Annotated in this window: 54 protein-coding genes, 1 tRNA gene and 1 riboswitch (1 of these 56 running past the window's edge); of the genes, 13 read left to right on the top strand and 42 right to left on the bottom strand. The window is 53.4% G+C overall.

Annotation, left to right across the window (positions count from 1 at the left end):
- Positions 1-837, bottom strand: partial view of a DUF502 domain-containing protein gene (locus TH4_RS12370; protein WP_064781349.1) — the 5' portion only. The gene continues 36 nt to the left of window position 1, outside the view; the window shows 837 of its 873 coding nt (coding positions 1-837); it begins with the start codon at positions 835-837; its stop codon lies beyond the left edge, outside the window.
- 201 nt (positions 838-1,038) lie between these two features.
- On the opposite strand from TH4_RS12370, the gene TH4_RS12365 reads away from it, so the two are divergent.
- Both TH4_RS12365 and TH4_RS12360 read left to right on the top strand, forming a co-directional pair.
- The gene (locus tag TH4_RS12365; RefSeq protein WP_008891020.1) at positions 1,039-1,308 is read left to right on the top strand and encodes a hypothetical protein; all 270 of its coding nucleotides are present in this window, start codon (positions 1,039-1,041) and stop codon (positions 1,306-1,308) included.
- Positions 1,295-1,747: an NUDIX hydrolase gene (locus tag TH4_RS12360; RefSeq protein WP_008891019.1), complete on the top strand. Its 453-nt coding sequence runs from the start codon at positions 1,295-1,297 to the stop codon at positions 1,745-1,747. Before TH4_RS12365 ends, TH4_RS12360 begins: the two co-directional genes overlap by 14 nt.
- A 90-nt stretch (positions 1,748-1,837) precedes the next feature.
- Here TH4_RS12360 and rpoH read toward each other — a convergent pair whose 3' ends face one another.
- On the bottom strand, positions 1,838-2,707 hold the full coding sequence (gene rpoH / locus TH4_RS12355) for an RNA polymerase sigma factor RpoH (RefSeq protein WP_008891018.1): 870 nt from the start codon (positions 2,705-2,707) through the stop codon (positions 1,838-1,840).
- Between the two features lie 581 nt (positions 2,708-3,288).
- Here rpoH and TH4_RS12350 point away from each other — a divergent pair.
- The gene (locus TH4_RS12350; RefSeq protein ID WP_064781348.1) at positions 3,289-3,786 is read left to right on the top strand and encodes a YchJ family protein; all 498 of its coding nucleotides are present in this window, start codon (positions 3,289-3,291) and stop codon (positions 3,784-3,786) included.
- Here TH4_RS12350 and TH4_RS12345 read toward each other — a convergent pair.
- From TH4_RS12345 to TH4_RS12315, 7 genes are all read right to left on the bottom strand, one after another.
- Positions 3,783-4,211 carry an NUDIX hydrolase gene (locus TH4_RS12345; protein ID WP_063089603.1) on the bottom strand — a complete coding sequence of 143 codons (429 nt, stop codon included), beginning with the start codon at positions 4,209-4,211 and terminating at the stop codon, positions 3,783-3,785. The two genes, TH4_RS12350 and TH4_RS12345, sit on opposite strands and share 4 nt — an antisense overlap.
- A 202-nt stretch (positions 4,212-4,413) precedes the next feature.
- A complete protein-coding gene (ssb, locus tag TH4_RS12340; RefSeq protein WP_008891015.1) occupies positions 4,414-4,941 on the bottom strand; it encodes a single-stranded DNA-binding protein in 528 nt (175 codons plus the stop codon).
- 59 nt (positions 4,942-5,000) lie between these two features.
- Positions 5,001-5,474, bottom strand: coding sequence for a GAF domain-containing protein (locus TH4_RS12335; protein WP_008891014.1), 474 nt, complete (start codon positions 5,472-5,474; stop codon positions 5,001-5,003).
- A 144-nt stretch (positions 5,475-5,618) separates the two neighbouring features.
- On the bottom strand, positions 5,619-6,689 hold the full coding sequence (locus TH4_RS12330) for a sn-glycerol-3-phosphate import ATP-binding protein UgpC (protein ID WP_064781347.1): 1,071 nt from the start codon (positions 6,687-6,689) through the stop codon (positions 5,619-5,621).
- Between the two features lie 58 nt (positions 6,690-6,747).
- Entirely contained in the window at positions 6,748-7,602 is an 855-nt protein-coding gene (ugpE, locus tag TH4_RS12325; RefSeq protein ID WP_008891012.1) for a sn-glycerol-3-phosphate ABC transporter permease UgpE, read from the bottom strand.
- Between the two features lie 13 nt (positions 7,603-7,615).
- A complete protein-coding gene (locus TH4_RS12320) occupies positions 7,616-8,494 on the bottom strand; it encodes an ABC transporter permease subunit (protein WP_064781346.1) in 879 nt (292 codons plus the stop codon).
- A gap of 84 nt (positions 8,495-8,578) precedes the next feature.
- Positions 8,579-9,877, bottom strand: a complete 1,299-nt coding sequence (locus TH4_RS12315; RefSeq protein WP_008891010.1) for an extracellular solute-binding protein — start codon at positions 9,875-9,877, stop codon at positions 8,579-8,581.
- A gap of 574 nt (positions 9,878-10,451) precedes the next feature.
- Between TH4_RS12315 and nagA the strand changes: the two genes are divergently transcribed.
- The 3 genes from nagA to uvrA all read left to right on the top strand — a co-directional run bounded on the left by nagA (position 10,452) and on the right by uvrA (position 15,874).
- Positions 10,452-11,600, top strand: a complete 1,149-nt coding sequence (nagA, locus tag TH4_RS12305) for an N-acetylglucosamine-6-phosphate deacetylase (RefSeq protein WP_064781344.1) — start codon at positions 10,452-10,454, stop codon at positions 11,598-11,600.
- Between the two features lie 156 nt (positions 11,601-11,756).
- Positions 11,757-12,836: a class II fructose-bisphosphate aldolase gene (gene fbaA, locus TH4_RS12300; RefSeq protein WP_064781343.1), complete on the top strand. Its 1,080-nt coding sequence runs from the start codon at positions 11,757-11,759 to the stop codon at positions 12,834-12,836.
- A gap of 209 nt (positions 12,837-13,045) precedes the next feature.
- Complete coding sequence (gene uvrA, locus TH4_RS12295) at positions 13,046-15,874, top strand: excinuclease ABC subunit UvrA (RefSeq protein WP_064781342.1); 2,829 nt, start codon at positions 13,046-13,048, stop codon at positions 15,872-15,874.
- Between the two features lie 39 nt (positions 15,875-15,913).
- On the opposite strand, the gene TH4_RS12290 is transcribed toward uvrA, so the two are convergent.
- On the bottom strand, positions 15,914-16,891 hold the full coding sequence (locus TH4_RS12290; protein WP_064781341.1) for a hypothetical protein: 978 nt from the start codon (positions 16,889-16,891) through the stop codon (positions 15,914-15,916).
- A gap of 203 nt (positions 16,892-17,094) precedes the next feature.
- Between TH4_RS12290 and trmFO the strand changes: the two genes are divergently transcribed.
- Positions 17,095-18,441, top strand: a complete 1,347-nt coding sequence (gene trmFO, locus TH4_RS12285) for a methylenetetrahydrofolate--tRNA-(uracil(54)-C(5))-methyltransferase (FADH(2)-oxidizing) TrmFO (protein WP_064781511.1) — start codon at positions 17,095-17,097, stop codon at positions 18,439-18,441.
- A 60-nt stretch (positions 18,442-18,501) separates the two neighbouring features.
- On the opposite strand, the gene TH4_RS12280 is transcribed toward trmFO, so the two are convergent.
- The 3 genes from TH4_RS12280 to TH4_RS12270 form a co-directional block, all read right to left on the bottom strand.
- Positions 18,502-19,083 carry a hypothetical protein gene (locus tag TH4_RS12280; protein ID WP_245227855.1) on the bottom strand — a complete coding sequence of 194 codons (582 nt, stop codon included), beginning with the start codon at positions 19,081-19,083 and terminating at the stop codon, positions 18,502-18,504.
- Positions 19,084-19,229: 146 nt separating this feature from the next.
- Positions 19,230-20,075 carry a phytoene/squalene synthase family protein gene (locus tag TH4_RS12275; protein ID WP_064781340.1) on the bottom strand — a complete coding sequence of 282 codons (846 nt, stop codon included), beginning with the start codon at positions 20,073-20,075 and terminating at the stop codon, positions 19,230-19,232.
- Between the two features lie 5 nt (positions 20,076-20,080).
- Complete coding sequence (locus tag TH4_RS12270) at positions 20,081-21,253, bottom strand: mechanosensitive ion channel family protein (RefSeq protein WP_064781339.1); 1,173 nt, start codon at positions 21,251-21,253, stop codon at positions 20,081-20,083.
- A gap of 108 nt (positions 21,254-21,361) precedes the next feature.
- On the opposite strand from TH4_RS12270, the gene TH4_RS12265 reads away from it, so the two are divergent.
- Positions 21,362-22,711: an NAD(P)-binding protein gene (locus TH4_RS12265; protein WP_064781338.1), complete on the top strand. Its 1,350-nt coding sequence runs from the start codon at positions 21,362-21,364 to the stop codon at positions 22,709-22,711.
- Between the two features lie 3 nt (positions 22,712-22,714).
- On the opposite strand, the gene TH4_RS12260 is transcribed toward TH4_RS12265, so the two are convergent.
- The 5 genes from TH4_RS12260 to yajC form a co-directional block, all read right to left on the bottom strand.
- Complete coding sequence (locus TH4_RS12260) at positions 22,715-23,095, bottom strand: Mth938-like domain-containing protein (RefSeq protein WP_064781337.1); 381 nt, start codon at positions 23,093-23,095, stop codon at positions 22,715-22,717.
- 53 nt (positions 23,096-23,148) lie between these two features.
- Positions 23,149-24,060, bottom strand: a complete 912-nt coding sequence (locus TH4_RS12255) for a DMT family transporter (RefSeq protein ID WP_064781336.1) — start codon at positions 24,058-24,060, stop codon at positions 23,149-23,151.
- Positions 24,061-24,212: 152 nt separating this feature from the next.
- The gene (gene secF, locus TH4_RS12250; RefSeq protein ID WP_064781335.1) at positions 24,213-25,142 is read right to left on the bottom strand and encodes a protein translocase subunit SecF; all 930 of its coding nucleotides are present in this window, start codon (positions 25,140-25,142) and stop codon (positions 24,213-24,215) included.
- Between the two features lie 19 nt (positions 25,143-25,161).
- On the bottom strand, positions 25,162-26,727 hold the full coding sequence (secD, locus tag TH4_RS12245; RefSeq protein WP_064781509.1) for a protein translocase subunit SecD: 1,566 nt from the start codon (positions 26,725-26,727) through the stop codon (positions 25,162-25,164).
- A gap of 142 nt (positions 26,728-26,869) precedes the next feature.
- A complete protein-coding gene (gene yajC, locus TH4_RS12240; RefSeq protein ID WP_008890996.1) occupies positions 26,870-27,247 on the bottom strand; it encodes a preprotein translocase subunit YajC in 378 nt (125 codons plus the stop codon).
- Positions 27,248-27,482: 235 nt separating this feature from the next.
- Between yajC and TH4_RS12235 the strand changes: the two genes are divergently transcribed.
- Positions 27,483-28,346 carry an ATP-binding protein gene (locus TH4_RS12235; protein ID WP_064781334.1) on the top strand — a complete coding sequence of 288 codons (864 nt, stop codon included), beginning with the start codon at positions 27,483-27,485 and terminating at the stop codon, positions 28,344-28,346.
- A gap of 59 nt (positions 28,347-28,405) precedes the next feature.
- Here TH4_RS12235 and TH4_RS12230 read toward each other — a convergent pair whose 3' ends face one another.
- The 14 genes from TH4_RS12230 to argS form a co-directional block, all read right to left on the bottom strand.
- Positions 28,406-29,461, bottom strand: a complete 1,056-nt coding sequence (locus tag TH4_RS12230) for a peptidoglycan DD-metalloendopeptidase family protein (protein ID WP_245227854.1) — start codon at positions 29,459-29,461, stop codon at positions 28,406-28,408.
- Positions 29,462-29,542: 81 nt separating this feature from the next.
- Complete coding sequence (locus TH4_RS12225; RefSeq protein ID WP_008890993.1) at positions 29,543-30,196, bottom strand: protein-L-isoaspartate(D-aspartate) O-methyltransferase; 654 nt, start codon at positions 30,194-30,196, stop codon at positions 29,543-29,545.
- Positions 30,193-30,960 carry a 5'/3'-nucleotidase SurE gene (gene surE / locus TH4_RS12220; protein WP_063089633.1) on the bottom strand — a complete coding sequence of 256 codons (768 nt, stop codon included), beginning with the start codon at positions 30,958-30,960 and terminating at the stop codon, positions 30,193-30,195. Before surE ends, TH4_RS12225 begins: the two co-directional genes overlap by 4 nt.
- Positions 30,961-30,972: 12 nt before the next feature.
- A complete protein-coding gene (gene serS / locus TH4_RS12215) occupies positions 30,973-32,247 on the bottom strand; it encodes a serine--tRNA ligase (protein ID WP_064781333.1) in 1,275 nt (424 codons plus the stop codon).
- Between the two features lie 100 nt (positions 32,248-32,347).
- Positions 32,348-33,343 (bottom strand): twin-arginine translocase subunit TatC, encoded by a 996-nt coding sequence (tatC, locus tag TH4_RS12210; RefSeq protein WP_209272218.1) that lies wholly within the window; start codon positions 33,341-33,343, stop codon positions 32,348-32,350.
- A 2-nt stretch (positions 33,344-33,345) separates the two neighbouring features.
- Positions 33,346-33,744 (bottom strand): Sec-independent protein translocase protein TatB, encoded by a 399-nt coding sequence (gene tatB, locus TH4_RS12205; RefSeq protein ID WP_064781331.1) that lies wholly within the window; start codon positions 33,742-33,744, stop codon positions 33,346-33,348.
- A 35-nt stretch (positions 33,745-33,779) separates the two neighbouring features.
- A complete protein-coding gene (gene tatA, locus TH4_RS12200) occupies positions 33,780-34,016 on the bottom strand; it encodes a twin-arginine translocase TatA/TatE family subunit (protein WP_044829067.1) in 237 nt (78 codons plus the stop codon).
- Positions 34,017-34,190: 174 nt separating this feature from the next.
- Positions 34,191-35,234 carry an ABC transporter ATP-binding protein gene (locus tag TH4_RS12195; protein WP_064781330.1) on the bottom strand — a complete coding sequence of 348 codons (1,044 nt, stop codon included), beginning with the start codon at positions 35,232-35,234 and terminating at the stop codon, positions 34,191-34,193.
- A gap of 105 nt (positions 35,235-35,339) precedes the next feature.
- Positions 35,340-36,176 carry an SMC-Scp complex subunit ScpB gene (gene scpB, locus TH4_RS12190; RefSeq protein WP_064781329.1) on the bottom strand — a complete coding sequence of 279 codons (837 nt, stop codon included), beginning with the start codon at positions 36,174-36,176 and terminating at the stop codon, positions 35,340-35,342.
- An 18-nt stretch (positions 36,177-36,194) separates the two neighbouring features.
- Positions 36,195-37,064, bottom strand: coding sequence for a segregation and condensation protein A (locus TH4_RS12185; RefSeq protein ID WP_064781328.1), 870 nt, complete (start codon positions 37,062-37,064; stop codon positions 36,195-36,197).
- Between the two features lie 33 nt (positions 37,065-37,097).
- The gene (locus TH4_RS12180) at positions 37,098-37,781 is read right to left on the bottom strand and encodes a site-2 protease family protein (protein WP_008890984.1); all 684 of its coding nucleotides are present in this window, start codon (positions 37,779-37,781) and stop codon (positions 37,098-37,100) included.
- Positions 37,778-38,848: a beta-N-acetylhexosaminidase gene (nagZ, locus tag TH4_RS12175; protein ID WP_245227853.1), complete on the bottom strand. Its 1,071-nt coding sequence runs from the start codon at positions 38,846-38,848 to the stop codon at positions 37,778-37,780. Before nagZ ends, TH4_RS12180 begins: the two co-directional genes overlap by 4 nt.
- On the bottom strand, positions 38,835-39,719 hold the full coding sequence (locus TH4_RS12170; protein WP_064781326.1) for an SPOR domain-containing protein: 885 nt from the start codon (positions 39,717-39,719) through the stop codon (positions 38,835-38,837). The genes nagZ and TH4_RS12170 overlap by 14 nt, the downstream gene beginning before the upstream one ends.
- Positions 39,720-39,722: 3 nt before the next feature.
- Positions 39,723-41,474, bottom strand: coding sequence for an arginine--tRNA ligase (gene argS / locus TH4_RS12165; RefSeq protein ID WP_064781325.1), 1,752 nt, complete (start codon positions 41,472-41,474; stop codon positions 39,723-39,725).
- 233 nt (positions 41,475-41,707) lie between these two features.
- On the opposite strand from argS, the gene erpA reads away from it, so the two are divergent.
- Positions 41,708-42,049 (top strand): iron-sulfur cluster insertion protein ErpA, encoded by a 342-nt coding sequence (gene erpA / locus TH4_RS12160; RefSeq protein WP_008890980.1) that lies wholly within the window; start codon positions 41,708-41,710, stop codon positions 42,047-42,049.
- Positions 42,050-42,138: 89 nt separating this feature from the next.
- Positions 42,139-42,918, top strand: coding sequence for an exodeoxyribonuclease III (gene xth, locus TH4_RS12155; RefSeq protein ID WP_064781324.1), 780 nt, complete (start codon positions 42,139-42,141; stop codon positions 42,916-42,918).
- A gap of 83 nt (positions 42,919-43,001) precedes the next feature.
- Here the strand turns inward: xth and ribB are convergent, their stop codons facing one another.
- The 10 genes from ribB to TH4_RS12105 form a co-directional block, all read right to left on the bottom strand.
- On the bottom strand, positions 43,002-43,670 hold the full coding sequence (gene ribB, locus TH4_RS12150; RefSeq protein ID WP_064781323.1) for a 3,4-dihydroxy-2-butanone-4-phosphate synthase: 669 nt from the start codon (positions 43,668-43,670) through the stop codon (positions 43,002-43,004).
- A gap of 132 nt (positions 43,671-43,802) precedes the next feature.
- Positions 43,803-43,953, bottom strand: a riboswitch (FMN riboswitch).
- A gap of 104 nt (positions 43,954-44,057) precedes the next feature.
- Positions 44,058-45,335 (bottom strand): EAL domain-containing protein, encoded by a 1,278-nt coding sequence (locus tag TH4_RS12145; protein WP_064781507.1) that lies wholly within the window; start codon positions 45,333-45,335, stop codon positions 44,058-44,060.
- A 56-nt stretch (positions 45,336-45,391) separates the two neighbouring features.
- Positions 45,392-46,249, bottom strand: a complete 858-nt coding sequence (locus tag TH4_RS12140; RefSeq protein ID WP_064781322.1) for an aminotransferase class IV — start codon at positions 46,247-46,249, stop codon at positions 45,392-45,394.
- Between the two features lie 13 nt (positions 46,250-46,262).
- Positions 46,263-46,850, bottom strand: a complete 588-nt coding sequence (locus TH4_RS12135; protein WP_064781321.1) for an anthranilate synthase component II — start codon at positions 46,848-46,850, stop codon at positions 46,263-46,265.
- Positions 46,847-48,247, bottom strand: a complete 1,401-nt coding sequence (gene pabB, locus TH4_RS12130; RefSeq protein ID WP_064781320.1) for an aminodeoxychorismate synthase component I — start codon at positions 48,245-48,247, stop codon at positions 46,847-46,849. The genes TH4_RS12135 and pabB overlap by 4 nt, the downstream gene beginning before the upstream one ends.
- 208 nt (positions 48,248-48,455) lie before the next feature.
- The gene (locus TH4_RS12125; RefSeq protein WP_064781319.1) at positions 48,456-51,122 is read right to left on the bottom strand and encodes a valine--tRNA ligase; all 2,667 of its coding nucleotides are present in this window, start codon (positions 51,120-51,122) and stop codon (positions 48,456-48,458) included.
- A 90-nt stretch (positions 51,123-51,212) separates the two neighbouring features.
- A complete protein-coding gene (locus TH4_RS12120; protein WP_063089660.1) occupies positions 51,213-51,827 on the bottom strand; it encodes a DUF2497 domain-containing protein in 615 nt (204 codons plus the stop codon).
- Positions 51,828-51,946: 119 nt separating this feature from the next.
- Positions 51,947-53,299, bottom strand: coding sequence for a TolC family outer membrane protein (locus TH4_RS12115; protein WP_064781318.1), 1,353 nt, complete (start codon positions 53,297-53,299; stop codon positions 51,947-51,949).
- 144 nt (positions 53,300-53,443) lie between these two features.
- Positions 53,444-53,764, bottom strand: a complete 321-nt coding sequence (locus TH4_RS12110; protein WP_245227852.1) for a rhodanese-like domain-containing protein — start codon at positions 53,762-53,764, stop codon at positions 53,444-53,446.
- Positions 53,765-53,777: 13 nt separating this feature from the next.
- Complete coding sequence (locus TH4_RS12105) at positions 53,778-54,431, bottom strand: protein-L-isoaspartate O-methyltransferase family protein (protein ID WP_008890969.1); 654 nt, start codon at positions 54,429-54,431, stop codon at positions 53,778-53,780.
- Between the two features lie 517 nt (positions 54,432-54,948).
- Here TH4_RS12105 and TH4_RS12100 point away from each other — a divergent pair.
- Together TH4_RS12100 and TH4_RS12095 are read left to right on the top strand one after the other, a co-directional pair.
- Positions 54,949-57,390: a methyl-accepting chemotaxis protein gene (locus TH4_RS12100; protein ID WP_064781316.1), complete on the top strand. Its 2,442-nt coding sequence runs from the start codon at positions 54,949-54,951 to the stop codon at positions 57,388-57,390.
- A 176-nt stretch (positions 57,391-57,566) separates the two neighbouring features.
- Positions 57,567-57,640 (top strand) — tRNA-Cys (locus TH4_RS12095).
- Positions 57,641-57,671: the final 31 nt, after the last annotated feature.

Here is a 57,671-nt window from a genome sequence, read left to right as displayed (position 1 = left end):
TGGCTCGGACGTTTTGGATGGTTCCATCCGGGCCGGAATGTCTCGCGACACAAGAATCGGAACGTTTTCCTTTTCACGCAACGTATCGACATCCTCGTATGTCTTGGCGGCGACCTGCGGATGATTGCGTTGTTCGGCCGGGCGACGATCCGGCGGGGTTACGATACCGCCTGACATCACCATTTTAATGGCCTCTTCGACCGTCATATCAAGGATGACAACATCCCGGCGCGGAACGAACAGCAAAAAGCCGGATGTCGGGTTTGGCGTGGTCGGCAGGAAGATGTTGATGACCTTGTCTTCGGTCAGGTTTTGCACCTCACCTGTGGTCTCGCCGGTGATAAAGCCAATCGCCCACATGCCGCGGCGCGGATATTCCAGAAGAACCGCCTGCCGAAAGGCATTCGACTGATTGGCCAAAACCGTTTCAAGGATCTGTTTAACGGCACCATAAATGCTGCGTACCGCCGGAATACGGCCAAGAATCCGTTCGTAAAGCTTAATTAATGCCCGACCGGCAAAGTTGGTCGTGAACCAGCCAACAACGGTGATGAAAACGATAATGACCAAAAGGCCAAATCCGGGGATGCCGTATTCCTGATAACCGACGGGAAGATAGGATTCCGGATTGTAATGCGCCGGGATCAGCGGAATGACTTTGCTGTCGACGAATTCAATAAACCACCAGGCAAGCCCGAAGGTAATCGCAAGAGGCGCGCTGACCAGCACACCAGTAAGGAAATAGGCTCTTATCCGGGCAAACATACCTGGGCTTGGGAGGACGTGCTCCGAACCTTTGTTTTCCGGATCATCGTTGTCGTCGCGCTTGGCGTTCATTGAGCACCTGTGCAGAAGAGCCAAATGTCAAAAGCCGAAACTTGAGATTAGTCTTTGGCTTTTGGTCATTGTACGTGAGAATATGGCAAAGCTGGGACTTAAAGCCGGGTTATTCCCGCTTATTAAAGTGATAGCAGTATTCAAGTTTGCGGTGCAACCAACAAACCGTAATTTGCAGATCAGAATTGTTGTGGAGACGTTTTGCAGGTCTGGATTGTTGAATATATTTACGATGATGACGGTTCGGTTGGGATAAAAACGGCCAAGGTTCGTGCTCCTGATTACGATACCGCGCGGCAGTTCGCCATCGGTGACGCGCCATCGAAAGATTTTGTGATGTCACTCCATCCGGAGTCAGAAGAACAGTTTCTTGGAACACCCGGTATTCGTGCCCGAGAAATGACCGGTAAGGTCGTACATGAGGTCCCTGACCCGGACGATGATTTGGAAGAAGACGATGACGATTACTGAACTTGATCAGCGAACCTTTCTGCCGCGTCCTCTTGTCGGTGTTGGTGCCGTTGTCTGGCACAAGGACCATGTTCTTTTGATCCAGCGGGGCAAGGAACCGCATGCCGGCACCTGGAGCCTTCCGGGCGGTGCGCAGGAACTCGGTGAAACGGTGCGCGATGCCGTTTGCCGCGAAGTGCTGGAAGAAACCGGGGTCAAAATCTCAAGCCCGATCCTGGTCGATGCGGTGGACATGATTTCCACCAATGATGACGACAAGGTCGAATATCACTACACGCTGATTGATTTTGTCGCGGTGGCGCTTAATCCCGATATCACGCTTGGCGGTGATGCGGCTGACGCCAAGTGGGTCAGTGTCAAGGACGTGACCAAATACGCACTTTGGAACAAGACCATTGAAGTTATTGCGAAATCACGTGATGTGCTCTCATCCGGGTGACCCACTGACAATCTAAGCAAGACCAACGGAATGAGAAAAAGGCGGCACCCATGAGGATGCCGCCTTTTGATTTTGTCTATTTAAGCTTTGTTACGCTGCTGAATGCTGCGTCAGGACGCTTTCCTGAATTTTCTTGAACGCGCGTGCCTCAAGCTGACGGACGCGCTCACGGCTGACGCCAAAACGTTCACCAAGCTTTTCAAGCGTGATCGGATCATCGCTGAGGAAACGGGCCTTGATGATTTCCTGTTCACGTTCAGGCAATTCGCCAAGTGCGTTTTTCAGCATGCCGTTATGAAGAACACGTTCTTCGGCATCGGCAACCAGTGCTTCCGGGCTCGGTGCGTCAGACGACAGGGTATCGAGATATTCCATCCCCTCGTCTTTCGGCATCGGCGTATTGAGCGAGAAATCGCGCGCCGCAAGACGGCGGTTCATTTCAAGCGCTTCACGACCGGTCACACCAAGTTTTTCAGCAACCTGATCAGCTTCCTCTGGCGAAAGTTCGCCATTGTCATAAATATTAAGCTGACGCTTGGCTTTACGCAGGCTGAAGAACAGTTTCTTCTGCGCTGCCATGGTGCCGAGTTTGACCATCGACCAGCTTTGCAGGATGTATTCAGTCACCGCAGCACGGATCCACCACATCGCATAAGTCGAGAGGCGGAAACCACGTTCCGGATCGAACTTCTGCACGGCGCGCATCAGGCCGGTATTGCCCTCTGCAACGAGGTCTGCCATCGGCAGGCCATAGCCGCGATACCCAAAAGCGATTTTGGCAACAAGACGCAAGTGACTGGTAACAAGTTTGTGGGCGGCCTCGGTGTCATCATGGTCCTGATAACGGTGGGCCAGCATGTATTCTTCGTCCGCCGTAAGCATCGGGAATTTCCAGACTTCACGGAGATAGCCCGAGAAACCCTCTTCCTGGGAAACAGCAGGTAGTTTAATGGCGCTCATTCTATGTCCTCCTGAGAGGTTTACACGTCGGCATCTATTCTTAGTACGGAGTCCGTCAGAAGCTAGATGACGTGCAAACACTATCGGTTGTGAATTAATTCACGTGGACGACCGGATTTTGTCAGAAAAGAAGCGTGGTCCGGTCGTAACTCATTCCAAGGTCACCTATGGAAGAGGACAGTAGACGCAAATAAGAAGTTCATTCATCGTGTCTCATCCTTACTCGAAGCAAATCGACAATTTACATGTCCGCCAATTGGCCGGACGTTGATCCGGCGGTGCCTATGGGCCCCCACCCGCATTTATTAATATATCTAAACCCGACCAAATTCGTCAAGAACTTCTGACCAGTGTTTCAGTTATATTAATCACTCAATATCAGCATCCTAGCAATTATAACCGACAAAAACAGTCGGGTAAGTAAAATGCCGATCCTTCACGCTAGGATCGATATACGGCGAAACAAAGGCAATTTGTGCATGTGTGAAGGTTCAAGGCGAAATTCCGGGGTTTGGCAAAGTGGCGTGCCAGTGGCCCCTGCTGTATGGTGACTTCAAAATACCATTTGACCGGAGTTCATCATGCCAGCCTTGCCAGCAGACACTTTATGCCCCTGTGGCAGCCTGAAAGATTACGGCGTCTGCTGTGGGAAGTATCATTCCGGGATTGCAAGTGCCGAAACGGCCGAAAAATTGATGCGATCACGCTACTCTGCCTTCGCGTTGCGCAATGGGGACTATCTATTATCAACGCTGGCAGAGGAAAATCGTTCCGGCTTTGATGCAGAAAGTATTGCGCAGGACACAACGCGCTGGACTGGATTGGACATCATTGAATGCGTTGCTGGCGGAATTCTTGATCAAACCGGGATTGTTGAATTCGTTGCCCATTTTGACGAGAACGGAAAACCACACCAACTGCACGAGCGATCCAATTTCGAACGTCGTGATGGCAAGTGGTTCTATGTTGACGGGATATTTCCGGGCATGAGCCAAATCAACGCGTCACCTGTCAAAGCCGGTCGAAATGATCCCTGCCCTTGTGGATCGGGCAAAAAATTCAAGAAGTGCTGTGGTTAGCCCACAAATTCCAGTGCCCATTGATGAAATGGCCGGAGTAAGCTTTCATGGGCTTCTTTATATGGCATCCAGACCAATTCGTGATCCTGATCGACCGGCGGACCAAGCTTTTCGGTTAATTCGCACAGGAAAAAGGTAGCACGCTTAAGGCGGTATCGATCCTTGGCCGGGTTATTGACATACTGTGACGCAAAACCGAGCCGCGAGATGATGCGCGCCCGATAACCCGATTCTTCATAAGCCTCACGACAAAGCGCGTCCTGTTCGCTTTCACCGTTTTCAACGCCGCCGCCAAGAAGAACAATACCCTTGGGCGTGCGCGCAACGGCAACGTCGCCGTTTTCGCGTTTGATCACGGCATAGACACAGTCCTGTACGTTATAGCTTTGCCCCACACGCGGGGTTCCAAATATTGGACCGGTCAACAGGTCTTCCTTGTTTCGCGATTGGCCGAGTTTTCGTTCTTAAATCAGATTTTATCGCTTGGTTATAGTCTTGTAGACCAACTTCAGGTGATTTTGTGACAGACGTTTCCGGATGGTTACACAAAGAATCTCACAAAAACAAATCCCCCCAAAACAATCAGCGTTTCGGAGGGATTTTAGATCGATATCATTAAGCGATTGCTTAGAACGGAATCTCGTCATCGAGGTCCGGGGCACCAGCCGGTGCGGATCCGCCACCGGAAGAACCACCATTACCCCAACCAGCGTCAGAACCGCCGCCGTAGCCGCCACCACTATCCTGGCCGCCGCCATAACCACCACCAGAGGATGAACCGCCACCCATGCCGCCGCCTTCGCCGCGGTTATCAAGCATGGTCAGGTTGGAGTTGAAGCCTTCAAGAACAACTTCAGTGGTGTAGTTGTCTTTGCCATCCTGCCCCTGCCATTTGCGGGTGCGGAGCTGGCCTTCGATGTAAAGCTTGCTGCCTTTTTTCACAAAGCGCTCAACGACATCAGCAAGGCCTTCGTTGAAAACAACGATGCGATGCCATTCGGTCCGCTCGCGGCGCTCACCGGACTGACGGTCACGCCACTGTTCGGAGGTTGCGATGCTGAAATTGGCGATCTTTTTGCCAGCCTGGGTAAACCGGATTTCAGGATCGCGGCCAAGGTTCCCGACGAGAATGACTTTATTGACACTGCCAGCCATGGGTTATCTTCCAAAGTTTGTGTTGTCCGCTGTCCCGATTGGTCGGGACTTGTGGGTTATCATTGCGCAAAAATGCGCTGCATTAAAGTTTCAAGTGCAATGCGATCCGTTTCATCGAACGAATTGTGCTCGACACTATCGACGTCAAGCACGGCGATCAACTGTCCATCCGCATTGATCACCGGCACAACGATCTCGGAATTGGTCCGGCTATCGCATGCGATGTGACCAGGAAAAGCATGAACGTCCGCGACCACCTGCGTTTCGCGGGTTGATGCGGCTGCACCACAAACACCGCGACCAAACGGGATACGAAGACAGCCAAGCGTGCCCTGATATGGCCCGACGACAAGTTCGTTTTCCTTTTCCGGATCAACATTATAGAAGCCGGTCCAGAAGTAATAGTCGAACTTTTGCGATAAGACGCACGATACGGTCGCCATCAGGGCGGGAACGTTGGTTTCGCCTTCGGTGATGCTTATCAGCTCTTTTTGCGCTTCTTCGTAAAGCGCCTTTTTCTGGTCGGTCTGCACATCGAACTCCCTTAACTTTCGCGCATAGGAACTACCCCGTTCACCCTGTGCGAGACAAGGGTAAAGTGCCCCAATCCGAAAACAAAAACGCCTCTGACAGTCTGAATTTGTCAGAGGCGTTTGGTGTTAACTGGCCTAGTTTAATCAGATGCGCTGACCGCTTTCGATGTCAAACAGGTGGATTTTCGACGCCGGAACTGAAAGGCTTAATTTCTCGCCTTTTTCGAATGTGTGCGTCCCCTGCAAACGCAACGTGACATTGTCGGCATTGGCCCCGAAATCGAGATAGGCCAGCGTTTCTGCGCCAAGAGACTCCACCATGCGCACACCGGCATTAATCCGCCCTTCCCCGTCTTTGAGAAGTTCCAGATGTTCGGGGCGAATGCCAACCGTTACGTCGCGGCCAGCCTCGACGTCGTGATCAAGATCAAGCATCACGCCGTCCCCCACTGTGACGTGTTTCTTGTCATCAGAGACTTTGCCCTTCAGGAAGTTCATCGCGGGCGAGCCGATGAAACCCGCGACAAACTGGCTGGCCGGCTTTTCGTAGATATCAATCGGGGTTCCGATCTGCTCTGCAACGCCGCCATTCATCACGATCAGACGATCGGCAAGGGTCATGGCTTCGACCTGGTCGTGGGTGACATAGACCGATGTGATGCCAAGACGTTGTTGCAGGTTCTTGATTTCAAGGCGCATATCGACACGCAGTTTGGCATCAAGGTTCGAAAGCGGCTCGTCAAACAGGAAGACTTTGGGTTGGCGGACGATCGCACGGCCCATGGCGACGCGCTGACGCTGACCACCAGATAATTGGCGCGGTTTGCGTTCAAGGTGATCTTCAAGCTGAAGAATGCGGGCGGCTTCGCGAACCTTGGCATCAATTTCCGCCTTGCTGTATCCGCGGTTTTTCAGGCCATAGGCCATGTTGCCGTAGTTGTTCATGTGCGGATAAAGCGCGTAGTTCTGGAACACCATGGCGATATCGCGATCTGCGGGTGCCACCGTGTTGACGACCTTGTCATCAATGATGATTTCGCCATCCGAAATCCCTTCAAGGCCGGCGATCATGCGCAGCAATGTCGATTTGCCACAGCCGGACGGACCGACAAGAACCGTGAACTCGCCATGCTCGATTTTAAGGTCGATGCCGTGAATGGCCTTGAAGCCGTTCGGGTAGGTTTTCTGGGCCTGATTAAGCGTAACAGTTGCCATCTTGGTTATCCTGTATTCGGATCAATTATTTTCAATTCAGAGATCAGGGAAGACCGGGTTATTTTTCCGTCTCAACCAGACCCTTGACGAACATGCGCTGGAAGATGACCACCACCAGTACGGGCGGGACCGATGCCATGATTGTCAGTGCGAATGCCTTGGGGAACTGAGGTATCTGTCCGCCTTCATAAAGCGAGTTGTAGACCTGCTTGATCCCGATCACGATGGTGTAGAGCTGATCATCGGTGGTCATCAGCAGCGGCCAAAGATACTGGTTCCAGCCAACCACAAACATGATGATGAAGATCGCAGCAATCATGGTCACCGACAGGGGAACCAGAATGTCGATGAAGAACCTGATCGGCCCTGCCCCGTCCAGCCTTGCTGCTTCAAGAAGTTCGTCGGGGACCGACCGATAGAACTGCCGGAAGAAGAAGGTTCCCGTGGCAGACGCAATCAGCGGCAGGATCAGACCGGTATATGTGTTGAGCAGCCCAAGGTTCGCCACGACCTCATAGGACGGCACGATACGCACTTCGAGCGGCAACAGAAGTGTCGAGAAAATGATCCAGAACAACGGCACAGCAAGTTTGAAGCGGAAATAGACAATCGCATAGGCCGCCATCATTGAAATGATGACCTTTCCGATCGCAAAGCCAAGGCCAAGCACCATGCTGTTAAACAGCATCTCAAGCGCGGTCACCCTGCCCTTTGTCGCCTCTGCATCAAACAGGATCGCGCCATAGTTGGTGAAGAACTCCCCGCCTGGCAAGAATTGCAGGCCATTCTGGAAGATATACTCGCGAGTGTGGGTTGATGAAGCAAAGGCGATCCAAACCGGAAGGATCATGAAAAGTGAGCCAAGCACCAGAATGGTGTGGTTGGTAAAAATACGCCATTTGGACTGATACATGATGACGTTCCCCTTAATAATGCACTTTGCGTTCGATGAAGCGGAACTGGAACACGGTCAGGACGCTGACCATGATCATCAGCAAGACTGACTGCGCAGCACTGCCGCCCATATCCGCACCAAGGAAGCCATCGACATACACCTTGTAAACAAGGGTCGCGGTCGAACCACCCGGGGCACCTTTGGTCGAAACATCGATAATGCCGAACGTCTCGAAAAAGGCGTAAGTCAGGTTGATCACCAGCAGGAAGAAGGTTGTCGGTGCCAAAAGCGGGAATGTGATGGTCCAGAAGCGACGCTCAGGACTCTTGCAGTCAAGGGTCGCTGCTTCCTGAACCGACTTCGGAATTCCCTGAAGCCCCGAGAGGAAGAAGATGAAGTTCACGCTGACCTGTTTCCAGACCGCAATCAGAATGACGATGAAGGCCGCGTCATTGGCGTTTTCGATGTGGTTGAATTCAAATCCGAAACTGTTGAAGGCCTTGTAGAGGTCCCCCATGAGCGGGTTGAACATCATGATACCAAGAAGTCCCGCCACCGGCGGCGCAATGGCATAGCCCCACATCAGAAGGGTTTTATAGGATTTTGCCCCACGGATTACTTCGTCGGCGCGAACCGCGAGAAACAGTGAAATCGCGATCGAAAGCACGGAGACAAGAACGGAAAATACGACGGTAAAGATGGCAGATCGCGTCCACGAACTGCTTGTCAGCACATCTTCAAAATTGCGGAACCAGACGAACTGCGAAGACATGCCAAAGGCGTCTTCAAGCAGAAACGACTGATACAGCGCCTGGACCGCAGGCCACAGGAAAAATATGGAAATAATCAGAATTTGGGGTGCGATAAACAGGTATGGCACCGCGCTGTGTTCAAATTGTACGCGCTTCATCGGGAACGCAACCTCAGAGCAAAATCAGAAAATGCAAAACAGGGCGGCCAAATCATCGGCCGCCCCGCTTTGGCGAAAAGCAGATTAGTTCGAGTAGGTATCGTTGAAGCGCTTCAGCAGACCGTTTGCTTCTTCTTCGATGGTCGCAAAGGCAGCATCAACGGTTTCTTCGCCGTTCATGATCTTGTCGACTTCACGATAAATCACTTCGCGGATCTGAACATAGAAGCCAAGACGGTAACCCTTGGTCCACTCCCCACCTTCTTCGGAAAGCTGGGTGATGCCGACTTCTGCATCCGGGCTTTCCTTGTAGTAGCCATCTTCTTTGGCCAGCTCATAAGCCGCATTGGTGATCGGTACATAACCGGTTTCTTTGTGCCAGTAGTACTGGGTTTCCGGTTTGGTCAGGAATTTGAAGAATTCGGCAACACCGGCATCCTGTGCGGCATCGTGACCGGAGAATGCGAACAGTGCTGCACCACCGATGAAGGTCGATTTCGGTGCATCACCGGTGCCTTCCCAGTACGGAAGGGTCGATGCGCCAAAGTCAAACTGTGCGGACTTGCGAAGGCCACCAAACGAACCGGAAGAACCGATCCACATTGCGACCTGCTGCTGCACGAACGCATCCTGGTTCGCACCCCATGCGCGGCCATAATAGCCATAGTAACCCGCGTCTTTCCAATCCTTGACGTGCTGCCAGTGATCTTTCAGAGCGTCGTTGTTATAAAGGATTTCGACGTCGGTGCTGTCATAGCCGTTATTGGCGGTTGCCATCTGCAGGTTGTGACGCGACATGAAGTTTTCGAAGAAGATCCACGGGCTGTGCGACTGCGCAAGCGCGGTGTAACCAGCTTCTTTGAGCTTCGGAGCAGCAGCTTCGAATTCCTGCCAGGTTTTGGGAACGTCTACACCGGCTTTGTCCAGCGCTTCTTTGTTATAATACAGAAGCGGGGTCGAGCTGTTGAACGGCATGCCGATCATCTTGCCGTCTGAATCGGCATAGAAGTAACGAACACCCGGGATGTAATCATTGATGTCGAAATTGACGTTGTTTGCTTCAAGCAAATCCTGAACCGGCTTAACAGCGCCTTTGGCGTTGATGATGGTTGCAGCACCTGCGTCGAAGATCTGGATGATGTTCGGCTGGTTTTTCGCGCGGAACGCTGCGATGCCGGCCGTCATGGTGTCTTCGTAGCCGCCCTTGTTGATGGATACGAGTTTGTATTCATCCTGGCTTGCATTGAAGTCTTCGGTGATCTGGTTGACAACGTCGCCAAGTGCGCCGTCCATTGCATGCCACCAGGTGATCTCGGTTGCAGCCTGTGCGGTGTTGCCAATGGCAAACACGGCAGCAGCAGCCATCAGTGTTTTGCGGAACATGGTCAAGTAACTCCCTATTGAAAACTTGGCACGGTACGCCGCCCGTAATTCGGCGACCGGCTAGGCGTTCGTTTTGTTCTTGAGGGCCGTTTTGCTCAAGTGACAGTTTTCGGAAACTTACTTTTGATGTGCGAATGGGCGGCGAAATGACACAAAACTCGCCAATAAATGATCAAGTGAACATCCAATAAGTTCACTATGAAGCTCCTCGCGGGCGCAGTTTTGAAAGGATCAAAGATCCAGTGTTTGCCTAGTGTTTCGGCAATCCGGCAGCAGAAGTGCCGTGAAATGCAGACACGCCGCAGAAGTCAAGTGTTGCAGGCAAGTGAAAGTTTTGCGACCAAACTGTGAAGATCGCCCTGCTGCGTCCATGGTTAACCTTGTTATATGGAATGTTCGTGTTCGAATATTTCGACTATCCTAGAAGATGGTCGGCACAGACGACTTCTTCACAATTGGTCGTTAAGGTCGTTGCCGTCATCAAATCATCCAATTACGATGCCCAAACGTCCACGACCGCAGGGCTGATCCTGCGACTACCGTACTTGGATACGCAGCAACCGGAGACCCAGGCGTGAGTGACTTTGCCATATCAAATGCCCGACTCTTTGACGGAACACGCTTCCTGTGTGGGCATTCCGTTCTGGTCACGGATGGCAAGATCGACGCCATTGTTGCGGATAACGATCTACCTGCTAGTATCAAAACAATAGATGGTAGTGGCCAAACCCTCGCCCCCGGTCTGATTGATGTGCAGGTCAATGGTGGCGGCGGTGTCTTGCTGAATGATGCGCCTGATCTTGAAACCATTAAAACCATGGTCGCTGCGCATCGCCGGTTTGGCACGACATCCATGCTGCCAACCCTGATTACCGATTCTCGTGAAAAGATGGAGGCCGCGATTGCTGCCGTTCAGGACGTACTGGATAACGGCGTTGCTGGTGTCGTGGGCATTCACCTTGAGGGACCGTATCTCAATCTAAAGCGCCGTGGCGTGCATCCAGCGGACCAGATCAGGCCGATGGAGCCTGATGCAATCGAACTCGTCTGCCGGCTTCGCAACGGCTGCACTTTGGTCACACTTGCGCCGGAACTGCTTGATAAAGGTGTCATCGCAAAGCTCGTTGCGCGCGATGTTCGCGTTTGCGCCGGTCATACAGCGGGCACCTACGGCGATATCATGTCGGCAATCGACGAGGGCATGCAGGGCTTCACGCATCTGTTTAATGCCATGAGCCCCCTGACCCATCGGGAGCCGGGTGTCGTCGGTGCAGCCCTTTCTGATGATCGTACGTGGTGTGGCCTGATTGCGGATGGGTTTCACGTCCATCCAGCTGTGATCAAAACCGCCGTACGCGCCAAGGCCGCAGGCAAGATGATGTTGGTCACCGACGCCATGCCAACGGTTGGTGCCGCCGATAAACGGTTCAAGCTGGGCGATGAGGAAATCATTGCAGTTGATGGGCGCTGCGCGCTTGCGGATGGGACGTTGGCGGGTTCGGACCTTGATATGATTTCAGCTGTGCGCAATTGCATGCAAATGGCCGAAATCGGGCTTGATGAAGCGCTTCGCATGGCATCGCTTTATCCAGCGGAGTTCCTGGGACTTGGTCATGTTCTTGGTCGCTTGGCACCGGGCTATCAGGCCGATATGATTTTGTTTGATGATCAGTTCAATGTGACGCGAAGCTGGATCAAGGGCGTGCAAGAGAGTTACGCCTGAGCAAACGCAATATTTTCCGAAAGTCTATGACGGAAAGCCTTGACCTGAGACAGCATTTCGAAGATGCATTGGGCTCTGTAACAGTTTGTATGCAGGGTCTTCAGGTGATTTTGCTGCTGATCTGTTTTTACTCTGACCCCCAGGAGGAGTACCCACATGCCTTCCGTTAAACCCGGTGTTGTTACCGGTGCTGCCTATCGCGAACTCGTTTCTGCCTGCAAGCAGGACGGTTACGCCCTTCCCGCCGTCAATATTACGTCTTCAAGCACGATGAACGCGGCCCTTGAAGCTGCTGCAAATGCCGGTTCTGACATTATCATTCAGCTTTCGAATGGTGGTGCACAGTTCTTTGCCGGCAAGGGCATCAAGGACGCTGCTGCGGCCCGTGTTCTCGGCGCCGTATCTGCTGCGCGTCATGCACAGCTTCTGGCTGAACATTATGGTGTTGCTGTTGTCATGCATACCGACCACGCAAACCGCAAGTTTGTGCCATGGGTCGATGAAATGCTGAAATGGAGCGAAAAGGCCTATGCCGAAACCGGCAAGGCGCTTTACAGCTCGCACATGCTGGATCTGTCCGAAGAATCCGTTGAAGACAACCTTGCAACCTGCGAGACCTTCCTGAAACGGATGTCCGCCATCGAGATGAGCCTTGAGATCGAACTCGGCGTCACCGGTGGTGAAGAAGACGGTATTGGTCATGAGCTTGATACCTCGGTTGAGGAAATCGATCCGCGCCTTTACACCCGCCCGGAAGAAGTCGAAGAAGCTTATCGTCGTCTCTCGCCGCTTGGCCACTTCTCGGTCGCGGCGGCGTTTGGCAACGTGCACGGCGTTTACAAGCCCGGCAACGTCAAGCTTCGTCCGGAGATCCTTCTGGAAAGCCAGAAATACGTGGCTGAGAAGCACGGTCTGGGTGATCGCCCGCTCGACTTCGTGTTCCATGGCGGTTCCGGTTCGGAAAAAGAGAAAATCGAAGAAGCTGTCAGCTATGGCTGCTTCAAGATGAATATCGATACCGATACCCAGTTCGCCTATGCCCGCCCGGTTGGCGAGTATGTCGAAGCCAACGCACGTGCGTTCAAGTATCAGGTCGACCCGGAAACCGATCAGCCTTACAAAAAACAGTATGATCCGCGCGTCTGGATCCGCGAAGCTGAACTGTCGATGGCCGCGCGCCTCGAAGAAGCTTTCAAGGACCTTGGCGCAACCGGTCGTACGGTTACCAAAGGCTAAGCCTGATCAAAAATATGACCGTTCCGGTCACAGGATTTATAAAGCCCGCCGGTCTTGTTCGGCGGGCTTTTTCGTGGCTCTGTCATGCATCGGGTTGTTAATTGCGGATCTCCTGACAAATACTGACAGGAACTGTCAGGGGTGCGCTTGCGTATAGCTTACGGCTCCTCTATACACTTTCCGAACAATTCAGGAACAAAAGGCCCGACATGCTGACGAAAATCTCGGTTCGCGGTGCGAAAGAACACAACCTTCAGAACATTGATGTTGAACTGCCGCGCGATTCCCTTGTGGTGATTACCGGTCTGTCGGGATCAGGCAAAAGTTCTTTGGCCTTTGATACGATCTATGCCGAAGGTCAGCGCCGCTATGTCGAAAGCCTGTCGGCCTATGCCCGCCAGTTCCTTGAACTTATGCAAAAGCCCGATGTCGAATACATCGACGGGCTGTCACCAGCCATTTCCATCGAACAAAAGACGACCTCGAAGAACCCGCGTTCGACCGTCGGCACCGTCACCGAAATTTATGACTATATGCGCCTGTTGTGGGCGCGTGTCGGCATCCCCTATTCGCCTGCCACAGGACTTCCGATTGTCAGTCAGACCGTTTCGCAAATGGTCGACCGCGTGATGGAGATGGAAGAAGGTACGCGTCTTTACCTTCTAGCCCCGATCGTGCGTGGCCGTAAAGGTGAATACAAAAAAGAACTGCGTGAACTTCGCGCGCGCGGCTTCCAGCGTGTCAAGATTGATGGCGAAATGTATGACATCGACGAAGCACCGGAACTCAACAAGAAGCTCAAACACGATATTTCTGTCGTGGTTGACCGCCTGATCGTCAAGGATGGCATTTCAACCCGTCTGGCAGACAGTTTTGAAACCGCGCTTGAACTTACCGACGGCATCGTTTTGACCGAAGATGCCAAAACCGGCGAAACCACGGTGTTTTCGGCAAAGTTCGCCTGCCCGGTTTCCGGCTTTACCATCGAGGAAATCGAACCACGCCTGTTTTCATTCAATAATCCGTTTGGCGCCTGCCCGGCCTGTGATGGTCTTGGCACCCAAATGGAATTCGACCCGATGCTGGTCGTCCCGGATGAAAGCAAGACGCTCGAAAACGGTGCCGTCGCGCCCTGGGCCAGCACAACATCGAAATACTATCTCCAGACCCTGAAATCGGTTGCCAAGCACTTCGACTTCAAAACCAATGTCCCGTGGGAAAAATTGCCCAAGAAAGCACAGGACATCATCCTGCATGGGTCGGGCGAAGAAGAAGTCACGGTGACCTATGATGATGGATCACGTAGCTACAAGGTTTCGCGTCCGTTTGAAGGTGTTATTCCCAACATGGCGCGCCGCTGGCGTGAAACCGACAGTCAGTGGGCCCGTGATGAACTGTCCAAATACCAGATGGTATCGCACTGCCCGACCTGTGCGGGCAAACGCCTGAAACCCGAAGCACTGGCGGTAAAGGTTGATGGCTGTGACATTTCCCAGGTCACGGATCTTTCGATTGCCAAGGCCGCCGATTGGTTCCTGGCACTGGAAGATAAGCTCAACGCAAAAGAAACTGAGATTGCGCGTCGTATCCTTCGCGAAATCAATGATCGTCTGCGGTTCCTGCGCGATGTCGGTTTGGATTACTTATCGATGTCGCGCACATCCGGCACGCTTTCTGGTGGCGAAAGCCAGCGTATCCGGCTGGCGTCCCAGATCGGTTCTGGTTTGACAGGTGTTTTGTATGTGCTTGATGAACCATCCATCGGCCTACATCAGCGCGACAACGACCGCTTGCTTGAAACGCTAAAACGTCTGCGCGACCTTGGCAATACGGTGCTCGTGGTAGAACATGATGAAGACGCCATTCGGGCGGCTGACTATGTTGTGGATATGGGACCGGGTGCCGGTATTCATGGCGGCCGTATCGTTGCCGAAGGTACCCCTGAACAGATCCAGCAAAACCCAGATAGCCTGACGGGTAAATACCTTGTCGGGGTTGAACAGATCGCGGTTCCAAAAGAACGCCGCAAGGGTAATGGCAAAGCGATTACCATCAAGGGGGCAACGGCCAACAACCTGCAGGGCATTGATGTAGATTTCCCATTGGGCAAGTTCATCTGTGTGACCGGGGTTTCGGGCGGCGGCAAATCAAGTCTTGTGATTGAAACGCTGTATAAGGCGCTGGCCAAGCGGATGCATAATGCCCGCCATCACCCCGGCGCACATGACGAGATCACGGGTGTCGAACTGATCGACAAGATCATTGATATTGACCAAAGCCCGATTGGCAGAACGCCGCGTTCCAACCCGGTGACCTATACCGGTGCGTTCACACCCATCCGTGAATGGTTCGCCCAATTGCCAGAGGCAAAAACACGCGGCTACAAGCCCGGTCGTTTTTCATTCAACGTCAAGGGTGGACGCTGCGAAGCATGCCAAGGTGATGGCGTCATCAAAATTGAAATGCACTTCCTGCCCGACGTTTATGTCGAATGTGACCAGTGCAAAGGCCATCGCTATAACCGCGAGACACTGGAAATATCATTTAAAGGCAAGTCGATATCCGACGTACTTGATATGACAGTTGAAGAAGGTGCCGATTTCTTTAAGGCCGTTCCGTCCATCCGCGACAAGATGGAAACCCTTAAACAGGTCGGGCTTTCCTATATCCATCTGGGGCAGCAGGCCACCACCCTGTCGGGTGGCGAAGCCCAACGTGTGAAGCTTGCCAAGGAACTGTCCAAACGTGCAACCGGCCGGACGATCTATATCCTTGATGAGCCGACAACAGGGCTTCATTTCCACGATATCCGCAAACTTCTGGAAGTGCTGCATACGCTTGTCGATCAGGGCAATACGGTTGTGGTGATCGAACATAACCTTGATGTTATCAAGACCGCAGACTGGATCATTGATATCGGCCCCGAGGGCGGTGATGGTGGCGGCCAACTGGTCGGTGCCGGAACACCGGAAGACATCATGTGCAATGAACGCAGTTACACAGGGCGCTACCTGAAACGCCATCTCGGACTGGAATAAGACATAAGGGCAGCATGAAGCTGCCCTTTTCGTTTTGGCTTAACCCGAATTCGTGACCCTGTCTTCAACCCGCTTGACCAGCGCAGTACTTAGCCGTTCGCTAAATCCCGACAGGAAGGCGAAGACAAGCACGATGGAGATCTGCTGACCTGCGGCGGCTGATTGGCTGATTTGGTCGAGATCGTCAATCTTGTGCAGCTCATCAAGGGGGATTGGCAACATCCCGGCCCTAAGCGCTAAAAGGACAATGATCGCAAAGCAGAACCCCATGCACGGCCGGAACAAGAAATTAAAGAACACCGAAGCCGGTTCCATTTCCCCCCACGGCACATCCTTGCCAAGGCGCATCATCATGCTGGTCAGGGCACCGATGGCACCGAAACTGCCGACCACGAACAACAGGTCGTAGCTGAAACCAAACAATTTGCCGTTGCCGGTGCTGATAAGGTTGTCGACCTGCACAAAAAACAGGACCGCAAAGACAAGGACAATTGGCGAAAGTGCCAAGGCAAGGGCAGCGATACGCAGGCTTTTGTTAAAGGCCACTTCGACCGGATTTTCCGTTGGCAACTTGGGCCGATCAAGCTGTTCGTGTTTGAGATCGTTTAGATATCCCTGCACGAAACCGTCTCGGCCCTGGTTCAATGCCAGAAGCATGATGATGGCATCTGATTGCTTTCTATCCTGTGCTGCCTTGGTATCGGCATCATCATCTTCGCGCCACCAACGCAGGAAAGAGCGGATCACCATCGAGGATCGCCATCCCTGACGGGTGGCAACCACATATTCAATCATGCCTTCGATATCTGCGGGACCAAACGCGCCCTCGCCCGCGCCGCCGAATGGAAATCCAAGACGTCTTTCCTTCTGGTCGCTTTGTGCGTCACCATCGCTACTCTCAGGCTCCTTGGTGCCTTCGACAAATTCTGCATCCATGACGTGCCGCCGACGCGGCACAAGGCCGATCACCGGACAATGGGTAGGTTCGTAGCCATAGGGATGATGCGGGTAGCTCATGGAATGCCATCTTCACGTTATCGGGACAGAACGGCTCTGTCCTGTAAGACGGTTGGGATGTGGTGGTGTGAAAATTTCGGTTATGCAGGACAATGTGAACAGGTTTGCTCTGCCTGCTGCGCAATTGACTTGAAATCTGCCCCCATGCACCGCTATGTGTGTGCCACGTTATCAAAACCCACTCTGGCAAGGAGTTCGCACACGTGAATACGGTCAAGCCTGTTCATATTATTGGCGCCGGTCTGGCAGGCAGCGAAGCCGCCTGGCAATTGGCAGAAGCCGGTGTGCCCGTCATCCTGCATGAAATGCGCCCGACGCGCCCGACCGATGCACACCATACCGACAAATGTGCTGAGCTGGTCTGTTCGAATTCATTCCGGTCCGATGACAAGGAATACAATGCTGTCGGCCTGATCCATGATGAAATGCGCCGTGCCGGTTCGATCATCATGCGGTGCGCTGATCAGCACAAGGTACCCGCCGGTGGCGCACTGGCCGTTGACCGCGAAGGTTTTTCCGAGGCCGTCACAAACGCGCTTGAAAATCATCCTTTGATCACGATGGAGCGCGGCGAAATTGATGGTCTGCCGCCAGAAGAATGGGAACATACCATCATTGCGACCGGCCCGCTGACATCCGGTGCACTTGCCGACGCCATTCGCAAGGCAACCGGCGAGGAAAGCCTTGCCTTCTTTGATGCGATCGCACCGATTGTCTATAAGGACAGTATTGATTTCGACAAGGCATGGTTCCAGTCGCGTTACGACAAGGGCGATGGCAAGGATTACATCAACTGCCCGATGTATGAAGAGGAGTATAACCGCTTCATTGATGCCCTGATCGAAGGCGAAAAAACCGAATTCAAGGACTGGGAAAAAGACACCCCCTATTTCGATGGATGCCTTCCGATCGAGGTCATGGCCGAACGTGGGCGCGAAACGCTGCGTCACGGCCCGATGAAACCGGTTGGCCTGACCAACCCGCATAATCCGAAAGAAAAGCCGCGCGCAATCGTTCAGCTGCGTCAGGACAATGCGCTTGGCACGCTTTACAATATGGTCGGCTTCCAGACCAAACTGAAATACGGCGCGCAGGTTGAAGTCTTCCGCACCATTCCGGGGCTCGAAAATGCCGAATTCGCACGTCTTGGCGGCATTCACCGCAACACCTTCCTGAACTCGCCACGACTTTTGGATGGGAATCTGCGCCTTAAATCACGTCCTGATCTGCGTTTTGCCGGTCAGATTACAGGCTGTGAAGGATATGTTGAAAGTGCAGCCGTCGGTTTGATGGTTGGGCGGTTTACCGCAGCCGAAAAAGCCGGGAAAACCATCCCGACCCCGCCGCTTGCAACCGCCATGGGGGCCCTATTGAACCACATCACCGGCGGTGCCGATGAAAGCACCTTCCAGCCGATGAATGTGAATTTCGGTCTGTTCCCGGATCTTGATCTCAAGAAACGGGTCAAGGGCCGTGACCGCAAAAAGCTTTATAGCGATCGTGCCATTCCGCTGTTTGATGAGTGGCTCAGCACCGTGAACGCAGCCTGAAAAATCAAAAGCCGCATCGAAAGTGATGCGGCTTTTTTCTTTGACCTGACAGGCGCGCGATCAATAGCGATCAGGTTGGCGCGTCAGCTTGCCCGTAACATCGCGAATTTGTTCCCCGTCGCGGAACCGGCGAAAGATCAGATCAAGATTGCCGTCATCGTCGAGCGTGCGCTTGTAGACCTGCATTTCATACCCGCCTTCATCATTGATATAAAGCGCGTGAATGGTCAGGGTCTTGTCCACAATCCGTGCCCAGAAAAATGGTTCGCCTTTGAGCGGGTCATTGGGAATACGTTTCCCGAACAGCCCCGAACGCATGGCGCTGCCATAGATGTCAGCACGCTCAGTTGCGTAAAACTCGACATCCAGTGAGACGGTTTTTTCACGTCCGTCTGGCTTGTGGATGACCGTTGACCAATCGACGATAAAGCCGCGTTCGGTCTCCTTGATGACCACATCAAGATCACGGGCTTGCAGCTCGTTCTCGGCATGTTCGATGGTCGTGCCGTGATAGGAACCCACGAACGGCTCAATGCTTGCGGCACGGGCCTGTGAAACAGTCATGACAGACAGGCACAGCAGCCCGACAAACATCAGGCCGCTAAACCACCGTTTCCGGGTCTTTTTTATCAAATGTGCCATCTTGGTCCTCATGTCGGGCATGCCCGCATCTTGCGCCAGATATCAAAGGGTTACCAACGCTACCACGTACAGTTCAGTGCTGTCCTGACCTTTGTTCTCACTCTAAGAGATATTTATACAATGGTCATGTGACAAGCGATATCGGATCAATATCTCTTGAGCATCCCGTTAAGGGTCAACCGCAGACTGGCCGGTCGCGCCAAACCGAATTCTGCGGAAAACGGATCATATCCGGCCTTGGCAAGCTTGCGGAGGTACCCGTCGGCTAGAACAACCGGCAATGCCGCGGCGTGGGCCTGTTTTGGCAAGGCGCTGCGATGTTTGCGGGCCTCGGCAATGCGGGCACGCGCCAATTCGGCCAGTTCGCGAATGAACTCGCGGATTTCCTGCTTTTTGCGGAACTCGAAAACGTCGCCTTGCGCGACTTCGTGATGTTCCATCCGATCCTTGGGCAGATAAAGGCGTTTTGATCGGCCATGGAACACGATGGCGCGCATGATGCCGACCAGGCCATACGCATTGCCGGCAAGCCGTGCGGCATGGTCTGCATCATCACCACCTGCCCCAAGCAGCCTTGACGCCAGAACACTGATCTGTCCGGACGTTTGATCAATATAGCGATCAAGTTCCTGCTGGGTGACAGGTTGGCGGTCTTCAAGATCAAACTCGCGCGCGGCAACAATCGCCTCAAGGTCGGCAACCGCAAGATGCCCGTCGTTGATCAGATCAGCCAGTGGCTCGACAACTTCGTGTTTGCGCACCTGCCCCTCGCCCAATTCGGTCAGGGTGTCACGCCACCATTGCAAGCGGATATGGCCCAGCATGACTTCACTGACCATCTCGCGCGTTTTGGAAACTTCCTGATTAAAGGCGTACAGGGTGAACAGCGATTCACGTTTTTCCGGTGCCGCAAACAGCGTACACAGGAAACGGTCCCGGTCATGGCGCCTGACATAGTCGGCACAGTGGGAAAGCTTTGGCGTATCGGGCATTTATCCTATCCGATCTTACGTTCTGAACGTTGATCGTCTTTTGGGCTGTTGATGATTTCCGGCATGCTTTCGACATATAGCGATTGCGACGGGAATGCGAAAGCAGCGTCCTCTTCCTCGACAATACGTTTGAAAGCAATGATATGACGATTGCGAATATCGCGCCACGTCACCCAGTCAGTGGTTTTGGTGAAGTAATAAAGATCAATATTGATCGAACTGGCACCAAAGTCGGACAAATGTACCATTTGGGCGACATCGGTCTGTGCAACGTCTTCATCGTTTTTCAGAAAATCGCGCAGCTTGTCGACAATGGCTTCCATTTGTTTGGCGGTCGTTCGGTATTCCAGACCAATCACCATCTTGATCCGACGATGGGTCATGCGCGACCAGTTGATCACAGGCGAATCAACGATCTGGGCATTTGGCATTGTGACCAATGCCTTGGCAAAGGTACGTACCTTGGTCGCCCGCAGGCCCACAACCTCAACCGTTCCTTCGAAGTGCGGTGTTTCGATCCAGTCGCCGCGCTTATACAGGTTGTCGGCGAAAATCGTCAGGCCGCCAAAGATATTGGCCACGGAATCCTTTGCCGCCAACGCAACCGCCATCCCGGCAAGACCAAGACCACCCAGGAACGCTGAAACATCAATACCCCAGTTTTCCAGAATGATAACGCCGCCAATAACGACGATCAGGGTCTTTACCCCGCGAATGAAGAACTGCCGCAGATCATCGCCAAGCCCGGCACCAAACCGGCCGACCAGCCGATTTAACGATACCCCCAACGGCTCGACGGCCCGAAACAGCGCCCAAAAGACACAGAAACCGGCGGCGACTGAAATAGCCTCAACAGCAAAGGCATCAATTTCTTCGGGGAGTGTCAGCACCTCGGTTGCAAAATAAACGCCAAGCAGCATGAACAAAGCCTGCAAAGGCAAGGCAAAGGCATCAAGCACATTACCCATCATGCTTTCTGAGCGCTGCTGTGCAATCCGACGCAAGATAGCAAGCGCACCACGCACCAGAACCCGCTTGAAGATAAAGAAAACAAGCAGCACCAAGGCAGCACCGACAAGCCTTCCGATCTCCCCGCCGCCAAGCATATCGACCCACGAATTCATGTGGCCGATCACCTCTTCGTTCAGGTTGTCCAGTTCGGTGGTGATTTCATACATGGCTTGTAAGCTGTTCTGATGTTAAGGTTATTATGACTTCTGACTTGGTACGACTATGTAGCACATCGTTCTCTGGCCTCTGTATAACAACTAAATTGGCTCAGGCATATGGCATCATTTGCGTCCGGAAGCTTACACATTATCGGCGGCGGTCTGGCCGGTTCGGCACTTGCCACCTGCATGGCCGAGGACGGCTTTGATGTGACGCTGTATGACGAAGCCGAGCCATTTGAAAGCCGCTGGACGCGGGGCATGCACACTGCACCTGAAAGCCACAAAACAGCAGAGCCAGAGATATTTTATGATCCGTCGGGGCTTGTTGCCGATTTCTTTGCGGGCTACCCGGAAATCCCCGCGAAACTGATCAGACCGGCCCATTGTGTGATGGGATTGAAACGCGGGCGTCGCAAACCCGCTATTGTGTCGCTTGATCAGGGTATATCGCGGGCACTGATTTCCCGGCGGATAAGCATTGCGGCACGTGCCTATACCGCATTGACACTTTGGCAGCAACGATCTGCCAGTGAAGAAAACCGGCTCGACAGCGCGTTCTCATCAGGTGCATTTGACTCTGACGACAAAGCCCATCAGCCCGGCACCTATCATCGTGATGCGCTTACTGTTCTGGCTGAAGTTCTGTTTTCCATGCCTGCCCACCGATGTTCAAAGTCCCTGTTGGCAAGGGTTCTGGTGCCAAGGTTGCGCGGGATTCTGGCGCGCCATCATGAACCGGTGTTTGCGGCAATTGATCCGATTATCCTTAACGATATTGCCCTGCCTGCCCTGCGTGAACGGTTCCTTGCTGCGGGCGGGACAATCAAAAGTCGAACGAAACTTGGCGATATTGACAGTACCTCGGACTACGCGACCGATTTGCTGTTCGAAGATGACAGTCAGATTGTCCTTAACCCTGATGATGCCGTGGTTCTGGCCCTGCACCCCAAACCATTATGCGATGCGGTGCCCGATATCGGGATATCTCCCGCACCTGCGCATCGGCGCTGCATGACGTTTGAAATGCGCAAACCATTTGCGGAACCACAAGCCCTGTTGGTCAGTGATGATATCGTGCGTGCGATCTACTGCAATCGTCGTCATCTTCAGGTAAGCCTGAACAGCAGCTTGCAGCTGCAAGATACCCAGAACGCCGATCAATTTGCACAGCTTGTCTGGCAACGTTGTGTTTGGCTCTGCGACCAGTACCTTAATCTTGATTTACAGACGCGATCGGACAATGCGGACAATGCACTGCATCCCAACCACTTGTTCATCAACGCCGAAGCTCCGTTTCCTGAAATGACGCCGGGAATGGCTGCCAGCCGACAGCAACTGCGAGCACCATGGAAAAACGTATTTCTGTGTGGGGATGTCTTCCCGATTGATCAGGCCCCGGGACCGGCGGCACTTTTTTCAAGCGTGCTTGATATCCGCCATGAACTTCAAAAGTTCTTTGCTTAATCGTCAGACAGCAATCATCGCCGCGGCGACGCGACGTGCCTCGGATACCAGCACATTGTAGGTCCGGCAAGCGGCACCGGTATCCATTGGCTCGATGACAATACCGTGCGGTTTAAGCGCCTGGCGCCACTCGAGCGGGACAGGTGTAAGACGTGTCCCCATGCCAAGCAACAGGATCTCGATTTCGTCGGCCCTTTCGATCACCCGGGAAAAAGAGTCCGGCGTGATGTCGTCCTTTGTCGTAACGCTCCATGAATAGACGGCTTCAGGAAACAGCAGGATCGATCCCGTAACCGTTTCTTCGCCAAATCGAAAAATGCCGTCGCCATAGCTGGTGACCATTTTACTGCCTTCGGCGACCAAGGTACTTACTTCAAGAGACATGCTGGCCCCATTTGCGGTTGTTCGATTAATCTGAATTGGACTTAGTCTGGATTTCACGGAGTGTCGAGGTGCTCTTCGGTAATTTTTCTGCGCCAAAGAATGAACAATCCGGACAAAACGACGATACCGCAACCGATCATCATCAGCATGTCCGGTTCTTCGCCAAACAGGATCATGCCCAATGCAATACCAAACAACAAGCGGGTGTACCTAAATGGCGTAACTGCGGAAACATCGCCACTGCGCATCGCTTTCATTAAGGTGGCGTAGGCAAACGCCCCCATCAGGATTGCGCCAACGAAATACAAAACGCTTTGCGTGTTCATCCACGTGAACGCTTTTCCATCCCACAATGAAAACACGATACCAGCCAGGATAATGGCCACAAAGCCGTAGAACCCCAGGATGGACGTACTTAGTGATACCGGCGCGGCACGGCTGGCAAGATCACGTCCGGCAAAGCCAATCGTGCCAATCACGGCAAGCAGGGATAACGCAGAAAAGCTGTCAGCAGTCGGACGCAAAATAATCAAAACGCCAATCAATCCGACGATGATTGCCGTCCATCTTCTCCAGCCCACCTTTTCGCCAAACAGGACGGCGGCTCCAAGAACAACAATAATCGGCGTTGCCTGAAGAATTGCGGTCGTCGATGAAAGCGGGGTCAGAGCCAATGCGAGGACATAAAACAACCGGCCAATAACTTCAAAAACGATCCGTATGCCCATCGCACGCGACAGCACATCAGGATTAAGCAAGGGCTGTTTGTTGATCCTCGCGACAACTGCAAACAGGATCGCCCCACCGACACCAAATACAATCAGGACCTGACCGACAGCATGGGATTCTGAGACAGCCTTAACAAACGCATCCTCAAAGGAAAACGCCACCATCGCAGCCATCATCCAGATGCTGCCGATCAGATTTGCGCGATGTTCGGGAGTCGATGCGATATGGGGTTTCATCGGTTGCAGCCAGTTTTTAATGGACTTTTTATCGGCTATCTACGGACGGAAACGAAAGACCGCAAACGATCAAATCCCGCAAAGAAATGGCCGGGTCTGTTTTCTCACAAACCCGGCCATAGTGTAAATGTCTATAAATCCAACCCGGTGGATCAGGCGCCAGCTTCCTGACCTTCTTCTGCCTCGGGAATTTTACGTTTGAGGCGCAGGACAATCAGCAACGGCGACGCGACACAGATCGAGGAATAGGTCCCGATCACGATGCCAAAGATCAAAGCCATGGTGAAACCACGGATTGCTTCGCCGCCAAACACGAACAAGGCAATGAGTGCCAGCAACGTCGTAAACGACGTCATAGTCGTGCGTGAAAGCGTCGAGTTGATCGACAGGTCCAGCAAATCCGGGATTTCCATCTTGCGGAACTTGCGCAGATATTCGCGGATACGGTCAAACACAACAACCGTATCGTTGATCGAATAACCGGCCACCGTCAGAACCGCTGCCAAGGTCGCCAGATCGAACTGAACTCCGGTAATCACAAAGAAACCGATGGTGATCAAGACGTCATGCAGCAAGGCTACAACCGACGCGACAGCGAACTGCCATTCGAACCGAACCCAGATATAGACCATGATCAGGAACAACGAGATCACGACGGAATAGAACCCGGCTTCCTTAAGCTCGCCACCGACTTTCGGACCGACAAGTTCGCTTCGGCGAATGGTGACGTCATCGCCAAGTGCGTTGGTGACAGCCGCAAGGGCCGCCATCTGGGCTTCTTCATCACCATCCTGGCGCTGCAACTGGATCAGGACATCATCCGGCTCGCCGAATTCCTGAATCGAAACATCGCCAAGGCCGAGGCTGCCAAGATTGTCACGCAGTGCATTGATATCGGCCGGGCCGTTGGTCTTGATTTCGACCAGAATGCCGCCCCGGAAATCGATCCCGAAGTTAAGGCCCTTGGTGAAGAACATACCGACCGAGGCCAGCACCATCAGCAAAGACGCGATATAGAATATCTTCCGGAATTTAAGGAACGGGATATTCACGTCATCCGGGATAAGATGTAAAGGTTTCATATCTTCCCTGTTCCCTTCCTTAAATGACCAACTCGGTCGGACGGCTGCGTTTTACCCATGCTGCAATCAGCAGTCGGGTCAGCCAGATCGCCGAGAACATTGAGGTTATAATGCCGATGGCCAGTGTCACGGCAAAGCCCTTGATCGGACCAGACCCGAAGCTAAACAGCACAAGGGCTGCTATCAGCGTCGTGATGTTGGCATCAAGAATGGTCGACATGGCGCTACGATAACCGGCATCAATCGCATTGATGATTGTACGGCCGTTGCGGCGTTCCTCGCGGATACGTTCAAAAATCAGCACGTTGGCATCAACCGCCATACCGACAGTCAGAACGATACCCGCAATCCCAGGCAGGGTCAGGGTCGCCTGAAGAACCGACATCACCGCCAGAACAAGGATCAGGTTCATCATAAGCGCGATGTCGGCGTAGACACCAAACCGGCCATAGCTGATCACCATGAAGGCAATGACAAACACCAGACCAAGCACGGCAGCAAATTCGCCGGCCTCGACCGAATCCTGACCAAGGCCCGGACCGACCGAGCGTTCTTCAAGGATCTGCATCGGTGCAGGCAATGCACCAGCACGAAGAAGCAGGGAAAGGTCGTTGGCTTCCTGAACGCTGAACTGGCCGGTAATGATACCATTACCGCCAAGGATCGGTTCGTTGATACGTGGTGCGGAAATCACTTCACCATCAAGAACGATGGCAAGACCGCGACCGGCATTTTTGCTGGTGATATCGCCAAATCGCGCACCGCCTGCCGCATCAAAGCGGAAGGAAACAACCGGGCGACCGTCACTGAAGGTCGGCTGAGAGTCGACAAGGTTGTCACCTGAGACAACGATACGACGATCAATCAGATATTCACGGATACCATCGCCTTCATCTGCTGAGGGCAGGATCATGGTTCCCGGCGGAAGGCCGGTTGCACGTGCATCGGCGGCCGTTTTTTCGTTATTCACAAGATGGAAGTTCATCTTTGCCGTACGGCCCAGGATGTCCCGCAGGCGCGACGGATCATCAAGACCTGGCACCTGAACAACGATGCGGTTTTCGCCCTGGCGCTGGATGGATGGCTCGGTGGTGCCCAGTTCGTCAACACGACGACGGACAACTTCCAGCGACTGTGCAATTGCACGGTCAATCAGTTCGCGATAAGCGACTTCGTTATAGGTCACAACGATGTTGTTCCCCTCGCCGCTCAGTTCGGTATTCGGTTCCGCGGTGCGCGCGATTTCACGCGCTTTTTCAACGTCATCGGCCCGCAGAATGGTAATCTCGGCACCGTTGGCCGTGGCTTCACGCGGACGGTTACGGATTTGTTCCTGACGCAGTTCAGTGCGGATCGCATCGGCAAGCGCGTCATAACGTTCGCGCAGGACGCTGTCGGTGTCGACTTCAAGCAGCATGTGCGAGCCGCCACGAAGATCGAGGCCGAGATTGATCTGCTTGCCCGGCAGGTAACTGGACTCAGTCGCCAGAGTGCCCGACGGCAAGAAGTTTGGCGCAGCGTAGATTACGCCCAAAGCACACACCAGAAGGACCAGTGCTGCTTTCCATTTGGTAAAATAAAGCATGTGTTTGTGACCGGATCTGTCAGGGTCAACCTTGGTCTGGTTCCAAGGTTCTTGGAACAACGGGTATTTGGTACCGCTTCAGGCCACCGGCAAAATGCAAGAAGGCGGAGCCAACTGCCCCGCCTCACTTGATACGAAGAGATTAGTCTTTCTTGGTCTCTTCTGCTTTTTCTTCTTTTTCGTCTTTGGCATCGCCTTTGGCCGGTTCGGTTTTTGAAAGAACCGTTGAAACCATGCCACGTGCGACTTTGACTTTCACACCTTCCGCGATCTCGACCGACAGTTCATCGTCGCCAACAACCTTGGCAACGGTACCAATCAGGCCACCGGCGGTGACGATCTTGTCGCCACGACGGATCGCCTCAAGCATTGCCTTATGTTCTTTCTGCTTTTTCTGCTGAGGACGAATAAGCAGGAAATAGAAAACAACAAAAATCAGGATCAGCGGCGCAAACTGCATCAGTGCACCAGCACCATCTGCACCACCAGCGGCCTGAGCGTAAGCCGTCGAAATAAACATTAGGAACTCCTAATTCCTCAGAACAAAAAATATCAACTGCCGGAATATAACGGGGTGTTACGCCAAAGCAAGGGAGAACCGGTTTCAAAGCGGTAAAATCGGTACTTGTGTGCTTTTGTTCACCTTGTGTTGCACGAAGGCCCTTAGAACAAACACTTCCATTGGCATCCTAATGTGCTAGCTTTCCGGCCAACAAAAAACGTCACCGGAAAAAAGAAACACCCAAGAGGCCCCGATGAGTAGCGATTTCGATAAACTTTTGCCCACACTCGAACGAATTGCCACAGCACTTGAACGCATGGCACCTCCTGCGCGCGCCAAAAATGATCTCAGCGCTGCCGATGCCTTTGTCTGGCAGGCACGAACAAGCTACTTGCAACCGGTTCGGAACGTGAACCGGGTCGATATCGGGCTTCTTCAGGGTATCGGGCAGCAAAAGGAAATCCTGTATAACAACACCAAGCGCTTTGCCGATGGCCTGCCGGCTAACAACGCATTGCTTTGGGGTGCGCGTGGAACCGGTAAAAGCTCCATCGTCAAGGCGATGCATGCCAAGATCAATGCCGAAAGCCCAGCATCGCTGGCACTGGTCGAAATTCATCGTGAAGATATTCCGACCCTGCCCAACCTTTTGCACATCCTGCAAGAAGGCGGTCGCCGCACGATTTTGTTCTGCGATGACCTGTCATTTGACATGCATGATGAAAGCTACAAGTCACTGAAGGCGGTCCTTGATGGCGGTATTGAAGGCCGTCCAAAGAATGTGATCTTCTATGCAACGTCAAACCGCCGCCACCTGATGGCGCGTGACATGATTGAAAATGAACGCTCCACGGCGATCAACCCGTCCGAGGCGGTTGAGGAAAAGGTCTCCCTATCGGACAGGTTCGGTCTTTGGCTTGGCTTCCACAATATCTCGCAAGACGTCTATTTCGAGATTATCGAAGGCTATGCTAAGGAATTCGGGATCGATATCCCGACCGAAGAGCTGCATGCACGTGCCAAGGAATGGACCGTTACACGCGGCAGCCGTTCGGGCCGTGTTGCCTGGCAGTTTATTCAGGAAGTCGCTGGCGAACTTGGCAAATCGATCGATTAGCCAACACTGAAACAGCGCAAGAACGGAAAACACCCGTGCCAATTGTCCGGGTGTTTTTGTTAGCGCGACACCATCACGCTTGGCAGGAACTTGATCGGGTCGGATGATTTGCGACCCTGGCGGACTTCGAAGTGAAGCTGCGGGAAGGTCACGGCCCCAGTCGTGCCAACCGTCGAGATCTTTTGACCACGCGTCACAACATCACCACGGGCGACCAGCGGGCTTTCGGTGTGTGCATAGGCAGTAACAAAATTATCGGCATGCTTGATCAGGATCAGGTTGCCGAAACCGCGCAACTCGTTGCCGACATAGGTCACAACACCGTTGTCGGCGGCAAGTATGGGCGTACCGCGATTGGCCTGAATGTTGATACCGTCATTAAACAGCCCACCGGTCCCAGCACCATATTTCAGAACAACCTTGCCCTGAACCGGCCAGATGAACCCTTTACGTGCAGATGGATCTGCCAAGGTGACATTCTGACGCACAGAGCTGCCCTGCCCGGCAATCGGTGTCGATTTGCTGTCCGTCTGCCAGCTGCGGGCGGAGGCCATCTGACGTTCGGCAGCGGCGGCATAGTCCTGTGGCTTCAGTCCGGGTGTCGGAATGCTTCCGCCATTGCGTGGTGAAACGCGTGCGACCGTCGCCGTAGGCCGCGCAGTCTGTATTGGTGCGCTGGTAGATTTCGCCGGAACACTTACCACCTGACGCTTGCCGCCAATCGTGACGGTCTTGGTCGGCGTGCTCGATCTGGACGCAACCGCTGTGTCTGGTGGCAGGCTGTCGTAATTGGGTGTCCACGGCGGCAGGACAAGGCGCTGCCCCGGGTAGATCACATACGGTTCGCGAAGGTCATTGCGGCGGGTGAACTGCATAAAGTCCATGTGATAGCGCACGGCAAGCTGCGAAACTGTGTCGCCCGGCTCGACCGTGATGACCCGTTCCCCGTTCTTGAGCTTTGGCATGCTATAGGGGCTGTCGCTCGCCCCATCGCCATAAACCACCGGCACCGGCACGGAATTGAGCAAACAGCCGCCAAGCGCCGCACTTGCTGCACAGACAAGCAACAGGCGTTTTCCGTGATAAACAGCGCTTTTGACACAATTTTCCATCATGTTTCTGATTGTCTCCGACTAGCGGTTAACAATCAGTAAGCATCAAGGCGCTCAGGATGGATTTAAATGGCCTGACAGGTGTCAGAATTCCTCGGTGCCCGGAAGCATGGGAACGAACCGGACTGGCATCAGTTCGGTAACATCGACACCACTGGGCGTACGCAAGACACGCAACAAAAGCTGTGTGTGGGATACTTCCCCCACCGGCACGACCATGATGCCACCAACTGCAAGCTGATCGACAAGCACCGGCGGAACGTCTTGTGCCGCAGCCGTGACAATAATGCGATCAAACGGTGCCTGTGCTTTCCACCCAAGTCCGCCATCGGCATGCAATGTCGAAATGGTGTGCAGGCCCAATTCGCGAAACTTGTCCTCGGCCTCGCGCAGGAGCGGTTTGTGACGCTCAAGGGTATAAACCCGCCGGGCGAGCTTGGCCAGAATCGCTGCCTGATAACCAGAACCGGTGCCGACTTCCAGCACCTTCATGCGATCATTAAGCTCAAGCGCCTGTGTCATCAGGGCCACGATATAGGGCTGTGAAATCGTTTGGCCCTTGCTGATGGGCAATGCGACGTTTTCCCAAGCCCTGCTGACGAAAGGATCGGCGACAAAAATCTCACGCGGGATGTCGGCCAGTGCAGACAACACGGCTTCATCGTGAATGCCATCATCACGAAGGATCTGCAACAGGTTGGCTATGGCGGTTTCGCGCGTAATCACCGGCTCGTTCACGGAAAGGCCTTCGTCAGTTTTTCAAACGTATCGTAGTGGGTAAAATCAAGGCTGATCGGGGTGACAGAAACATTGCCCTGCTCGATCACGCGCAGATCAGACTTTTTGTCTTCAGGCAGTTCAGACTGAATAGCCCCGATCCAGTAATAGGGCTCACCGCGCGGATCAAGGCGTTCGGCGATGTGATCACCGATCTTGCGCTGCCCTTGCCTCGAGATCTTTATCTCAGCACCGCCATTGGCTTCGTGATCCGGGAAATTGACATTGATCAGAACGCCTTTGGGCCAAGTTGTCGTGACCAAAGTTGCCAGAACATCCTTGAGGTATTTCTCGGCAATCGTCCAGTCAATCATGTCACCAGAGAAATACTGTGAAAACGCGACCGCAGGCACATTAAGCAATGTTGCCTCCATGGCGGCGGCAACCGTCCCTGAATAGGTCACGTCTTCGCCAAGGTTTCCACCCCGGTTGATCCCCGAAAGCACGATATCTGGCGGGTTGTCGCGCATAACCTGCTGCAAGCCAAGCAGAATGCAATCGGTTGGCGTACCGTCCACAGCGAAGTGCCGTTCATCGCGTTTATGAATACGCAATGGACGGCGCAGGGTCAGGGAATGCCCCGCCCCGCTTTGTTCCATCGACGGTGCAATCACCCACACATCATCGGAAAACTCGCGTGCGAGCTGTTCCAATATCTTGATCCCGGGCGCGTCAATGCCATCATCATTACTGATCAGGATGCGCGCTTTGGTGAGATCCATCATGTCAGTATCGTCCTAGCCCGCCGAGATTACCTCTAACCCGCCCATATAGGGTTTGAGCGCATCAGGAACACGGATCGAGCCATCCGCCTGCTGATAGTTTTCCATAACGGCAATCAGGCAACGACCAACGGCAAGGCCAGACCCGTTCAGGGTGTGAACAAACTGGGTCTTTTTGTCACCGGCAGCACGATAACGTGCATTCATGCGACGCGCCTGGAAATCGCGTGTGTTTGAGCAAGACGAGATTTCGCGGTACTTGCCCTGTCCCGGCAACCAGACTTCTATGTCATAGGTTTTTGCCGCCGAGAACCCAATGTCACCGGTGCAAAGAATAACCGTGCGATACGGCAGACCAAGACGTTCAAGGACTGTTTCGGCACAGCGCGTCTTGCGGGTCAGTTCCTCGTCAGATTTCTCTGCTTCGACCACCGAAACCATTTCCACCTTGGAAAACTGGTGCTGGCGGATCATGCCGCGCGTATCACGCCCTGCCGAACCGGCTTCGGAGCGGAAGCACTGGGTCAGTGCTGTATAGCGCAGCGGCAGTTTTGCCTGATCGATAATGTCACCGGCAACCTGATTGGTCAGGGTTACTTCTGACGTCGGGATCAACCAGTAATCATTGGTGGTTTTAAACGAATCCTCGGCGAATTTCGGCAACTGGCCGGTACCAAACATGGCATCATCGCGGACCAGCATCGGCGTGATGGTTTCCTGGTAACCATGTTCGCCTGTGTGCAGATCCAGCATGAACTGTGCAAGCGCACGTTCAAGCTTGGCCAGACCGCCACGCAGAATGACGAACCGCGAACCAGACAGTTTGGCTGCGGTTTCGAAATCCATCATGCCAAGTTTCTCACCGATCTCGAAATGTTCGAGCGGCTGGAAATCAAACTCACCCGGCGTGCCCCAACGATTGACTTCGACATTGTCGTTTTCGTCTTCGCCAACCGGGACTTCGGGATCAAGAATGTTCGGGAAAGACGACAGCAAAAGATCAAGCTGGTCGTTCAGGGATGCCTGACCGTCTTCGGCTTCCTTGATCTTGTCCTTGAGCGTGCCCATTTCGGCCATCAGGTCGTCGGCATTCTCGCCATTCTTGCGCAATTTGCCGATTTCACCTGAGATCGTCTTGCGGCGGGCCAGCATTTCCTGATGTTCAGTCATCAGTTTGCGGCGTTCAACGTCGATATCGATCAGACGCTTTGCGGTAACGTCCTGTTTGCGCGCAGTCATTGCTGCGTCAAAAGCCTCGGGATTGTCCCGAATCCATTTAATGTCGTGCATCGAAGAGCACCCTGTCAGTCTATCTGTTTGTGGCTTTATACGATGGGGTGGACACAAGGTCCACCCCGTCAAATCGGACGGTTTAGGCGGGGGATTTCAATCAACGGGCGTTGTTGAAATCATCCTCGCCGTCATCATTGTTCGACGGTCCGGACAGCTTGGGCGCATCCCCCTCGTCATCAGAGGATCGGGTCAAGGAAGTCTGACCGTCATCATAGGATGCAGCCGCCTCACCTTGTGCGTCGACACCGTCTTGCGCCGTTGCGACTGCGGTTCCGGCCTCTGCCTCTCCGTCATCATCATCTGAGTCCGTCTCGTCATCCTCATCCGCGTCATCGTCCGCGGCGGCTTTCGCACGCTTGCGCTCGGAAATGCGCGCCATGATGATCGAGATTTCATAAAGAATGATAATCGGAATGCCCAACCCGATCTGAGAAATCAGATCCGGCGGGGTCAGAACGGCGGCAAACCCAAATGCAATGACGATTGCGTATTTCCGGCGACGTGCGAGGCCATCCGCGGTGACGATGCCGGCACGCGCCATCAACGTCAGCAGCACCGGCAGCTGGAAGCAAAGCCCGAACGCAAAGATCAGCTTCATGACCAGCGACAGGTATTCACCCACCTTGGCTTCAAGCTGGATCGCAAGGTTTGACCCGCCACCCGCCTGTTCGAAACTGAGGAAGAACTTCCAGGCCAGCGGCATGATCAGGTAATAGACCAGCGCACCGCCCATCAGGAACAGGATCGGGGTCGCAAAGATGAACGGCATGAATGCCGAACGTTCGTTCTTATAAAGACCCGGCGCGACAAACGCCCAAAACTGTCCGAGGAATACTGGTGCAGAGACAAAACAGGCCGCAAAGAACGAAACCTTGACGTAAGTGAAGAACACTTCGGTCAAGGCTGTATAAATCATGCGCCTGTCAGGCCCCATGATTTCTGCAAGCGGCTGGACGAGGAAACCGTAGATATCCTCGACGAAGTAATAGCAGACACCAAAGGTAATAAACAAAGCAAGAACCGCCCAAGTCAGGCGGTTTCTCAGCTCGATCAGATGCTCCATGATCGGCATCTGTTTGTCATGCGATTGCATGTTCACGCCTGGCTCTCCGGCTGATCTTTTTTCTTGCTGTCATCTGCGGGCGTACCCGTTGTCGTTGCCGATTTTGCAGCAGGAGTTTCAGCCTTTTCGGCCGGTTTCTCTGCTTTCGGCTTGGACTCGGTCTTTTTGCCGTCGCTTTTGGGACTTGAGATTTTGTTTTCCAGAAAATCGGTCGGATTGCTATGCGAACTGTTGACCTGCTTGCGCAGATCATCAAGTTCCGCTTCACGGATGATGTCATCAATTCCGCTCTGGAATTCACGCGCCATACCGCGCACTTTTTTCCAGTAGCCCGCCAATTTGTACAGCAGATGCGGTAACTCTTTGGGGCCGACGACAAACAGTGCGACGACGGCCACAAGAGCCATTTCGGTCCAGCCGATATCAAACATATGACACGCCTATCTGAAGGAAATCCGACAGACGATCAGGATTTCACAGAATCCTTTTCATTGTCCTTGCTCTCGGATGAAACCGAAGCAGAGGTCGTGTTTTCGATGGTCTTGGCCGAAGCGCCTGCATCTTCTTCTTTTTCGTTGATGCCCGCTTTGAAGCTCTTGATACCTTTGCCCATGTCACCCATCACTTTCGGAAGCTTGCCTGCGCCGAAGATGATCAGGACAATCGCAAGAATCAGAACGATTTGCCAAACGCCAATACCCATAACTTAAATCTCCAAAGATCCATTCTGCCTGCCGGCGACTTGCCCGGATAATGGCAGAAAGCCCCCCACTGTGCAATGCGACGGTTGGTTAATAACCATGCAGTGCAAAATACCTGTTTAATGTGCGCCTTTCTGTCTGTTGAACCAGGCCAAAACCCGGTCCGCGACGACGCATCAGGTCATAGGAAACACGAAGGCCATGTCGGGATCAAGCGTAATAGCGACAGATGGCTGATTAATCGGTGAAAAGCGTCTTGGGACACGCGCGTGAATGTGGGCACCGGCCTCAAGTGTCAGGTGAACCAGATTGACTTCCCCAAGGACACGCACCGCGTCGACATGCGCCAGAACGTCATGTCCGTTCAGTGCTTCGCCAATATGTAGCCCTTCTGGCCTGATCAGGACTTCCACTTCAGTGCCGTTTTCGATGCTTTGGCTATCGACATCACCAAACGGTGTTGCAACCTTGCCATCCACAACTGTCCCCGAGAAACGGTTTACCTCACCAAAGAATGAGGCAACGAAACGGTTTTCTGGCCGGAAATACAGTGTTTCCGGCGATCCGTCCTGCATGATCTGCCCTTCATTCATGATGATGATCCGGTCGGCCATATACATGGCTTCCTGCGGATCGTGGGTGACCATCACAGTGGCGATCCCGGCATCCTTCAGAACGTGCAAGGTGGTATCGCGCAAATCCGCACGCCGCGCGACATCAAGGCCGGAAAAAGGTTCATCAAGCAGCATGATCCGCGGCTTCGGCGCAAGAGCACGCGCCAAGGCAATACGCTGCTGCTGACCCCCAGAAAGTTCGTGCGGATATGCATTTAGATATTCGGACATGCCGACCTGTTCGAGTGCCGCCTTGATTGCACTCATGCGGTCCGCTTCGCTGAAATGACGCAGGCCAAAGCCGATGTTCTTCGCCACATTCAAATGCGGAAACAGCGCATAATCCTGAAAGACCATGCCGACACCGCGCTTTTCCGGCTCTACATAGCCACCCGGCTGGGCGACGATCTGATCATCGACGGAAATCTCACCAACCTGAAGCTTTTCAAGGCCTGCCGCCAGGCGAAGTGCTGTGGTCTTGCCACAGCCCGACGGGCCAAGCAGACACACCAACTCGCCGGGGGCGACATCAAAGCTGATATCGCGCAAAACGCGGTTCTCGCCGAAAAGGTGAGAAACATGCGACATCTTCAGGCCGTCGGTCATCGAAAACTCTTCTTACAACAGGGATCTGGCACCCGCAGGTGCAAATGATTTGCGAAATCTTTCGTGGAACTTAAGGTCAGCGCCCGTGTGATGCAAGAAGATGGATCAATTGGTTTCAGGATCGTGATCGGTCATTGGGGCGTCTTCATCGTCCTCGAAGTCCTCAGCGTCGCTTTCGCTTGCCCTGCCCGGCAGCTTTTCATCATCGTCATACAGGTTCGGATTGTCTGAATAGATGGTTTCATCCAGATCGTCGAGATTGCGGGTCGTCAGGGCCTCTTCGACGACAGAATCGGTGACCTCACCATCATCGATCAGATCCGGCAACGCCTCATCATCCGAACTTGCACCATAACGGCCCATACCCGGTCGACTATCAAGCAGCCCTGCAGCTTTCAGATCCGCCAACCCCGGCAGATCATCGCGGCTTTCAAGCCCAAAGTGATCAAGGAAGTTATCTGTTGTTGCCCAGAGAACCGGGCGACCCGGCACCCGTTTGCGCCCACGCGGACGGATCCATTTGGATTCAAGCAGGATATCAAGTGTCCCCTTCGATAGCGCAACACCACGAATTTCCTCAATCTCGGATCTTGTGACCGGCTCGTGATAGGCAATGATGGCAAGGGTTTCCAATGTCGCACGCGTCAGTTTCTTGGCCTTTTCGACCTCGATATGAAGGTCCCCGGCCAGGTCCATGGCGGTACGAAATGCCCACTTGTCTCCAATCTGTTTAAGGTTCACACCACGCGGCTCATAAGTCTCGGCAAGCGCGTGCATGATGGTGCTGACATCAGTGCCCTCGGGCAAGCGTGCAGCGATCACCCGTTCACTGACCGGTTCGGCAGAGGCAAACAAAACGGCCTCAACAATGCGAATATGTTGAAAGTCAATGTCCGGACCGGATTCGACGCCTTCGATTTCAAGCTGCGTTTCTTCGCTCATTGAGTGCCCCTGCCCAACTTATTTCTTAAACGTGTCTGCGTCGTAGTCATAATTGCGCGGTAGATCCCCTTCCCGCACAGTCTGCGGTGATCGCAGCAGAATCGGCCCAAAGGTCTCTTCTTGTAAGATTTCCAATTCACCATCGCGGCACATTTCAAGACTGGCAACAAAGTGTGCCGCCAATGCGGAGCGCGCCTTAAGCGGCGTTCCAAGTCCGCGCGGCATGAATTCAAGCAGCCTTGTCCATGTCGGCACCACGCGGCGGCCAAACAAATCGCGCAATCGTTGGATGGCATCATCCATGGCGTAAAGATCAAATGCCTCGATCTCAAGCGTTTTGCTTTCCGATGTCAGCATGATCCGCGCATAAGCCTTCAGCAGGTCATAAAGCGATGCATCATAGACAGACGCCGTTGTAACCCGGACTTCCTCAGGATCGCCGCGACCAAAGAAATCACGTCCCAAGTTGGGGCGTTCCAGAAGTTTCTCACCGGCCGCTTTCATCGCCTCAAGGCGCTTCAGCTGGAAGGCAAGAAGTTCTGCCATTTCCTCGGCACTGAGTTCTTCCTCGTCACTTTCCTGTTTTGGAAGCAGCAGGCGTGATTTCAGGTAGGCAAGCCAGGCTGCCATCACCAGATAATCCGCCGCCAGTTCAAGACGCAAACCCTGTGCGGTATTGATGAATTCAAGGTATTGTTCGGCAAGATCGAGAATGGAAATCTTGATGATATCGACCTTTTGGTCGCGTGCCAGTTCAAGCAATACATCAAGCGGCCCCTCGAACCCGTCCAGATCAAGAATCAGGCGTTCTGCAAGGCTCGGTTCTTCATCGACCGGCTTCTTGTCAAACACATCATCTGGAATTTCGAATTCGAACTGGTCTGCCATCTATCCCCGACTATCCCCCGCGTCTGTCGGCGTTCAGGCAAAGATATCTGCCAGAAGCCTGACCAGTGCATTGGCCGGTTCAAGCACCAACCACTGGAACACCGGCAGGTCTATACCAAGTTGCGTCGTGACATAGGGCAACAGAAAGACCAATCCGATCAATATGATCATGCCGGTTTTTTCCATACGCGCCAAGACCCGTGCAATCGGCATCGGTGAAATTGCGGTCAGAACCCGGCCACCGTCAAGTGGCGGGATCGGCAACATGTTAAACACCGCCAGAATGCAATTCAGCCAAAGTGACTGATTAAGCATGGTCGCAAGCCAGTCATTTACCGCTGGCGAGAAGCTTGGCAGCCACACCAGAAGCAGGATTGACACAATGGCGAGTGCCACGTTGGTCGCCGGACCTGCAATCGCAACGCCGATGACGCCCAAGCGCTGCGGATGCAGGCGGTGAAACGCCACGGGCACCGGCTTGGCATAGCCAAACAGGAACGGTGCGGCTGTTATCAAAAGCAAACCCGGGATAAGGATGGTGCCAACCGGATCAATATGGCGGATCGGGTTCAGGCTTAGCCGCCCCATGCGTTGTGCCGTGTCATCACCAAACAGCTTGGCAGCAAAACCGTGTGCTGCCTCGTGCAACGTCACGGCCAGCAAAACCGGAATGATCCAGGTTGTCGCCGAAACGATCAGGTCAATGGTGTCATTCACTTCTGATCATCTCCTGCGGACCAAACCGGTGCCAGAAGATCGGCAAGCCGGGCCTGCCAATCAGTAATCTGGGTGCTGCTTGGCGCGTCGTGTTTGAACGTGGCTATTTGATTGGTAAAGCTCTGTGCACGCTTCAAGGACGTACCGGTCAAAAGCGGTGCCATTGACACCACTTCTTCCATCTCGGTGCGTTTGCCATTGCAATGAAGCGCAATATCACACCCGGCACGCAGACATTCATGCGTCCGACTGGCAATGGAGCCACCGAGCGCCTCCATGGACAGATCATCACTGATCAGCAGGTTATCAAAGCCGATCTCGCCACGAATAATGTCCTGAATAACAGTCGAGGAAACTGTGCCGGGCCGTTGATCATCAATGGCGGTAAACAGCAGGTGGGCCGACATTGCCGCCAGCACGTCCTTCATGTGCGCAAAGGGCGCAAAATCAAACTCAGACAGCGTCTCATGCGATACGGTGACAATCGGCAGGTCCTTGTGACTGTCTACCGTCGCGCGGCCATGTCCCGGAATATGTTTGATGATCGGTGCAATGCCACCATCCAGAAGGCCTGCGGCCACGGCACTGGCCAGCGTAACAACCTTGCCGACCTCTGCCCCGTATGACCGGTCACCGATCACGTCACTCATACCCGGCAGACGAAGATCAAGAACAGGTGCGCAGGTTGTATTAAACCCGGCTTCACGCAGGTCCATCGCCATCAGCCGCGCACTGGTATAGGCCGCCTCGCGTGCATCATCGGCATTGCGATCAAACAGATCACCAAACGCGCCGGCGGGTGCAATCTTGCGCCAATGAGGCGGTTTTAACCGCATGACGCGGCCGCCTTCCTGATCGACCAGAATCGGCACATTGGAGTTGCCGACGGTTCCACGCAGTGCGTTGGTCAGGGCACGGACCTGATCACGATTTTCGATGTTGCGCGCAAACAGGATAAACCCGAACGGATCGGCTTCACGCAAGAAGCCCTTTTCCCAATTGCTGAGTTCCGTTCCCGAAACACCAAGAATGCAGGCACGTGGCTTTTTGACTTCAAGGCCGGACAATGAGGCACCCCACATTGCGTTCTTTCAAATCCGCACAAAGCTTTTCGGCAGCCCCGGCATCACCAAGTGGGCCTGCCTGCAACCGATAGAAGACACCTTTGCCTTCGATCTCAATACGTTGCACAAACATCTCAAGATTGCCAAGCAAGTCTTTGTTTTTCGAAGACAACCGTTTCCATTCTGCTGCTGCGCCGCTTTCTTCGCGGACCGAAGCCAGCTGCACACGGAACGCGCCCGATGCAGGCGTCGCGGCCGTTGTTTGCGGTGCCGGGGCCGGTTCTGCTGATGCTGGCTGCTTGGCCGGGGCTTCAGTCGTCCGGTTTTCAGCGGCGGCAACTGCCTTCTCCGCGTCCGTCAACTCGGGGGCTGTAATTTCTGGTGCTTTAACAGCAGGCTCTGCATTGCCGTCAGCTTCGGTCGCTTGCGGTGCATCCGCTGTTTCGGTTGCGCCCGCTTCTGCCGGTGCCTCAGCCGTTGTATTTGGCTGGGTTGTCTTGGGCGTTGCGGAGACTTCCGGTGCACGCGGCATGTCTGGAAGTTCCTGCAACACGACATTTGCATCGGGATCAACGTCACTTAGCTGGTCGTAGACTGTCGTCTCACGGTGGGGAACTTCCATTCCCCCCGGATCTTCCGGGCGAATTTTGATCGGTGATGGATCAGGAAGCAGGATCGGCAAATTGCCGTCGTCCTGAATGGGTTGGCCCTGATTATAAAACCAGTAACCTGCCCCGCCCAACGCGCCACCAACCACGACAACGCCAAGAAACACGGTAGCCAGCCCTTTGATCATGCTCTTGCTGGCGGGCTTTTCTGATCCGTAGTGATCTGCGCGCTCTGCATGAAGGTCGGCACCGTGTTCTTCGCTCATCACTTACATCTCCTCGACAGGCTTAACGCCCACAACCTCAAGACCGGAAGCAATGACCGTGGCAACGGCACGGATCATCGCAAGACGTGCCAGAGTCGCAGGCAAATCATCGGCAATGATGAAACGCAGCGCGGTGTTGTCACGTCCCTTGTTCCACAATGCATGGAATTCTGCGGCAATTTCTGTCAGGAAAAAGGCAATGCGATGCGGTTCATGGGCAACGGCCGCCTGTTCGATAATCCGCGGCCATTCGGCCATGCGGCGCACCAGAAGCTTCTCATCTTCCGAACTCAGCAATGACAGGTCCGCGGTCGCCAGCGTCTTCTCCGACAGATCCTGGCCCGGGAAGGCTTCGGCCGCCTGACGGAAGACCGAATTCACACGTGCATGTGCGTACTGAACATACCAAACAGGGTTATCTTTGGACTGCTCGGTCACTTTGGCAAAATCAAACTCTAGCGCTGCGTCATTTTTACGAGTCAGCATGATGAAACGCACGACATCCTTGCCGACGCGCTCAACGACGTCACGCAGGGTCACAAAGGTCCCGGCACGTTTCGACATTTTAACCGGTTCGCCATTGTCAAACAGGCTGACCAGCTGGCAAAGCTTGACATCAAGGTCGCCCTCGCCGTGTGTGATCGCCTTGGTGGCGGCCTTCATGCGCTTGACATAGCCTCCATGGTCGGCGCCAAAGATGTCGATCATCAGGTTAAAGCCGCGTTCGTACTTATCAAAGTGATAGGCAATGTCGGACGCAAAATAGGTCCAGCTACCATCCGACTTCTTCAAAGGCCGATCGACATCATCGCCAAATTCTGTTGCACGGAACAAGGTTTGCGGGCGCGGTTCCCAGTCATCCGGCTTCTTGCCTTTTGGCGGTTCCAGAACGCCGACATAGATATCGCCTTTTTTCTCAAGATGCTCAAAGGCCGACTGGACCTTGCCCGCCTTCACCAAGCCGTCTTCGGATGTGAAAACATCATGGGAAACACCAAGAAGACGAAGGTCTTCCTTGATCAGGGCCATCATCTCGACAATGGCGAAAGCACGAAACTCTTCAAGCCATTCATCTTCCGGGGCATTCTGCCACTTGTCACCGTCGCGTTCCGCCAGCTTTTTGCCCGGCGCGACAAGATAATCACCCGGATACAGGCCTTGTGGGATTTTGCTGATCTCTTCGCCAAGAGCTTCGCGATAGCGCAAATGAAGCGACCGTGCAAGGACATCCACCTGCGCACCGGCATCATTGGTGTAATATTCCTTGGTAACGGCGTAGCCCGCCTTTGCAAGCAAGTTGGCAAGCACGTCACCAACAACTGCACCACGGCAATGGCCGACATGCATCGGGCCGGTCGGGTTTGCCGAAACATATTCGACGTTGATCTTTTCGCCTTTACCAAGGTCGCTATTGCCATAGGCAGTGCCGACTTCAAGGATCTGGCTGATCTGTGAAAGCCAGAACCGCTCGGCCATCCGCAGATTGATGAAACCCGGACCAGCAATTTCGACTTCTTCGATGTGATCAAGGCCACGCAGTTTTTCAGCGAGCTTTTCCGCCAGATCACGTGGCTTCATGCCAGCAGCCTTTGAAAGCAACATCGCCGCATTTGTTGCGGCATCCCCATGAGACGCATCGCGCGGCGGCTCCACCGTGACACGTGAAGTGTCGGTTCCCGCAGGGAGAACACCGTCTTTTTCAAGGGCGAGAATCTGGTTCTCGATGTCGCTTTTCAACAGGCTGAAAACATTCATGACTTGGAACTTTGTAATTTCTGGTTCTGACCGGACCGGCCAATTGACTGGCGCCTGTTTTGAGCCATTTCACCTCAAAACGCAAGTCACCCGTATTTAGAGACATTACAGGTTTTGACATTTCAGCCATGCGCGCTAAATACTGACTCAAATACTGCGTTCGGATCATGCTATGATGTGATCAAGGATCGCAAACACACCTGCCCCGGCAGGACAAGACCAAGGAGTGTTGAATGACCGATTCTTCTCGGCAAGTTCAAATGACTGAAAGTGCTGCAAAACGCATTCAGGAACTGATTGCCAGCGAAGGTGCTGCGAACACCATGCTGCGTTTGCAGGTGTCTGGCGGCGGTTGCAGTGGGTTCCAGTATGAGTTCTCGCTTGATTCAGACACCACTGACGAAGATCGTATCTTCGAAAACCACGGCGCGAAAATGGTGATCGACGAAGTATCGCTGGATCTTCTAGGCGGTGCAGAGATTGATTTCGTGCGTGAGCTGGTTGGCTCGGCCTTTCGTGTAAACAATCCGAATGCCACCTCTTCATGCGGCTGCGGATCAAGTTTCTCGATTTGATCCGGATCGACAAACCGATTTATAAAACGGGGTTCGTTATTGGCGAACCCCGTTTTGTTTGACCAAACACCCAAAAAACCGAGGCCCGAATGAAAATCGCCACCTGGAATGTCAACTCGATCAAGGCTCGCCTGCCAAACATTCTTGACTGGCTGCAGGACGCGAAACCCGATGTGGTCCTGTTACAGGAAACCAAGACGGTTGATGATGCGTTTCCGGCGATGGAGATCGAGGACCTTGGCTACAACATCGCCATTCACGGTCAGAAGACCTACAACGGCGTTGCGATCCTTTCCAAATTCCCGCTCGAAGATGTCGAACGCGGCCTGCCCGGCAATGATGATGACGAACAAGCCCGCTATATCGAGGCAACCATCGGATCCAATCGGCCGGTCCGGGTTGCATCGATCTATGTTCCAATGGGAACAGCCGTTGGTGACGAGAAATTTGATTACAAACTGAATTTCCTGGATCGCCTGATCACCCGGTTTGAGAAAATTCGTGCCAGTGGTGACGCCGCTGTCATGGGCGGCGACTACAACATCGCGCCCGACGACATGGACGTTTATGACCCTGTGAAACTGCGCGAAACGGTGCTTTGCACAACGGTTGAACGCAAACGTCTGCGCACCATGATGAATATGGGCTTTACCGACGCATTCCGGACCTTCAACCCGAAAGGTCATCAATATAGCTGGTGGGACTATCGCGCCGGTGCCTGGAACAAGGATAACGGTCTTCGTATTGACCACCTCCTTCTGACCCCGGCGGCGGCAGACCGACTGAGCGCATCGGACATTGACCGGGAGCCACGCGGCAAGGAAAAGGCATCTGATCACACACCGGTCTGGTGCATGATTGACGACTGATCGCGTTCGATCACCAAAACAGCAAAAGGGCCGCACCTATCAGGATGCGGCCCTTTTCTTTTATCAATGGCAACAGATTGGCTTTATTCAGCCGCCTGCTTCATCGCCATGCGATACGCGACGATATCCTCGATGCTGATCACGACCATATGGTGGGTCTTGGCATATTCGATCAGTTCCGGCAGCCGCGCCATGGTGCCATCCGGATTGGTGACTTCACACAGCACCCCAGCCGGTTGGAACCCTGCCAGGCGCATCAGATCAACCGTACCTTCGGTATGGCCGCGACGTTCCAGAACACCGCCCGGGCGCGCACGCAGCGGGAAGACATGCCCCGGACGCGCCAGATCACTCGGTTTGGCATCATCGGCGATGGCGGTTTTTACCGTGGTGACGCGATCTGCGGCCGATACACCGGTTGTGACACCAACTTTGGCTTCGATGGTAACGGTGAACCCCGTTCCCATGCTGGATGTGTTGTCAGCAACCATGGGGGGCAGATCAAGTTCCGTTGCCTTCTCGTCGGTCAGGCACAGGCAGACGATGCCGCTGCAATCGCGGATCAACATCGCCATTTGTTCATTGGTCAGATTTTCTGCTGAAAAGATCAGATCGCCTTCATTTTCGCGATCTTCATCGTCAACAACCAGAACGCCTTTTCCCTGGCGCAGATCATCAAGCGCACGTTCCATGCGCGCATGCGGATCGCCAAAGATCGACATATCGGATTGTTTTTCAATACTCTGATTCATAACCGTCCTCTACGGATGGGGCTTACGAACCAGGGCAACAAAGAAAGGCCCGCTTTGCGACAAATGTCACAATGCGGTCGCAGGCAGACGGCATACCAGTCACGCTAAGGCGTTCCTGTCACGACCGTCACGCTTTATCCTCTCCCATCCGGACTGTTACCGTCGGCTCCGGAATCTCACCGGATCTGCTGACCCCAAAAGTCTTGCGACCTATGGGCGCTCGCGGGCTTACCAAAACTGGTTTACCGCCGGTCGGGATTTTCACCCTGCCCTGAGAATAAGCGCCGTGTTTCAACGACAAAAGTTGACCATAATTGATCAACACGCGCACTTTATGAAAGCGCGCCGGTGTTGTCAAACGCCATAAAACCCTTAAAACCTTGTGGTTTAAATGTCCGAAAGCAGTTTGCCTGCACGGAAATGGAAATCGCATCCGTTGTTGCGGGCTTCGCGCGGCGCCCATTGGCAAACAGCACATTTTTTGTCCGATGATCTGCTTTTGGATTTGCATTCCCGATGAAGATAGCCGCCAAGCATCGCGTCGATATAGCTGCCTTCAAAGACATTCACCCCTAAACTGCGGCCCATGCGAAGCGCCGTTCGGCTGTCACACCGTGTAAGGATCAGGCTGCGGTCGGCAAACAAAACAGCAAACTCCCTGAGTCTTTCGGCGACTTCCGCGCGACGCGATCCGACAATGTTCTGATCCCATATGACCTTGATGAAATCGACATTCATCTTACGCGGCGAAAGAAATTCGAGTGCTGGCAACGTGATACGGTCCAGACCAACCTGTATCCCCAAGGAATGCAGGAATTCGCAAGCGTCTTCAAATTCCCACCAGTTTGCGATCGCGTTCTCCATGGAAAACTCGATGGCCATGTTTTCGATCAGTTTACCGTCATGTTCGGCGATGAAATCGGTAAACTTGTCGCTGTGAACCGTCTGGATTTGCATGTTCAAATGCAGTCGGTCTGGCAAAATGGACGGTGCCAGTGCTGCCGTAACATCCATGACTTTTTCATCGAGAACACGCGACAGAATCTCAATCTCGCCCGGCCCTTCCAAAAGGAAACTGGCAAGATGGTTTTGGCGCAGGTAATCAAGCGAACAATATATCTCGTGGCCTAACACCTCGCGTCGGGTGTCATCAAAACAGACGATGGCCTGGCGTCGGCAAGAGTCAAAGACAGCCTCTGTGGTGATCGCGCCACGCAGCATATCAGCCATATCAAACCGCACGGAAACGTCACTGCTTGGTCTTTCTGCAAGTGTGATGCCGAGTAAATCTGCCAACTTCTCCTGATCTTTGGGCCATTCAAAGCGGTTCCAGAGATTGGTTGGAATATGGCCAAGGCCCTGACGGTTCAGGACATCGGTCAGAATTTCTCGGATATGCTCGACAAAGGTGTTGTCGTCGTTGGTCCACGATCCAGCATGCACAAAAGCCACCATGCCGTTTTCCAGGCGATGGACCTTGGTGTTCTCGGGGAGATTGTGGAAAGCATCCCGGGTAATGGCCTGATAGTCATCGGTGCCAAGACGCAAGTCGGCCGGAATATTCAGGATTCCAAACGAAATCGCTTTGCCTTTGGCCGCGTTTTTACGGAGGCTCTCGACAAAGCGATTGATCGTGACAGGTGGTTTGGTGGTGTGCGCGTTCATATGCATTCCAGTTTGAATTGCAGCTGAACATACGTCACTAAAGTGGTGAATTCAACCTAAATTACTATACCATCGCATAGTTCCGCCTCCACCCTTAGGGCAAGGTCGGTAAAGAAGGTTTTCGCCGGCACACCGACAACATAGCCATCAATTCGGTCAACAACACGCAATCCCTGCAGTGCATTGGCGGTAAACACGGCATCGAACTCTTTGAGCTCTTCTGGTGCCTTCGGCTCGAAACTCACCTCAATCTCGGATTCTTCGGCAACTTGCAGAACGTAATCGCGGGCAAGCCCGCAAAGGATGCCGGTATCCTCATGCGGCGTCCAAAGGGTTTCCCCGATGATCCCGAACAGATTGGCAACCGTCGTTTCTGCCACATGGCCGTCAGCCGACAGAATAAGCGCGTCTTGTGCACCGTATTTCTGTACTTCCTGTTTGGCCGCGATGTTGTCCATATAATTGGTACTTTTGATGCTGCCCGCGACCGAATGCGGGTTTCGGCGCACTTTCTGCGACGTCGCCAGGGTAAGTCCGATATTCGGGTCAAGCGGATCAAAGGGCTCCGCGGTAATCAGGATGGTCGGATCCGGCGACCCCGGTGGCAGCAATCCACGTTCGCCCGGGCCGCGTGACACGGTCATACGGACAACCGCATCCTTGCGGTGAATTTGCTCAAACAGCTTGGCAACGATTTCTGCGACTTCTTCTGTCTCGGGCAACAGGTCAAGCGGGAACTCGATCAGCTCGGCATGATGGTCAAGCCGTCCCATATGGGCTTCCAGCCAGGCAATTTTGCCTTCGTGCGCACGCATGGTTTCAAAGAAACCATCGCCCAGCAGGAAGCCACGATCCGTTACCGGAATGGAGGCTTCATCAAGATCACGAAAACTGCCATTCATCCAAACCTGCATAGCCTGGTCCCTTTTAATCGTTATCGGCTCCCTGCCCGGAAGCACGTTTCAGAAAATTCGCCAACAGCGCGTGGCCCTGTTCCGTAAGCACGGCCTCGGGATGGAACTGAACACCGTAAATCGGCAAGGTCGCATGGGCAAATGCCATGACTTCTCCGTCGGGGCCTGTTGCTGTCTCGATCAAAGTGCCATCATTTGGCAAATCAACGATTAACGAGTGATATCGCGTGACGTGCAAAGGATTGTTTAATCCGGCAAACAAATCGTCTCCGCTATGCCGGATCGATGATGTCATCCCGTGAACCGGCCGTTTCGCGCGCTTGACCGTTCCACCGAATGCCTGGGCGATAGACTGATGCCCTAGGCAAACGCCAAGCATCGGAAACTCGGCTTTTAGCGCGTTGATCAGGTCCAGACTGTTTCCCGCCTCATCCGGTCCGCAGGGGCCTGGCGAAAATACAATCGCCAACGGATTTAGGGCACGCACACCCGCAACCGTGATCTCATCGTTTCGCAAAACCGTGACCGCATGTCCGAGTTCCTCAAGATAGCGGGCAAGATTGAAAACGAACGAATCATAATTATCAATCAGCAGGATCATAGCAGATCCCCGGCGCTTATTCCGAACAACTCAAACATCTTGGCGGCTTTAACAAGCGTTTCCTCGTATTCCGCCGCCGGGTCGCTGTCAGCAACGATCCCGCCGCCAACATTGAAGGCCATCTTGCCGCCATTTACGCTAAGCGTTCTGATGGCAATGTTTGTGTCCATCGCACCATCAAATCCGATATAGCCAATGGCACCGCAATAGGCACCGCGCGTTGTTTTCTCGAGCTCGGTGATAATCTCCATCGCACGGATCTTCGGCGCACCAGTGATCGACCCACCGGGGAAACATGCGCGCAATGCATCAACAGCGGCTTTGTCTTCCCTCAGTTCGCCTGTCACGGTGGACACCAGATGATGCACATTGGCATAGCTTTCCAACGCGCAGATCACTGGTGTTTTCACACTGTGAGGATTACTCACTTTTGAAAGGTCATTGCGCAAAAGATCAACGATCATAACGTTTTCCGCGCGATCCTTTGGCGACAACATTAATTCCTGTGCCAGTTCGGCATCGCTTAGCGGTGTCTCGCCGCGCGGTCTGGTGCCCTTGATCGGCTTGGTTTCGATCTGGCGGTTTCTGACCCTGAGAAACCGTTCTGGCGAATTTGATAGCACCGCCACATCCCCGAAATTCAGGAATGCGCCGAAGGGGGCGGAACTGATGTCACGCAAACGACGATAAAGGTCGAACCGCTTTGGGATGGCATCGCTTGCGTATTCTGCGCGGAAGCTTTGTGACAGGTTGGCCTGAAAGATGTCACCGGCAAAGATGTAATCAATTACCCGCTGCACGGCGGCCTCGTAGCTGGCGCGATCAAAGTTTGACTGCCAGTTCGAAACGCTTGGTACATGTGGCACAGCGGGCGTATCGATCAGCGGCCGCGCAAGTCTTAGATACTTGCGGATCAAGGCCATACGATCATTTGCGCGCTGATCGCGCTTTGGACCTTCGGTCTCTGGAATGCCGGTGGAAATAAGCCACATCCGCCGGTCAATCTGATCAAACGCGATCACCAGATCATAAATCCCGACGGCCATGTCGGGCATTGAAAGCCAGTCGTCCGGTGCTGTGGGCAACAACTCTGTCTGATGCGCCAACTCATAGCCAAAATAGCCAACCGCACCGCCTTGAAACGGCGGCAGGTCTGACTTCGCTTCGATCTGATAGCGCGCCAACAGATCGCCTAGGACGTCAAACGGGTTTCCCGGAATTTCAAAGCCATCCAGCACCGCCTGCCCGTTCTTCGCCGTCAATTTATGCAGCGGCGACACGACAATGTAGGAGAACCGGTCACGGTCACCTGAATCCAAAAAATGGCTATCGGCAAATGGCGCAAACGCGCCATAGGCATCAACGGGCTCGATATAGGGGCATTCTTCAATCAGCATTGGGCCGGCGCATTCTTATCGACTGGACGCGACGAAAATCGTCATTCCATGGGGGTTCTTGTCGCTCACAGGAACGGGCGACGCCAATCTAAGCGATTCTGCATGATCCGGTGAAGATTTTTGCGACATTACGACAGTTCAATTGAACCCAGAACAAAAAAAGGCCAACCAAAGATGGCTGACCTTTCTCGCAGATTGCTCCGCAACCCTACATCGCTGCAATACGCGCGAAAGCTTCGTTGAGCTTGGCAAGGGTATCACGCGCTTCTTCAAGCTTGGCTTTTTCGGCCGTGACGATGTGCTCAGGTGCGCGGCTGACGAACTTCTCGTTGGAAAGCTTGCCTTCCTGGGCCTTGATGTATTTCGTCTTGTCCTGAATTTCCTTTTCAAGACGTGCTTTTTCAGCCGCAACATCAATGAAATCGGCAACCGAAACAAAGACAGTCACACCATCAACCACAGTCTGGATCGCACCTTTGGCAATCGCCTCGACGTCGCCCTGCCCCTTAAAGGCAACATCGGCAACGCGCGCTAGGCGCTTGACCTGTGCTTCCTGTGCCGTGACTGCCGCTTTCATCGCCTCGGTTGCATCAACCAGATAGATCGGAACTTCGGCAGCCGGCGGCACATTCATTTCAGAACGGACACCACGGATGTCCCCGATCAGGCGGATGGCCAGATCGACCTCGGCTTCGGCTTCACGGTCAATCAGCGCGTCGTCAAACTGCGGATACCCTTCGGCGATCAGCATTTTTACACGACTATCGGCGGTCTTTTCCCAAAGTTCTTCGGTGATGAACGGCATGACCGGATGCAAGATCAAAAGGATCTGATCAAGAACCCACGCGGTAACCGCGCGAATTTCCGCCTTGGCTTCTTCGTCATTGCCCATCAGAACCGGTTTCGCCAGTTCCAGATACCAGTCACAGAACGAACCCCAAACAAACTGATAGGCGCTGCTGGCAGCATCGTTGAACCGATAGGTCTCAATACCAGTCCCAACGGCCTTGGCCGCTTCAACCGTTTTGCCAACGATCCAGCGACCAAGGGTCGATTTCACGTTCGCCGGATCAAAGCCATCAACCGGCTTGCATTCATTCATTTCGGCAAAGCGTGCGGCATTCCAAAGCTTGGTCGCGAAGTTGCGATAGCCCTCAACACGGGACGCGGCAAGCTTGATGTCGCGCCCCTGGGCGGCCAATGCTGTCAGGGTAAAGCGCAGCGCATCACAGCCATATTCATCAATGATCTCAAGCGGATCGATGACGTTGCCCTTCGATTTGGACATCTTCTGGCCGTGCTCATCACGCACCAGAGCATGAATATACACGTCACGGAACGGGACTTTGCCCTCCATGAAATACATGCTCATCATGATCATCCGGGCAACCCAGAAGAAGATGATGTCAAACCCGGTGACCAGAACATCGCCCGGATAGTATTTGGCAAGTTCCGGGGTCTTTTCCGGCCAGCCCAGCGTCGAATACGGCCACAGACCGGATGAGAACCAGGTATCAAGAACGTCGGTTTCCTGGGTGAGTTCGACATCCTTGCCATAATGGGCCTTTGCGGCTGCCATGGCTTCTTCTTCGGTTTCTTCAACAAAGAATTCCCCATCGGGGCCAAACCATGCCGGAATACGATGCCCCCACCAAAGCTGACGGGAAATACACCATGGCTGGATGTTGCGCATCCATTCGAAATAGGTATTTTCCCAGTTCTTCGGCACAAAGCGAATGCGGCCATCTTCAACCGCCTCGGTGGCCGGTTTGGCAAGAACCTCGGCATTTACAAACCACTGATCGGTCAGATAAGGCTCGATCACGACGTTCGAACGGTCGCCGTATGGAACCATGTGAACGGTATCCTCGATCTTTTCAAGCAGACCGAGCTCATCCATCTTTGCGACGATCAGTTTGCGGGCTTCAAAGCGATCAAGGCCACGGTATTCCTCGGGCGCTTCATCATTGATGCGCGCATAATCATCAAGGATGTTGATCTTTTCGAGACCGGCACGTTTGCCGACCTCAAAGTCATTGAAGTCATGCGCTGGTGTGATCTTAACAGCACCCGACCCTTTTTCCGGATCGGCATATTCGTCCGCGACGATCTTGATGCGGCGTCCAACAATCGGAAGAATGCAGTATTTACCGATCAGTTCCTGATAGCGTTCGTCGTCCGGATGGACGGCAACGCCGGTATCGCCCAGCATCGTCTCCGGACGGGTGGTGGCAACGGTGATGAACTCGCCGTCACGGCCTTCGATCGGATATTTGAAGTGCCAGTAATGGCCTTTGACTTCTTTCTGAACGACTTCAAGGTCGGAAATCGCAGTCAGAAGCTTCGGATCCCAGTTGACCAGACGCTTGTCGCGGTAAATCAGGCCATCCTTGTGCAGTTTGACAAACACCTTGCGGACAGCAGCCGACAGGCCATCATCCATGGTAAAGCGTTCACGCGGCCAATCGGGCGACGCGCCCAGACGGCGCAGCTGATTGGTGATAGTCCCGCCGGATTTTTCTTTCCACTCCCAGACCTTCTCGACGAACTTTTCACGGCCAAGGTCATGGCGCGTGACATTCTGCTCACCAAGCTGGCGTTCAACGACCATTTGGGTGGCGATGCCGGCATGGTCGGTACCCGGTTGCCAAAGGGTATCCTTGCCCTTCATCCGGTTATAGCGGACCAGGATATCCTGAAGCGTGAACGTCAGTGCATGCCCCATGTGGAGGCTACCGGTCACGTTGGGCGGCGGCATCATGATGACATAGGGATCGGCACTGGATGCCGGATCAGCGGCAAATGCCCCTGCTTTTTCCCATTTATCGTAAAGTCTGCCTTCAACATCGGCCGGGTTGTAGGTCTTCTCCAACATGGTCTTTTGATCCGCTGCGGGTTTAATTGTTTATCCAAAGAAAAAGCGGCGCACCGTTGGCGCGCCGCTCGAATGTCAAAATCGGCTCGCCTACAGGTCTTCGGCGCGGTTCACAATCCGCTCGATTTCCTTTTTCACAAGGCGTTCGATCATATAGGGAAGGTTTTCGTCAAGCCATTCCTTAAGCAACGGACGCAACATATCGCGCACCAGATCCTCAAGGGTTGCGTGACCTGCATTAATGCCAAGGGCAACTGCGCGTTTCTTTGCAACAGCTTGCGCCAGTTCCGAGATGGTTCCGGTGGCCGTCGATTCCGTCAAATTCGAAATCAGCGGTTCGTCATCTTCATCATCGTAAAGTGCTGGCATTGCCGGTTCGGGCTCTGGTTCCGGTTCCGGCTCGTCGAATTCTTCTTCCAGAGGTGTTTCATCGAAATCGAGCATATCGTCGAGTTCGAGTTCTTCCTCTTCTTCCGGCTCGTCGAGCTCCAGTTCCTCGGGTTCTTCCTCGAACTCAAGTTCCTCAGGCTCTTCGTCAAGCACAAGTTCGTCTATTTCTTCTTCGGGCTCGGGTTCTGGTTCCGGCTCGGGCTCAGGTTCTGGCTCCGGTTCCGGCGTCGGTTCGGGTTCAGGAGCAGCTTCCTGTTTTTCTTCATCCCCCTCATCGGCAAGAATCTTGCGGATGGACTGGAGGATATCCTCCATGGAAGGTTCTTGTTGCCCGTCACTCATAATTAAACTTCCGCACTAGTGTCATTTAACCAGACCGATCCGACCCAAGTTCGAAGGCAGGATGTCGCCACCCTGCCCCGACCATCAACCAATCAATCCGTTCCCCACCACTGGTCCTTGACCTTGTTATAGTTGGACTCAGTGTCATAAATTTCGACCGGCAGACCAAGGACCTGCGCGTTAAGCGCCCCCATGGCAGCCTTAACCTGAAACTCGGCAACCGCAGCGTCACGGCGCGATCCCACAAGATCCACGCGTGCCTGCAACAGTTCCTGTTCCTGATCAAGAACATCAAGAACGGTACGCGAACCAACCGATGCTTCACGCTGAACGCCATCAAGGGCGACTTCAGCTGATGATACCTGTGCCTGCTGCGATTCGATGCTTGCACGTGCAGTGACAAGCGTCTCCCAGGCACTGGTTGCGTTTTCGATTACTGAACGGCGCGCTTCATCAATCTGGATCCGGGCCTGACCGGCGGTCTGCTTTGCCGAACGCACGTTCGAGAAAACAGCACCCTGCTGGTACAGCGGTATCGAGACTGACGCGATAATGTCCGCCGTATCAGACGTGAAATCATCGTTTGACGCTTCATGCTGGCGCTCAACACCGGCAGCAAGGCTTACTTCCGGATAAAGCGAACCTTCGCTCAGACGGATGTCGGACTGAGCAGCTTCTTCGCTGTAAATTGCCTGCAAGACATCAGGGTGCTGACCCTGTGCAATTGTCAGAACATCAGAAATGCTTGTCGGAAGTCCCGACAGCGCATTGGGAATTTCAAGATCGCTTGGCGGATTCCCGACAAGCCGCTCGTATTGCGCCCGGGTATTGGCCAAGGCACCCTGGGCCGAGATCAAATTGGCCTTTGCACCTGCAAGGCGCGCTTCGGCTTGTGACACGTCCGTACGGGTCACCTCGCCAACATCAAAACGATCACGGGTCGCTTCAAGCTGACGCTCCAGAACACGAACGTTGTTCTGATTAAGCTCAACAACCGCAGTATCACGCAGAACGTTGAAATACGCCGTCGCCACCTGAAGCATGACATCCTGCTCGGTCGAGCGCAGCGACGCGCGGGCAGCCTTGATGCGGGCCTCTGCACGTTCAGTTTCTGCCGTGGTACGGCCGCCACGATAAAGCGGCTGCGTAACGTTCAGCCCAACCGTATAGGGCGTCAGATTGTTATCTGTTTTCGTACCGTTGGTTTCTGTTTCGGTATCACGAACGCCTGCGCTACCAGAAAGGCTTACACTCGGCCGCCAGTTTGACAATGCCGAGGAAATTTCTTCATCGGTCGAACGAAGTGCCGCACGACCGGCTTCGAGTGTCGGGTTGCTCTGGTACGCCTTGATAAGTGCGTCTTCCAGGCTTTCTGCAGAAGCGCCGCTGGCAACAATGCCGCCGGTCGCCAGAATACTGCAGGTCAGCAAGAACCGTTTGATCATTTATCTACCCTTGTAAAATCCTACACCAAGTCCCGACCCCGGCGCAGTTTCACGTATGGTAACGACGGAAGGAAAATTTTCCAAGAAAAGAGGCATTTGCATCAAAAAAAAGTAATTTGCCCCGTTTCTCCGTCATTGCCGTTTTCAATCGTAGCGGCTCATATCGCGCTCAACTTCAAGCGCCCATGCATCTATACCGCCGCGAACATTAAAAAGCTCTTTAAATCCATGATCCTCAAGCAACAGGCCCGCATGGCGACTGCGAACGCCATGATGACAAATGATCGCCAAAGGCATATCAGGCTCCAATTCATCCAACCTTCCCGATAGTTGGGAAAGAGGAATATGGAGCGCCTGATCTATCGCGCAGATTTCAAGTTCCCAATCTTCGCGGACATCAAGCAAGGCAATCGGTGCATTCGCATCAAGCCGTGACGCAAGTTCAGCACAACTGATGTCGAGCACCGTCAAACCTCAATCAGAATACAAAGCTTTCTGCCGGCTCAAACCCCGGAAGATACGGAATGTTGGCATCAAACAGATCGCGATGCCCGATGACACCGTTTTCGCGCTCGTAAAGGCGTGCAACGCCTACCTTGCCCGGTTCACGCACCACGGCGAGTAAACGACCACCTTCGGAAACCTGTTCAAGGATACCCGCCGGAACTTCTGCAACAGCACCATCGAAGACGATGACGTTGTAGGGAGCCTGTTTGGCATACCCTGATGCCAGATCACCTTCGACAACAATGACATTGTCGTAGTTGAGCTTCTGGAAGGTCGCCTCGGCTGCGGCAGCCATATCCTTGTCGCTTTCGACAGATACCACGGTTTCTGCCACGCGCGAGATCAGCGCGCTGGAATAGCCGTACCCGGCACCAATCACCAGGGCAACATCCGTTTCAGCAATCTCGGCATTTTGCATAAGGCGCGCAATCACCATCGGCTCCATGGCAAAACGCCCGGCGCCCACGGCGATATCCTCATCGATATAGGCAACGCCGCGCTTGCCTTCTGGCAGGAACAGTTCGCGCGGAACCCCTTCCATCGCTGCAATGACCAGCGGATCGGTAACCTTGTTGGTCCGAACCTGATTTTCCACCATGTTATGGCGCGCGATTTGGTAATCCATGATTATCTGACCTGAAAATTCTCGCGAGAAACAGACCACAGTCCTCTTGTTGTCCCCAAAGACGGCTGCGGCAATTGCCCTGTTTATAGTCAGCACATAAGCAACTGACAACATCGGATCAATGTGTGGCTTCGATTTTAACACATTGAGGGCACTAAAAGATTGACCGAACGACGCGGCATCTACCACGCAGATGTTACGATTTGGAAGTCAAATGATCATGTAAAATTGATGCTACGATCAAGAAAACGAACTGAACCCGCCTCCGTTTTCAGTCTGATTGCGCCGGACATCCTTGATTATTTGAAGGACTGAAACATTCAACCAAAATTATTTGCAGCCCTATCTCTTGAAATGCTGATCGGCCGTCGAAACATAGTTCAAAGAACGTTTTATGTGTCTGCGATGCAAGCATAATCCAGGCACAAAACAGCCAAACCGAGAAAGACGGCCAATGCAATTCTCAATTGTGCTGCACCACGTCATAAGCCGGAATTTGGTATTGTAGGGGAATAACATGCGTGACAATGGGCCGGTAACAAATCGCGAAGTGCTGATGGGGGATGGTGACATTCTCGTATCTGGAACCGATACAGGCGGGAAGCTCAAGTTTGCCAATCAGTCCTTTATCGATATCAGCGGATTTACAGAAGAACAGCTGATTGGTTCACCTCATAACGTTGTACGTCATCCCGATATGCCCAAAGATGCCTTTGCTAATCTTTGGGAAACCATCAAGGCCGGCCTGCCCTGGCAAGGTCTTGTGAAAAACCGGGCGAAGAATGGTGATCATTACTGGGTTCGCGCCAATGTTACACCAACGATCGAAGACGGAAACATCACCGGTTACATCTCAATTCGTACAAAGCCGAGTGAACAGGAAAAAAAGAACGCGGAAAGAATCTATGCCGATTTACGGACGGGCCAAGCCAAAAATGTCAGTCTCGAATACGGTGAAATCGTCGACACCAGTGCCAAGTCCAAATTAAAGAACTTCTGTGCAAGTATTAGAGGCAGCCTAAGCCTTGCCTTCGGTGCGTTGCTTGCAATTGTTCTGATTTTGGTTGGTGATGCAATTTATACAGAATATCAGACCGAAAAACGACTTGAGGATATTTACAACAACCGTGTGCAATCGTTGAATTTAATCAAACAGATCTCCGACGATTATGCGGTCTTCGTTGTTGATGCCTCACACAAAGTACGCAACGGCAACTTCACTTGGCAAGAAGGTATCGACAGCATTGACGTGGCGGAAAATCGGATCAAAGAAAACCTGGATAGCTATCTGAGCCGCAAGATTGATCCGGCCGAAGCCCAGATCGTTGATACGATTAGAAGTATGATCCCAGCCGCTGATGAGGTGATCAAGCGATTACGTCAGGCTTTTCAAAACGAAGACACTGCCGCGCTTGATAACATTGTCAAAGACGAGCTCTATCAAACCATTGACCCGTTGACTGAACAAATCGGAAATCTGTCTGTTTCGCAGAACGATATTGTGCGCAAAACGGTCGAAGAAGCACAGAGCAGCTTCTACACAGCCATTATCATCCAAGCTGCGCTAGTTATAATGGCATTGCTTCTGATTGTTTTCTTTAATTTCTGGCTGCTTAGAAAATTCCAACGCCCGCTCAGGGAGATGGAAGACCATTTCGATGCCATCGCACGAAATGACTCCGGTTATCTTATTCCGATGCCATCTGTTCCCGACTTCAATGGGTTGATACGGCAGTTGCGCGCTTTGCACGCGAAGCTGGCCTATGCAAAGCTTGAACGTGAAGAAAATGAAGCGAAAGCCAATTCACAGCGTGTCGGCGCCTTGCGCGGCCTGGCCGAGACCGTTGAAAAAGAACTTCAAAATATCGTAGAGGCCATCATTGACCAGACAAAGCGATTGAGTTCGTCTGCTGGTGATATGGCTGGGTCTTCGGAACGCGTTTCAGAAAACTCTGAAAGCGTCGCAGCCGCCGCACATGAGGCATTGGCAAACGCAGAGACAGTGTCAGGTGCATCCGAAGAGCTGGCAGCATCCATCCGCGAAATCACCCGCCAGATTGAAGAAGCCACAACCCTTACCGCAGAGGCCAATACGGCCGGGGAGAGTGCGGAAAAGACTGTCACCTCACTTAAAGACAGCGTTGATCGTATTGGCGAGGTTGCCGAACTGATTGGTGATATCGCTGCTCAGACTAACCTCCTCGCGCTTAATGCCACTATCGAGGCTGCGCGCGCTGGTGATGCAGGCAAAGGTTTTGCTGTGGTTGCGCAGGAAGTCAAAAACCTTGCCAATCAGACCGCCAAGTCGACCGAGGAAATCACCCGGCAGCTTGGTGAAATTCAAAATGTGACTGGATCTGTGGTTTCCACCGTTCAGCAGATGACATCAAGCATCCGTCGCGTCGACGAGGTTGCCTCCAATGTCGCCGTGAGTGTTCGACAGCAGGATGAAGCAACACAAGAAATCGCAAGAAACGTCGTTCAGACAGCAGAGGCATCAAATGAGGTGACCGAAAAAATCGGCCATGTCGCGTCAGAGGCGCAAGACAATCTCAACCGAGCCGCCGCCATGAACAAAATTGCCGACGAAGTCGATATAAGTATTGCTGAACTCCGCAACAGCTTGGTTCGAATCGTTCGAACAGCAACCCCGGAAGTAAACCGTCGTAAGGATCCCCGGTACGAAGCTCAACTCGCCGTCACAGTGAAGATTAACGGGAAATCGATCCGCGGCCAGACCATCGACATTTCGGCAGGTGGCGTGAGGGTATCCCTTGCTGAGCCTGTGAAGAAAGGTGAGAAAGGCGAGATCACCATCGAGGGTCCGAACACCACTATTCCGTTTGAGGTTGAAAACAGTCTCGATACCATTGCAAACCTCGATTTCGCACCGAGTAAGATCCGCGAGGAACGATTGAAACCGTGGCTTGAAAACCGCTTTGGCAAAGCCAAAGGTTAGCCCTGAGACCAACTGTGGGATGACATTCCCATAAGCTTTTACGACCACCCGGGACGTTTTCCCGGGTGGTTTGTTCTTTTTCGTAGCACTAATCCCCGAGCCTTCAGAAAAATGTAAAATTGGGTGCTTGACGGGGTGCGTTTGTTGAGGCTATACACCGCTCCAGCCAACGCGAAGGCGCGATGGCGGAGTGGTTACGCAGAGGACTGCAAATCCTTGCACGCCGGTTCGATTCCGGCTCGCGCCTCCACTGATCCGGCATAGCTCAGTTGGTAGAGCAA

Source organism: Thalassospira tepidiphila MCCC 1A03514, from assembly GCF_001662875.1.
Lineage (GTDB): Bacteria > Pseudomonadota > Alphaproteobacteria > Rhodospirillales > Thalassospiraceae > Thalassospira > Thalassospira tepidiphila.
The sequence above is the reverse complement of the archived record's forward strand: the minus strand, read 5'-3'. Positions and strand labels throughout refer to the sequence as shown.

Excerpts from the sequence above, each read along its gene's own strand:
- TH4_RS12360 (WP_008891019.1), top strand. The coding sequence starts at position 1,295 with ATGACGATTACTGAACTTGATCAGCGAACCTTTCTGCCGCGTCCTCTT.
- rpoH (WP_008891018.1), bottom strand. The coding sequence starts at position 2,707 with ATGAGCGCCATTAAACTACCTGCTGTTTCCCAGGAAGAGGGTTTCTCG.
- TH4_RS12350 (WP_064781348.1), top strand. The coding sequence starts at position 3,289 with ATGCCAGCCTTGCCAGCAGACACTTTATGCCCCTGTGGCAGCCTGAAA.
- ssb (WP_008891015.1), bottom strand. The coding sequence starts at position 4,941 with ATGGCTGGCAGTGTCAATAAAGTCATTCTCGTCGGGAACCTTGGCCGC.
- TH4_RS12330 (WP_064781347.1), bottom strand. The coding sequence starts at position 6,689 with ATGGCAACTGTTACGCTTAATCAGGCCCAGAAAACCTACCCGAACGGC.
- ugpE (WP_008891012.1), bottom strand. The coding sequence starts at position 7,602 with ATGTATCAGTCCAAATGGCGTATTTTTACCAACCACACCATTCTGGTG.
- TH4_RS12320 (WP_064781346.1), bottom strand. The coding sequence starts at position 8,494 with ATGAAGCGCGTACAATTTGAACACAGCGCGGTGCCATACCTGTTTATC.
- TH4_RS12315 (WP_008891010.1), bottom strand. The coding sequence starts at position 9,877 with ATGTTCCGCAAAACACTGATGGCTGCTGCTGCCGTGTTTGCCATTGGC.
- fbaA (WP_064781343.1), top strand. The coding sequence starts at position 11,757 with ATGCCTTCCGTTAAACCCGGTGTTGTTACCGGTGCTGCCTATCGCGAA.
- uvrA (WP_064781342.1), top strand. The coding sequence starts at position 13,046 with ATGCTGACGAAAATCTCGGTTCGCGGTGCGAAAGAACACAACCTTCAG.
- TH4_RS12290 (WP_064781341.1), bottom strand. The coding sequence starts at position 16,891 with ATGAGCTACCCGCATCATCCCTATGGCTACGAACCTACCCATTGTCCG.
- TH4_RS12280 (WP_245227855.1), bottom strand. The coding sequence starts at position 19,083 with ATGGCACATTTGATAAAAAAGACCCGGAAACGGTGGTTTAGCGGCCTG.
- TH4_RS12275 (WP_064781340.1), bottom strand. The coding sequence starts at position 20,075 with ATGCCCGATACGCCAAAGCTTTCCCACTGTGCCGACTATGTCAGGCGC.
- TH4_RS12270 (WP_064781339.1), bottom strand. The coding sequence starts at position 21,253 with ATGTATGAAATCACCACCGAACTGGACAACCTGAACGAAGAGGTGATC.
- TH4_RS12265 (WP_064781338.1), top strand. The coding sequence starts at position 21,362 with ATGGCATCATTTGCGTCCGGAAGCTTACACATTATCGGCGGCGGTCTG.
- TH4_RS12260 (WP_064781337.1), bottom strand. The coding sequence starts at position 23,095 with ATGTCTCTTGAAGTAAGTACCTTGGTCGCCGAAGGCAGTAAAATGGTC.
- TH4_RS12255 (WP_064781336.1), bottom strand. The coding sequence starts at position 24,060 with ATGAAACCCCATATCGCATCGACTCCCGAACATCGCGCAAATCTGATC.
- secF (WP_064781335.1), bottom strand. The coding sequence starts at position 25,142 with ATGAAACCTTTACATCTTATCCCGGATGACGTGAATATCCCGTTCCTT.
- secD (WP_064781509.1), bottom strand. The coding sequence starts at position 26,727 with ATGCTTTATTTTACCAAATGGAAAGCAGCACTGGTCCTTCTGGTGTGT.
- yajC (WP_008890996.1), bottom strand. The coding sequence starts at position 27,247 with ATGTTTATTTCGACGGCTTACGCTCAGGCCGCTGGTGGTGCAGATGGT.
- TH4_RS12235 (WP_064781334.1), top strand. The coding sequence starts at position 27,483 with ATGAGTAGCGATTTCGATAAACTTTTGCCCACACTCGAACGAATTGCC.
- TH4_RS12230 (WP_245227854.1), bottom strand. The coding sequence starts at position 29,461 with ATGATGGAAAATTGTGTCAAAAGCGCTGTTTATCACGGAAAACGCCTG.
- surE (WP_063089633.1), bottom strand. The coding sequence starts at position 30,960 with ATGATGGATCTCACCAAAGCGCGCATCCTGATCAGTAATGATGATGGC.
- serS (WP_064781333.1), bottom strand. The coding sequence starts at position 32,247 with ATGCACGACATTAAATGGATTCGGGACAATCCCGAGGCTTTTGACGCA.
- tatC (WP_209272218.1), bottom strand. The coding sequence starts at position 33,343 with ATGCAATCGCATGACAAACAGATGCCGATCATGGAGCATCTGATCGAG.
- tatB (WP_064781331.1), bottom strand. The coding sequence starts at position 33,744 with ATGTTTGATATCGGCTGGACCGAAATGGCTCTTGTGGCCGTCGTCGCA.
- tatA (WP_044829067.1), bottom strand. The coding sequence starts at position 34,016 with ATGGGTATTGGCGTTTGGCAAATCGTTCTGATTCTTGCGATTGTCCTG.
- TH4_RS12195 (WP_064781330.1), bottom strand. The coding sequence starts at position 35,234 with ATGACCGACGGCCTGAAGATGTCGCATGTTTCTCACCTTTTCGGCGAG.
- scpB (WP_064781329.1), bottom strand. The coding sequence starts at position 36,176 with ATGAGCGAAGAAACGCAGCTTGAAATCGAAGGCGTCGAATCCGGTCCG.
- TH4_RS12185 (WP_064781328.1), bottom strand. The coding sequence starts at position 37,064 with ATGGCAGACCAGTTCGAATTCGAAATTCCAGATGATGTGTTTGACAAG.
- TH4_RS12170 (WP_064781326.1), bottom strand. The coding sequence starts at position 39,719 with ATGAGCGAAGAACACGGTGCCGACCTTCATGCAGAGCGCGCAGATCAC.
- argS (WP_064781325.1), bottom strand. The coding sequence starts at position 41,474 with ATGAATGTTTTCAGCCTGTTGAAAAGCGACATCGAGAACCAGATTCTC.
- erpA (WP_008890980.1), top strand. The coding sequence starts at position 41,708 with ATGACCGATTCTTCTCGGCAAGTTCAAATGACTGAAAGTGCTGCAAAA.
- xth (WP_064781324.1), top strand. The coding sequence starts at position 42,139 with ATGAAAATCGCCACCTGGAATGTCAACTCGATCAAGGCTCGCCTGCCA.
- ribB (WP_064781323.1), bottom strand. The coding sequence starts at position 43,670 with ATGAATCAGAGTATTGAAAAACAATCCGATATGTCGATCTTTGGCGAT.
- TH4_RS12145 (WP_064781507.1), bottom strand. The coding sequence starts at position 45,335 with ATGAACGCGCACACCACCAAACCACCTGTCACGATCAATCGCTTTGTC.
- TH4_RS12140 (WP_064781322.1), bottom strand. The coding sequence starts at position 46,249 with ATGCAGGTTTGGATGAATGGCAGTTTTCGTGATCTTGATGAAGCCTCC.
- TH4_RS12135 (WP_064781321.1), bottom strand. The coding sequence starts at position 46,850 with ATGATCCTGCTGATTGATAATTATGATTCGTTCGTTTTCAATCTTGCC.
- pabB (WP_064781320.1), bottom strand. The coding sequence starts at position 48,247 with ATGCTGATTGAAGAATGCCCCTATATCGAGCCCGTTGATGCCTATGGC.
- TH4_RS12125 (WP_064781319.1), bottom strand. The coding sequence starts at position 51,122 with ATGTTGGAGAAGACCTACAACCCGGCCGATGTTGAAGGCAGACTTTAC.
- TH4_RS12120 (WP_063089660.1), bottom strand. The coding sequence starts at position 51,827 with ATGGAGGATATCCTCCAGTCCATCCGCAAGATTCTTGCCGATGAGGGG.
- TH4_RS12115 (WP_064781318.1), bottom strand. The coding sequence starts at position 53,299 with ATGATCAAACGGTTCTTGCTGACCTGCAGTATTCTGGCGACCGGCGGC.
- TH4_RS12105 (WP_008890969.1), bottom strand. The coding sequence starts at position 54,431 with ATGGATTACCAAATCGCGCGCCATAACATGGTGGAAAATCAGGTTCGG.
- TH4_RS12100 (WP_064781316.1), top strand. The coding sequence starts at position 54,949 with ATGCGTGACAATGGGCCGGTAACAAATCGCGAAGTGCTGATGGGGGAT.